Here is a 56,152-nt window from a genome sequence, read left to right as displayed (position 1 = left end):
CCCTCACCGTTGAAACCGTGCGCGGCGCTGCGGTGTTGCCGTATCTGGACGCGCTGGCGCAGTTGCGTATCGCAGTGTTCGCCGCATGGCCATACCTGTACGAGGGCGACGCCGGCTACGAACGCGAGTACCTGGCGGCCTATGCCGCCTCGCCGCAGAGCGTGTTCGTGCTGGCGCGCGACGGCGATGCAGTGGTCGGTGCATCCACCGGCCTGCCGCTGCTCGACGACAGCGATGCGTTTCATGCGCCGTTCCGCGCCGCCGGCATTGAGCCGGCCGGCGTGTTCTATTTCGGCGAATCGGTGCTGCTGCCGGCGTATCGCGGGCAGGGGCTCGGCCACGCCTTCTTCGACCAGCGCGAGGCGCATGTCCGCGCGCTGGGCCGGTTTGCGCTCACGGCCTTCTGCTCGGTAGAGCGGGCATCGGACGATCCGCGCAAACCTGCGGACTATCGCCCCAACGATGCGTTCTGGCGCAAGCGCGGTTACGCACCGCGGCCGGGGATGCAGGTGCGGCTGGAATGGGCGGAGTTGCAACGCGGCCCGGTCGACCACAGCTTGCGTGTCTGGACGCGCGCGCTGGACCCTTGAGCGCGCGCACGCGATCGCGCCGCCGCGTGCTTGTTGCTTTCCACTGTCGTGACAGGACTCTTGCCTATGAATGCGCCACTCACCATTGCCGTTGCCAAGTATCCGATCGGCCGGCCGAAGGACGTCGACGCCTTCGCTGCGCGCATGGCGGCGCTGGTCGGCGAGGCCGCCGCGGCCGGTGCACACGTGGCCGTGCTGCCGGAATATCTGTCGCTGGAGCTGGCCGCCATGTTTGGGACGCAGGTGTCCGCCGGCTTGCCCGGATCGCTGGCTGCGATCCAGGCGCTGCGGGGGCGCTGGCTGGAGCTGTTTGCCGGCCTGGCGCGGCAACATCGGCTGCACCTGATCGCGGGAAGTTTTCTGCTGGATCTGGGCCAGGGCCGCTACCGCAACCGCAGCGACTGGTTCACGCCCGCCGGTGCTCACGGTTGGCAGGACAAGCTGCAGCTCACCGGGTTCGAAAAGGCCACCGGGCTGATCGAGCCGGGCGATGCGCTCAAGGTGTTCGACCTGGACGGCGTGCGCGCGGCGATTGCGATCTGCTACGACAGCGAATTCCCGTTGCCGGTGCGGGCGCAGTACGAGGCCGGCGCGCGCCTGCTGGTCGTGCCCAGTTGCACCGACACCGCCGCCGGCGCCACCCGGGTGCGGGTCGGCTGCCTGGCGCGGGCGCTGGAAAACCGCATGTTCGTTGCGCAATCGGTGACCGCGGGCGAGGCGCCGTGGAGCCCGGCGCTGGACGTCAACACCGGCGAAGCGACAGTGTTTGCGCCGATGGATGTGGGCTTTCCGGAAGACGGCGTAGTGGCGCAGACCCGGGGCGAGGCGGTCTGGGCGTACGCGGCGCTGGATGTCGCTGCCTTGGAGGCCAGCCGCGCGCAGGCGCAGGTGGCCAACGACCGCGATTGGCCCGGCCAGTGGGCGGCCGGCCTGGCGCGTGCCCGGCTGGCACCGTGGGAGTGAGCGTGCGGTGATCGCGGCCGCGGCTTGGGCGCGGCGCCGCGTTAGCACCGCCTCGCCACGATCCGTTCTGTGACGACGGCGCCCACCGGTGCTGCGGCCGTGGTGTACTGGCGGTCTTCTTCCGCACCGTCGCCCACCTGCTCAATGGCCAAGAAAACCCTGATTCCGCATAGCGTCCGGCTGGAGTTCACGCCTGGCGCCCTGGTGCACAGCAATCTTTCCGGCGCGGCGTTCACCGACGACTGGCTGTGGGTGGCCGGCGACGAAGCCTGTGCAGTGGACCGGCTGCGCAAGCTGCCGCCCGGCCAGCGCGAGAGCCTGCGCTTCGGCGATGGGCAGAGTTTTCCGCTGGCCGAGCTGCTGGACCTGCCCGGCGACGATGCCGAGGAAGCCGACCTGGAAGGCATGGGCCTGTCGGACGGGTATCTGTGGGTAGTCGGCTCGCACGGGTTGAAGCGCAAGAACGCCAAGCCCGGTCGCGACGATGCCGACAACGCCAAGCGCCTGAGCAAACTCAAGCTCGATGCCAACCGCCGCCTGCTGGCCTGCCTGCCGATCGAGCGCGATGCCGACGGCACGCCGCAACTGGTGCGCGAAGCCGCCGACGGTCGCCGCGCGTTGCGGCTCAAGGGCGACGCCAGGCACAACCAGCTCACCGAACTGCTGGCCGACGACCCGCATTTCGGCCCGTTTTTGAAGATCCCGGGCAAGGACAACGGCTTCGATATCGAAGGCATCGTGGTGGATGGCCAGCGCCTGCTGCTGGGCCTGCGCGGGCCGGTGCTGCGCGGCTGGTCGGCGCTGCTGGAGATTGCGGTGGAGGCGCATGGCGACCACCTGCGCCTGGCACCGCTGGACGAGGACGGCACGCTACTGCGCAAGCACTTCCTGCAGTTGGGTGGGCTGGGCATCCGCGACCTGCATTACTCCGGCGACGATCTGTACCTGCTGGCCGGGCCGACGATGGTGTTGAACGGCGAAATCCGCCTGTTCAAGTGGCCGGATGCGCGCAGCGCGCTGGCCGCCAATCGCGCGCCGGTGCGCTTTCAGCACGCGCTGCTGGCGTCGGCGGTGCTGCCGCATGGCACCGACAGCGACCGCGCCGAAGCCATCTGCAACTTGCCGCCGCAACTGGCCGGCGCCACGCCCAGCTGGCTGGTGCTGTACGACGCGCCCGGCCCGGCGCGCAGCGGCGGCGATTGCGTGGTGTACGGCGACCTGCTGCGCAACCGCTGAACCGGCGGGCCGGGCAGGGGCCCGCCGCGCAAGGTAAAATCGGCGCACTCCCGTTTCGCCGAGCGCTCCATGACCTGCCGCACCCGCTTCGCTCCCAGCCCCACCGGTTACCTGCACATCGGCGGCGCCCGCACCGCCCTGTATTGCTGGCTGGAGGCACGCCACCGTGGCGGGCAGTTCGTGCTGCGCATTGAGGACACCGACCGCGAACGCAGCACCCAGGAAGCGATCGACGCCATCCTGGAAGCGATGGACTGGCTGGGCCTGCACTACGACGAAGGCCCGATCTACCAGACCCAGCGCGTGGCCCGTTATCAGGAGGTCGCCGAGCAGCTGCTAGCGCAGGGCAAGGCGTATTACGCCTATGAAACCCGCGAAGAGCTCGACGCGATGCGCGAAGCGGCGATGGCCCGGCAGGAAAAGCCACGCTACAACGGCGCCGCGCGCGAGCAGAACCTGCCGTACCGCGACGACCCCAATCGGGTCATCCGCTTCAAGAATCCCATCGGCGGCACGGTGGTGTTCGAGGACCTGATCAAGGGCCGCATCGAGATCGCCAACAGCGAGCTCGACGACATGGTGATCTTCCGCCCGGACGGCTTCCCCACCTACAACTTCGCGGTGGTGGTGGACGACTGGGACATGGGCATCACCGAGGTGATCCGCGGCGACGACCACATCAACAACACCCCGCGCCAGATCAACATCTATGAAGCGCTGGGCGCACCGGTGCCCAGGTTCGCGCACATGCCGATGATCCTGGACGAGCAGGGCGCCAAGCTGTCCAAGCGCACCGGCGCGGCCGATGTCATGCAGTACAAGGACGCCGGCTACCTGCCGCATGCGTTGATCAATTACCTGGCGCGCCTGGGCTGGTCGCATGGCGACCAGGAGCTGTTCACGCCGCAGGAACTGCTGGACCTGTTCGACGTCAAGGACGTCAATTCCAAGGCCGCGCGCCTGGACATGGCCAAGCTGGGCTGGGTCAACCAGCACTACCTGAAGACCGACGACCCGGCCAGCATCGCCCCGCAGCTGGAATACCAGCTTGCCAAGCTCGGTATGGACATCGCCGCCGGCCCGGCCGCTGCGGACGTGGTGGTAGCATTGCGCGAGCGCGTGCAGACCCTGAAGGAAATGGCCGAAAAAGCCGTGGTCTGGTACCAGCCGCTGGAAACCTACGACGAAGCGGCGGTGATGAAGCACCTGAAGCTGGGTGCCGAGGTGCCGCTGGGCAAGGCGCGCGAACTGCTGGCTGCGCTGAGCGAATGGAGCGTGGAGGGCGTATCGGCGGCGTTGCACGATGCGGCTGCTGCGTTGGAACTTGGCATGGGCAAGGTCGCCCAGCCGCTGCGCGTGGCCATCACCGGCACCCAGGTCAGCCCGGATATTTCGCAGACGGTGTATCTGGCCGGACGCGAGGGTGCCTTGAAACGCATCGATGCGGCACTCATCAAGATTGGAGCGGCCTGACGCCGGAGCCTGTATGACCAAGCACACCCACGCCCAAGACCACGCCTGTACCGAGCCGCACCACCACGTCGACGACGCCAACGGCTTCGTGCGCGCGGTGGAGCGTGCCTGCAGCGAACGCGGCCTGCGGCTGACCCCCATCCGCGCCAATGTACTGCGGCTGATTGCCGACGCCGGCAAGCCGGTCAAGGCCTACGAACTGCTGGACTGGGTGCGCGAAGGCAAGGGCGTGGGCGCCGATGCACCGCCTACGGTGTACCGCGCGCTGGATTTCCTGATGGCCAATGGCTTTGTGCACAAGCTCGAATCGGTCAACGCCTTCGTCGCCTGCCATCACCCCAACAGCGCCCAGCATTCGGTGCCGTTCCTGATTTGCGACCGCTGCCACAGCGCAGTGGAACTGGAAGACCGCGAGGTGGTCTCGCAACTGGAAGCGCGCGCCAAGGCGCTCGGATTCCAGCCGCAGGCGCAGACGCTGGAAGTGCATGGCCTGTGCGCCAAGTGCGCGGTGGCGGAGTGACGATCGCCTGGGAAACAGGCGATTTATCTAGCCGGCGGCAATAGACACACGCGGTACTCCGCTGCTCGTGAATACGTTCTGCTGCGCGTACAGCATTTCGGATGACGCGTCCGGGAAGTCCTCATCGCCCGGGGGCGCTCCTACAGGGACGGATTGCTTGCGCTGGATCGGTGCGCAGACGTGCCTCCACCGGTCGCTCGCGCTGTTCTGCGCGGCAGTCTCATGCCGCTTCGGTCGCATCCGGGGTGCTGGTGCGCAGCCGCTGTGCATCGCGCGCCGGGGGTTCGCCCAGGATGCGCGCGTAGTCGCGGCTGAACTGCGAGGCGCTTTCGTAGCCGACCCGGAAGCCGGCGTCGGCGGCGGTGAGTGCCTCGGCCACCATCAGCCGGCGCGCCTCGTGCACGCGCAGGTGCGAGCGGTATTCCAGTGGCGTCATCGAGGTCACCGTCTTGAAATGCGCATGGAAGGTGGAGCGGCTCATGGCCGACAGGTCCGCGATCTGCTCGATGCTGAAACGCTGCGCATAGTGCTCGCGCAACCAGACGATGGCCTTGGAGATCTGGTTGAGCCGGCTGTCGGCGATGGCCATCTGGCGCACCACCGCGTTGGCGGGATCGGCCATCAGGCGGTACAGCAGCTCGCGGGTCACCAGCGGTGCCAGCGCGGCGATTTCCTGGGGTCGGTCGAGCAGGCGTGCCAGCCGCACGGCGGTGTCGTGCAGCGGCGGCGTGCTGTGGTTGAGCAGCAGGCCGGTTGCGGCAGCGTCGCGTTGCGGCTCGGCCAGTTCGGGGTGATGGATGGCCAGCTCGCTGAGTACCGCGGTGTCCAGATCCAGGCAGAAGCACAGGTACGGTTGCGCGGCGCTGGCCTGGGTGACCGAGCCCACGATGGGCAGATCCACCGAGGCCACCAGATACATGTCCGGGTGATAGTCGTAGGCCTGCGCGCCCAGCATCGCGCGCTTGCGGCCCTGCGCCACCAGGCACAGCATCGGCGTGTAGACGGTCGGGATGGACAGCGTTTGCGTGGAGCTGCGCATGATCTGCAGCCCGGCAATCGCGGTGGCATGCAGGCCGTCGGCGGGCGCATGCCGTAGTAACAGGGTGCTCAACTCGATCAGCGAAGACATGCGTAACTCGTCGATGGTGCAGGGCGGCCCGGCCGCGACGGGCCGATCGTACAAGACCGCAGGTCATGCGGCCGGCAACGGGGTTGGCGAACGCAGCCGCGTGCACGAGCTCGCGCGCGTGGCTAGCGTCGCGACGGCCTGCCAGCGGCGCGGCAGGCGCTGATAGCGCGCTCACGTGCGCGCCGTATCATGGCGGCCCGCTCCCGTGCCTGCGCCATCCATGTCTGCAAAGCCCTTGTCCCTGCCGACGCCGACCACCCCTGCCGAGTGGAAACGCCTCGAAGCTGCAGCCAGCGCAGAGCTCGCCCGGCGTACCGCACAGGCGCATCAGCAGATCCTGGGGCTGTTGAGCACGCATGGGCACCTGTTGAGCGATGCGCAGCGCCGCAGTCTGCACAAGCGCCTGCGACGCGGCGGGCGTTGAGCGTGTGCCGCCGGGCGCCTGAGGTCAGGCGCCGCGCCGTGGACTGCGGCAGCGTGAGCCGGGATGCAGACGAGCGGCGCGATCAGGTCGCTGTAATAGCGCTTGCCGGTGTAGTGCGCCGACAGTTGCGCCCACGCGGCGCCATCGTCGTAGCCGAGCTGGAGATTGGCCAGCGTTCGAGCCGAGCCCACCACCTGCTTGTCGCGAATGGCCACCATGGCGCTGCCGGCCACGTCATCATCGTCGTGGGCGTCGTTAGAGGAGCTGCTGCCGCAAAGCGACCAGTGCGGCAGGAGATTCCAGCTGGCCGCCAGCTCCACTCCCTGCGAGGTGACGCCGCCGACGTTCTGCAGCACGTTCTGGTTGCCCACCACCGCAGCGCTGATCGATGAGGCCAGCAGGCGATTGCGGGACTGCACGTGGTAGGCGGTGATGGCGCTCTGCACGGAGGCACCGGTGTGGCGGAAGCCCGGTTCGGTGGTGGCGGTCTTTTCCGGTTTCAGCGGCAAGGCCGCAGGCAAGGCGGCAGGGGAGTGGCATGGGCATGGAGTGACTCGCTGAGGGGATGAGCTGTCGAGCAGCAGCCATGTCCTGCGGCAAGCGGCCTGATCGGGTTCTTGCGGTACGTCAGTGCTGCGCGCGCATACGGCTGCTCAACCCATTGCAGCGCCGTTGCATTCAACAGCGCTGGTGTCACGCGCCTGATCACGCGGCGCAAACCAGGCGCAGGCGCTCACTCCCGCGCAAGGTGCGTCACTCCCACGGCGGCCGCGTGCCCAACCGCTCCAGCAGGAAGTCCACGAACGCGCGTACCCGTGGTGGCTGCAGCCGGCGCGCCGGCATCACTGCGCTGATCTGCGAGGCGGGCGGCGGGTAGTCGGGCATGACCGCGACCAGGCGACCGCTGCGCAGTTCGTCGGCGATATGCCAGTACGAATGCACGGCGATGCCCTGGCCGGCCACCACCGCATCGCGCACCAGTTCGCCCAGGTTGCTCTCGAAGCGGCTCTGCATGCGCACGCGCACCAGCCCGCCGTCGGGCGTCTGCAGGGTCCACACATCCTGGCGGCCGTCGCGGCCCATCAGCAGCACGCCGGCGTGCTGCGCAAGTTCGTCCGGCGTGCGCGGCGTGCCGTGGCGACGGAGATAGTCGGGCGAAGCGGCGAGGGTGCGGCGGTTGTCGGCGATGCGCCGGGCCACCAGCCCGGAGTCGTCCAGCGGCCCGATGCGGATTGCCAGGTCGAAGCCCTGCCTGACCAGGTCCACCACGTCGTCGCTCAGATGCGCGCTGATGCGCAGGCGCGGGTGGCGCGCCTGGAATTCGGTGAGCAGCGGCGACACGAACTGCCGTCCGAAGGTGGCCGACAAGGTCATGCGCAGGACGCCGCCGACATCGTGTGCGCTCTCACGCAGATCGTCGGCCAGCGCCTCCAGATCGTCCACCAGCACCCGCCCGCGGTCGGCCAGCTGCTGGCCTTCGGCCGTTGGATGCAGGCGCCGCGTGGTCCGGTGCAGCAGGCGCACGCCGAGCTCGCGTTCCAGCCGCTTCAGGCGTTGGCTGGCCACTGCCACCGACAGGTCCAGGCTGTGCGCGGCGGCCGTGATCGACCCCAGGTCCAGCACGCGCAGGAACAAGGCGATGTCGCCGAGCCGGTCCATGCAATTCTCAACCATTTGTTGAAAGTGAATCAGGATAACAGGGCTGTTTGCACAGGGCGGTGCGGCGCAGGCTGTCGGCAATCCTTGCTGGCCAACGCCCATGTCCGCTGTAGCGTCTTCCCGTTTCCCGCCAGCACTGCTGGCATTGACCATTGGTGCCTTCGGCATCGGCACCACCGAATTCGTGATCATGGGCCTGCTGCAGCAGGTGGCCGGCGATCTGGGCGTGTCGCTCAGCGCCGCTGGCCTGCTGATCAGCAGCTATGCGCTGGGTGTGTTCGTTGGCGCGCCGGTGCTGACGCTGGCCAGCGCCCGCCTGCCGCGCAAGGCGGTGCTGGTCGGGCTGATGCTGATCTTCACCGTCGGCAACATCGCCTGCGCGCTGGCGCCGGACTACCCCACCCTGATGGTGGCGCGCATGCTGACCTCGCTCGCCCACGGCACCTTCTTCGGCGTGGGCGCGGTGGTGGCGACCTCGCTGGTGCCGCCGGAGCGGCGCGCGTCGGCCATCTCGCTGATGTTCGCGGGGCTTACCGTGGCCACCCTGCTCGGGGTGCCGGCGGGTGCCTGGCTGGGCCTGCAACTGGGCTGGCGGGCCACGTTCTGGGCGGTGGCGGTCATCGGCGTGCTCGCCACTGCGGCGGTGGCGCTGTGGGTGCCGGCGGCCGCAGGCGCGGCGGCGCCGGTGCCGTGGCGGCAGGAAGTGGCGGTGCTGGCACGTGGCCAGGTGCTGTTGGCGCTGGCAATGACGGTGGTGGGCTATGCCGGGGTCTTTGCGGTGTTCACCTACATCCAGCCGATGCTGGTGCAGGTCACCGGGTTCGCGCAGGCGGCGGTGTCGCCGGTCCTGCTGGTGTTCGGGGTGGGCATGATCGTGGGCAACCTGCTCGGTGGCCGGCTGGCCGACCGTCGCCCCACCGCCGCGTTGCTGGGCAGCCTGGGTGCCCTGGTGCTGGTGCTCGCGGCAATGGGATTGGTCCTGCACAGCAAGACCGCGATGGTGGTCTTTGTCGGTCTGCTGGGCGTGGCCGCGTTCGCCACGGTGGCGCCGTTGCAGCTGCGCGTGCTCGAACACGCGCGCGGCGCCGGCCAGAACCTGGCCTCCAGCCTGAACATTGCCGCGTTCAATCTCGGCAATGCGTTGGGTGCGTGGCTGGGCGGGATGGTGATCGCCACGCGGGCCGGGCTGGTGGCCACCCCGTGGGTCGCCGCGCTGCTGACGGCCATTGGCCTGGCCATCGCGCTGTGGAGCGTGCACCTGCAACGTCGGCGCGCTGGCGGGCTGGCCGGTTGTCTGCAGGCACGCTGACGCTGCGCGGCGATCACGCTCCGCGTGCCGCAGGCCTGGTGCTACGGGCAGGTGGTGGCGGGGTGCGCTGTCTTGCCAGTGACTTGGCGATGCGCCGGCGCTGACCGGCATCGCGCCTTCTTCCAACCCAAGGAGTTCTGCAATGGAGACACGTTTTCTCGGTCGCTCCGGCTTCAAGGTTCCGGTGCTCGGCCTGGGTGCGGGAACATTCGGCGGCAAGGGGCCGCTGTTTTCGGCGTGGGGCGACACCGATGTGGCGCAGGCGCGGCGCATGATCGACGTGTGCCTGGACGCGGGGCTCAACCTGTTCGATACCGCCGACGTGTATTCCGATGGCGCTTCGGAAGACATTCTCGGCCAGGCGCTGCAGGGCCGCCGCGATCAGGTGATCGTTTCCACCAAGACCGGCCTGCGTCTGGGCGAAGGCCCCAACGATGCCGGCGCTTCACGCTTCCGGTTGTTGCGTGCGGTGGAGGCGTCATTGCGGCGTTTGCGCACCGACTACATCGATCTGCTGCAGCTGCATGCCTTCGACGCGTTGACGCCGATGGAAGAAACCCTGTCCACGCTCGACGGTTTGGTGCGCGCGGGCAAGGTGCGCTATCTGGGTGCGTCCAATTACGCCGGTTGGCAGCTGATGAAATCGCAGGCCGTGGCCGACGCGCACGGCTGGAGCCGCTTCGTTGCCAATCAGGCCTATTACTCGCTGGCCGGGCGCGATTACGAGTGGGAACTGATGCCGCTGGGCATCGACCAGGGCATCGGCGCGGTGGTGTGGAGCCCGCTCGGCTGGGGACGCCTCACCGGCAAGCTGCGACGCGGCCAGCCGCTGCCGCAGCACAGCCGCCTGCACGCCACCGCCGCAGCCGGGCCCGCCATCGACGATGCGCGCTTGTTCGACATCGTCGATGTGCTGGACGCCATCGCCGCCGAGACCGGCTACAGCGTGCCGCAGATCGCCATCAACTGGCTGCTGCAGCGGCCCACCGTGAGCACGGTGCTGATCGGCGCGCGCGACGAAGCGCAACTGCGCGAAAACCTCGGCGCAGTGGGCTGGTCGCTGACCGACGCGCAACTCGCCCGTCTGGATGCGGCCAGCGCAGTAGAGCCGCCGTATCCGTATTACCCCTACTGGCGCGGACACTTCGCCGAACGCAGCCCGTTGCCGGTGTGACGCGGGCTGCACCCTTGCGCCACGCTGCATGGGGGCGGCGACAGCGTGGCGCGCTGCATCGCAGTCGTCTCACAACGGCCGGGCCGCGCGTGTCATCACCTCGGGCCTGATCGCTCCACACCCTCAGTGCCCTGCAACTGCCTGCAGTTGCCCATTGCAGTTGCCACCGAGTCGTAGCCGGCCCGCGAGCAGGCCGCGCCAGCGCTGAAGCAGCAGTGCAAGCCCCGGGGGTACCCACCTTGCAGATGGTCTCGACGCCCAGGCACGGCCCGCGTGATGGCCGGGCGCCGGCACGCGGGACGGCTGCCGCCGTGGATCACCTGCGGCCGGTCACCAGCGGTAGGCCACCGACATCTGGTATTGCCGTCCGGCGATCGGCCGGCCCATGAACACCCCGCCGGTGGCAGCGCCGGGCACGCGCACATTGCCTTCGGTGAGCCCCAGCGTGTCGGTGACGTTGCTGCCGCTGGCGGTCACTTCCCAGTGATCGCCCACATGCAGATTGGCGCCGATATCGACCATGTCGTAAGACGGCAGGCGTTGGCTGTTGGCCAGGTCCGCGAAGCGCTCGCCGATGTAGGAATAGGTGGTAAACAGCTTGAGGTCGCCGAACGGCAGCATCCAGTAATAGCTCGGCGTGAGCCGGAACTGCCGCTTGGGCTGGCGCATCACCTGGTTGCCGGTGAACTCGCGATAGTTGCGATAGTTCGCATCCAGCCACACCCCGGTACCGGCCAGCTCGAAGCCGCCGAACGGGCGGATGGCGCCTTCCACTTCCAGGCCGCGCGCGCGCGAATCGCCGACAGCGGTGAAGTTCTGGCCATTGGACAGGAATGCCTGGAACGGCGAATTCTTGAACGTGTTGTAGAACGCGGTGAGATACAGGTCGTAGCTGCTGGCGCCCGACTTCAACCCCAGTTCGTATTGATCCACTTCCTGCACGCGGTTCTGTCCATCGCGCAGATTGTCGAAGCCGGGGAACTTCACCCCCGAGTTGACCCGCGCAAACAGGCTGTTGTTCTGGTCGAGCGTAAAGTTCAGGCCGGCCGTCCACGAAAACGCTTCATCGTCCTGATCGATGCGCCGTGTGGTCGCCAGCGCCAGCGAGGTCGCGTTGTCGTAAAGTGTGGCGGGGTTGCCGTCCAGGTCGACAGTTGCGGTGTCGTGCACGTCACCGGTGACGCTCTGGCGCTCGTAGCGTGCCCCCAGATCCAGGCGCAGGCGCTCGTTGAGTTCCCACTCGTCGGCAACGAAGGCGGCGATATTTTCACCATCGTACTTCGCGCGCAAATTGAAGAAGGCCGTGCTGGTAAATCCCTGGCGGGTGGCCTGGCGCCCGTCGTCCAGCGCCACGTCGATGCGGCGCGCATTGTTCTGGGCCGTGAGCAGCATGGTGTTGCCCAGGTACCAGGTGTCGGCCGAGGAATACTTGGCGTAATACGCGCCCACGGTGAGCGTATTGCCGGCAAACAACTCGCGGCTCAGGCGCAGGTCGTTGGTAAAGGAATTCAGACGCTTGTCCACCGACCACCAGCCGGCTTCGAGCACCTGTTGATCTGCATCCACCGTACCGCCGCCATTGGTGTAGCTGGCGCTACCGCCGCTGCCGTAGCTTGCAATGAAATCGCTCAAGCGCTGCGGTGCGTCGCCGGTGAACAGCGCATAGGTCGGTGCGCTGCCACTCATCACATTGAAGCGGTCGGCAACGGTCCAGCCGCCGCTTTCCCAGTTCCATTCGCCGCCGAATACATCGATATTGACGCCGCGCCCGTCGGCCAGGTCGCGCCGCAGCGTCTGGCCATTGGGCCCGACCAGCAGTTCGACGTTGCGGAAATCGCGGCCGAGCAGGGTGCCGGTCTGCGCGTTCAGGCCGGGAAAGCTGGATAGATCGTTGCCGTTGTTGCGCGAGAGCAATGGAATGGCGGTGTAGAACGCGTTGTTGTCGTCGGTATGCCGCGCATAGAACGACAGCTCGCCGCTGTCCCAGCGTTTGCTCAGGGTAGCGCTGAACTGGCCGCCCTTGTCGGCAGCGAACTGCGGGTCGCGCACGCCGTCGGTTTCGCGGAAAAAGCCGCCTACGCTGTAGTACCAGCCGTTGCCCATCGGCCCGCTGTTGAAGACGTCGATGCGACGCAGTGCGTTGTTGCCGCCGGTCAGGCGCACGCTGCCTTCCGGCACGTCCTGGCCTTTTTTCTGGATGAAATTGACGGTGAGGCCAGGCTGGCCATTGGAGAAGATCGGGCTGGAGCCGCCACGCAACACTTCCATGCGCTCGACCGTATCGTCGACGCGGAACAGCGTGGAATTTTCCAGGAACGACAGGGTCGGCGGCGGGAACAACGGCGAGCCATCCAGCTGCATGGTCACGAACGGCGCATCGCCCTCGGACGGCATGCCGCGCACGAAGATGTTGGCGCCGGTGCCGCCGCCGCTCGGTTCGGCCCACACGCCGGGCACGATCTTGAGCAGGTCGGCGGTGCTTTGCGGCACCGCCTGCTGGATCTGCTCCGGGCTGGCGGTGGTGATCGAAAAACTGGCATCGCGTTTGGCCAGGCCCTTGAAGCGCGCGGTGCCACTGACGATCACCGCATCCAGTGTGGTGGCGTCCTGGGATCCCGCGGCGGGCGCGGCGGTCTGCGTGTGGCCATCCGGTGCCAGCAGCACGGCGGCGATGGCAAGCGAGAGGGTGTAGCGGGGTGAGGAAAAACGCATGCGCATGGTTCCTTGGTCTCGGTGCAAGAACGCTGCCGTGCCACGCAGTGGCGCGCATGCAACGGCAGGCAGTGCATGCGCGCGCCCGCGCTGTCGCGTCGCTGGGCGCCCCCTGTCAGCGCAGTGCCATGAAGTTTTAACTCCAGATGCGCCGCAGCCTGTTGTGCGACGCAGCAGCTACGGCCTCGGTGTGTCGCTGCCCGCATGGCAGGGTGTGCCTGCGCCGTGGACCATCACATCCTGCGTCCCACGCGTCGCATGCTGTGGTGGACGCAACTGTTTGCGTCGGTGCCGTGCCAATGCGCCGCGCGCCGGTACGTCGATACCGCGCATAAAAGAGGCCGCCCGAAGGCGGCCTCGCTTCCAGTCAGCGGGGGAGAGAGACCGCTGTCAGAAGAACATCCGCACGCCGAACGAGGCGCTGCGGCCGGGAAGCATCACGTCGTCCTTGAGGAAGGAGGTATGCACGCGCGCGTCCTGGTTGGTCAGGTTGTTGCCGTCCAGGAACACTTCCCACGCGTTGCTGCCGTGGTCCACGTGATACGCCAGATGCGCGTCAACGAAGGTGTAGCCGTCGGTCGGGGTCTCGTTCACCGCCACCTTGTCCTGCTTCAGCGTGCGCGTGGCGCCGAGCGAGGCGCGCCACTGGTCGGCATTCCAGCGCATCTGCGCACCGAAACGGCCAGGCGCGATACGCGGCAGGTTGCCGCCGTCCTTCAGGCGCGCACGCACGGTGTCGCCGAATACGCGCAGGTCCCACGCACCGGTGTCGTTGTTGGCCAGGTGGAACGTGGCTTCGCCTTCGAAACCGTGGAAGATCGCGTCGGCCTGGGTCCACTGGCGGATCGGCAGGAAGTCGTTGTCTTCTTCGTTGAACCACTGGCCGCCGGTGTCGACGATGTAGACGAAGTCGTTGTAGCGGTTGTAGTACGCCGCCACCTTGGCATCCACCCACTCGTTCTGGAAGTTCAGGCCCAACTCGGCCTGGTTGGCCTTTTCGGTCTTCAGATCGGCATCGCCGATCTCGAAGGCGAGCGTGGCGATGTGCGGGCCGTTGGCGAACAGTTCTTCCTCGGCCGGTGCGCGTTCGGCGTGGTCCAGGTTGGCGGTCAGGCGCCACTGCTCGTTGAAGCGGAAACCGCCGCTGGCCGAGAAGCTGGTCGGGGTGAAATCGCGGTCCACACCGATGTCGGTCTTGTACTTGACCTTGTCCACGCGCGCACCGACCTCGGCGGTGACGCGCTCCCAGCTGTTGCGTGCCACGGCAAAGGCGCCGAGCGAGCGGGTATCGGTCTTGGGCACGAAGGATTCTTCGCCGATCGCCTGGAAGGTGGTGTCGCTGCCCTGCAGGCCGAACGCAGTCTGCCAGCCGCCGCCGAAGGTGAAGGATGCTTCCACGCGGCCTTCGTTGGCGCGCTTGGTGAACACGGTGCCTACTTCGTCGCCTTCGAACTCGGTATGCGCGTAATCGGTGTGGCCGAAGCTGTAGCGCAGCGCGCTGCCTTCGCCCCACGGATCGGTCAGCCCGCCCTTGAGGTCGTAGCGGTCCTGCTGCAGCTTCAACGAGACGCCGCGCTCGCCGATGGACGGGTCGCCTGGCTCGCCGGGGTTGCCGTAGTTGTCGCGGAACCGCGATGCCGACAGGCCCACGAAGCCCCAGTCTCCGGACAGCGACGCACCGATCGAGCCCACCTTGGAGTCGATCCAGCTGTTGAGCTGGCGGCCCTGCGGGGTGTCGTAATCGTTCTGGTTGCGGTACACGCCATCGGCATGAACCGACAGACCGCTGCCATTGCCGGCGTCGACGCGGAACATGTCGGTGTTGCCGTCCTTGTCGCCGCCGTCGAAGCGCACTTCGGCGCGCCCGCTGAAGCCGTCCACCGGGGTCTCGGCAATGCGGCCGTCGACCACGTTGACCACGCCGCCGATCGCGCCGGAGCCGTACAGCAGCGTGGACGGGCCCTTGAGCACCTCGATCTGGTTGGCCAGGAACGGCTCGATCGCCGGCGAATGGTCCTGGCTGACCGTGGACACGTCCTGGGTGGACAGGCCATCACGCAGCACCGCCACGCGCGGGCCGTCCAGGCCGCGGATGATCGGCCGGCCCACGCCGGGGCCGAAGTTGGAACTCTGCACGCCCGGCAGGCTGGCCACGGTCTCGCCCAGGCTGGAGCTGCGCACTTCGTCCAGGCGTTCGCCGGCCAGCACCTCGACCGGGCGGCTCAGCTCACCGGCGGCATCGCGCAGCGGGCTGGCGGTGACGACGACCTTGTCCAGATCCTTGATATGGCGGCCGCTGGAGGGCGTGGCGTCGTGCCGGGTGTCCGAGGACGGTGGCGTCTGCGGGTCACCAGCGGCCGACGCGTCGTCTGCCATGGCCAGGGCGGGGGACAGCAGGCCGGCCAATGCCAGCGAAAGGGCGGAGCGGCGCAGCGAGGGAACGAGGGAGGGGGACATATCGACCGGATTCTCAGAATTGTTACTGTATATCAATAGGATGGCGCAGCTTGCCTGCTGCGCCGACGGGCAAGACCCGCCCTGCGCGATGCAGTGGTGCGGGGCTGGAACAAGGAAGATGTTATATTATTCCACGTCGCCGCGAGTACCTGCTGGAAGTCATGCCCCTACCCACGCTTCGCCATCTGCTCGACCGCTTCGGTGCGACCGGGTCGCTGCTGTGCGCCGTGCACTGCGCGGTGCTGCCGCTGGTCCTGGCCCTGGCGCCTTCGCTGGGCCTTTCTTTCTGGCTGGGGGACGGCGTGGAACTGGCCATCGTGGTGTTCGTGACCTTGCTGGGATTGTTCAGCCTGGTCCTGGGCTATCGCCGGCACAAGGCGCTGCATGCGCTGGCATTGCTGCTGCCGGGCCTGGCGTTGCTGTGGCTGGGCCTGCTGTACGACCCGCTGCATCATTCGGTGGTGCCGCATGCGGTGGTGATGACCTTGGGCGGCACCCTGGTGGGCATCGCCCATCTGGTCAATCTGCGTCTCAACCACGGGCACGGGCATGTCCACGATGCCAGCTGCGCGCACTGAGATCGGCTGAGTCGTTCGGCGGTCGGCAGGGTGCGCCGGCGACGCCTTGAGCTGTCGCAGGCACCTGATCGCAATGATGGGTATCCGCTACCGACCAGGCACCGGCATGCTGCACGGGCGGGCCGCTTGCCCGGCGCCGGCGTTGGGCGGCTCTACCGTCGGGCTGCGCGCCTTGCGGCCGACGTGATAGGCTTGCCGGCCTTGCGCGAGGGCGCCGCCGGTGCAAACCTCGCCAGACCCGTGCCAGCACGGGAATTTGTATTCACATTCAGGAGTCGACGAAATGGGTAAGGGTGACCGTAAGACCGCCAAGGGCAAGCGCTACAACGCCAGCTACGGCAATTCGCGTTCGCACGCGGTGAGCAAGGTTGTCGTGGGTGCGGCTGCCCCGGTTGCCAAGAAGGGTGTGGTCAAGGCGCCGGCCAAGAAGGCCGTTGCCAAGAAGACCGTTGCCAAGGCCGGTTGATTCCAGCCACTTCGCGACATCGAAACGCGGCGCTTGCGCCGCGTTTTTTTATGTCCGACATCAGCGCAACATGCTGTTCGTCTGCCTGTTGGCGTGCATGGACCGACGCTGGACCACGTGTACCATGCGGCGCATCACCGCCGTCGGTAGCCGCTGCAAATCAAGGCAAGACACTCAAGAGTGGCTTGCGCCATGGCATTCACCGGCGCTGTCCGTGATGGATCGGAGACAGCCTGCGCGCCTCGATGGTGCAACGTCTCTAGTGCGCTGTGTTCGCCGCCGGTGCGGTGTTCTTCGCCGCTGGGGTCAGCAACTGCTCGGCCAGCCCACGATAAATCGGCGTTTTGCACACCAGCCCCGACACCGCGCGTGCAATCAACACGGTGGCCAGGATCGGCAGCAGCATCTGGCTGGTGTCGGTGAGCTCCAGCGAGATCACCGCCGAGGTCAGCGGTGCCTGGGTCACGCCGGTGAGATAGGCGCACATGCCCAGCAGCACGAAGGTGCGCGGGTCCACGCCCGGCATCAGCACCGACAGGTTGTGGCCGATGCCGGCACCGACCGCCAGCGCCGGTGAAAACAGGCCACCCGGAATTCCCGCCAGATACGACACCAGATTGGCGATGAGCTTCATCAGCCCGAATTCGTGCCCCACCACCGCCTGCCCCTGCACCAGGCTGCGTGCCTGCTCGTAGCCGGTCCCGAAGGCGCCTTGCCCGAACACCAGCGCCAACCCCACCAAGGCTACGCCGCACAACGCCGCCAACAGCACCGGATGGCGCCGGCGCAGGCTGCCCAGCCAGCGCGGCTTGCCACTGACGCTGGCCAGCACCAGACGCGCAAAGATCCCGCCCAGCAGCCCGGCCACGCTGCCGCACAGCGCGATCGCCAGCCAGGCCTGGCCCAGTGGCAAGGCCACCGCCACCTTGCCGAAATACGTGTAGTTGCCCAGCACGCCCAGCGACACCACGCCGCCCACGATCACCGCGGTGAGCAGGGTGCCGGAAAAGCGGTGCTCGAAGCGCCCGCTCAATTCCTCGATCGCAAACACCACCCCCGCCAGCGGCGTGTTGAACGCCGCGGCAATGCCGGCAGCGCCGCCGGCCAGCAAAAAGTGCGAGAGCTCGCGTGGATCATGAAAGCCGAACCAGCGCCCGAACACATGCATCAGGCTGGCGCCGACATGCACGGTGGGGCCTTCGCGCCCGACCGAGGCGCCACCCAGCAACGACAACGTGGTCAAGGCAAGCTTGCCGATCGACACGCGCAGCGACAGGTTGGTCTCGCGAAACGCCGGGTCCGGATGCTCCAGCGCGGCGATGACCTGCGGAATGCCGCTGCCACGGGTGGGACGCAGGGCGCCGGCGGTGAGCCAGGCAAGCAGGGCGAAAATGCCCGGCGTCAGCAGCAGTGCCCACCAGATCGAGTGTGCGGTGGTGCGCTGGAACAGGTGGAAGGCCGCATCGCTGGCCTTGGCGAACACGATCGCCACCAGAGCCACCGCGATCGCACCACCCCACAGTGCTGCGCGGCGACGCCAGCCTGCGCTGGACAACAACGGCCGCAGACGACGCGGCGACGGATCGGGAACGGACATCGCAGTATTGTCGCACCCACCGGCCGTCGCCGGTGAACAGTGTGCTCAGTGCATCAGTGTGTGGCGTCCGGCGGCACGCGCAGTGCCGGCAGCAAGGTGGCCGGGTTGCCATCGTTCGGCGCAGCCGCAATGCCCAGCAGGCGCGTCATCAGGGCATACACATCGACGTTGTCGAAGCCGGGCAAGGTCTTGCCCCGCGCCAGGTCCGGGCCCTGCGCCACGAACACCGCACGCATCGATGGCAGCGCCGGGTCGAAGCCGTGCGAGCCGCGCACGCCCTGCTGCGGGCGCCTGGCCAGTTTGTCCGGGAACAACGCGTCCCAGCCCTCATGCATCTGGCACACGATCGGTGGAATGCGCGGGTTGCTGCCGTAATGCCAGTGCGCCGGCAGTTCTTCCTTGCGCCAGCAGTCGTACTGCGCATGCGTGCCGAGCAGGGCGGCTTCGGCGGCGGCCTGTTGCCCGGGCATTGGCGCAAACCCGATCACCTGCCCGTCGGTGAGCGCGGTGGCCACCGTGGCCGGCGCGATGTCTTCCACGCTGATCGCATGGCCCGGCGCCACCTCGGCCATGCCGTGGTCGGACACCACGATGATGTTGGTGCGTGCGCGGGTGCCGTCGCGCTGCATGCCGGCCAGCAGCCGGCCGATGGCGGCATCCACCGCGCGCACGCTGTCTGCGTATTCGCGCGACTCCGGGCCGTGGTCATGGCCGGCTTCGTCCACGTGTTCGAAGTACAGCGTGACCAGTCGCTTGCGCGCAGCGCCGGAGTCGCCCAGCCAGCCAAGCACGGTGTCCACGCGTGCGTCCAGGCCGATGCCTTCTTCGTAATGGCGCCACTGGGTGGGCCGCACGCCCTGGATCGCCGCTTCGCTGCCCGGCCACGACCATGTCGCCGCATGCAGGCCGGCGTTTTCTGCGCCTACCCACAACGGCTGGCCACCCCACCAGCGCGCATCGCCCACCGCCTCGGGCTTGCTCAGCCAGAAACTGCCCAGCGCCGGGTCGCGCATGCTGTTGTGCACGATGCCGTGGTGGTCCGGGCGCAGCCCGGTGACCAGCGTGTAATGGTTGGGAAAGGTCAGCGACGGATACGACGGCGTCATCCAGCGCGCACGCACGCCCGCGCGCGCCAGCTGCGACAGGTGGGGGGTAATGCCGCGATCGAGCATGTCCGCACGCAGCCCGTCGATGGAGATCAGCAGCAAGGTGTGCGCGCTGGCGTCGGCTGCCGCGTCCTGTGCGGGCGACGCGGCAGCGGGCGAGGGTGGCGCAGCGCCACGGACGGAAGACTGCGAGGTACAGGCCGCGAGCAGCACGCTGGCCATTGCGGCGAACACAAGACGTCGGTCGATCATGCCCGCGAGTGTAAGGCGCGGCGATGACGCCGCGAAGTCAGGGCGTGTGGGACGGGTGTGCGTGGGCGAACAGATCGTCGGCGCGTGCACGCTGGCGTGGCGACCAGCCCTCCAGCTGCAACAACGCCTGCTTGGTCGGCAGGCCGCCGCCGAAGCCGGTCAACGCCCCGTTGGCGCCGATCACGCGGTGGCACGGCAGCACGATCGGCAGCGGGTTGCGGCCGTTGGCGGCGCCCACCGCACGGCTGGCGGCAGGCCGCCCCACCGCCTGCGCCAGTTGCACGTAACTCCAGGTCTGGCCGAACGGAATCTGCGCCAGCGTGTGCCAGACCTCCAATTGAAACGGCGTGCCGGCCGGTGCCAACGGCAGGTCGAAACGGTGTCGCCCGCCGTGCAGATAGTCCAGCAGTTGCTCGCGCGCCTCGCGCACCAGTGCGGCCTCCGGATCGTGCACCCAGCGCGCCCGCCCGACGGCGTCGTAACGGTTCTGCGCGAACAGGATGTGGCGCACGCCAGCGTGGTTGGCGGCCACGGTCAGCGCGCCGATCGGCGACGGGAAAGTGTCGTAACGCACTGCGCTCATGGGCGGGGTTCCTTGTGATCGACGGCCAGATGCCACAGGTGCAGCACCGCATACGCGCGCCATGGCCGCCATGCCTGCGAGCGCGCCTCGGTGGCGCGCTCGCTCAGCCGCTCCGGCGCGCCAAGCACCTGCTGCAGGATCAGATCGCCGGCCGGAAACGCATCCGGATGCGACAGCGCGCGCATGGCGATGTAGTGCGCGGTCCACGGTCCGATGCCGGGCAGGGCAGTACAGGCCGCGACGAAATCGACCAGCCGCTGGCCGGCACCGAACTGCAGCCGGCCCTGCGCACAGGCGCCGGCCAGCGCCCGCAAGGTGGCGGCGCGGGCGCGTGGCAGGCCCAGCTGTTCCAGCGGTGCGTCGGCCAGTTGCTCGGGGGTTGGAAAACTGCGGTCCAGGCCTGGCGGCATGTCGGCATGCTGGCCGCCGTGGCGGTCGACCAGGCGCGCCGCCAGCGTCGTGGCACCGGCCACGCTGATCTGCTGGCCCAACACCGCACGCACGGCCACTTCGAACCCGTCCCATCCCCCCGGCACGCGCAGGCCGGGCCGGCGCGCAATCGCCTCGGCCAGCAGCGGCTCCCGGGCAAGCGTGGCGTGCACGGCCTGCAGGTCCGCGTCCAGGTCGAACAGCCGGCGCACGCGGCGCACGATCTGCGGGATCCGGCGTGGGTCGGTGGCGCCGATGCGCAGCAGCAGCTCGGCGCGCTGCTGCGCCGGTGCGACCTCGATCACGCTGGCGTTGCCGGGCGTGCCGATCACGCGCCGGTAGCTGCCGGCGTCGATCTGCTCGATCCCCGGGATCGCGCGCCGCCGCAAAAATGCCAGCATCGCCGGCCAGTCCAGCGGCGGCCGATAGCCCAGGCGCAGCGTGAGTTCGCCGCCGGGGACTTCGGCGCGCTGCTTGCGCAAGGCCGACGGCGGCATCCCGCAGCCCTGCACGAAGGCCGCATTGAAACGGCGCAGGCTGTTGAAACCCGCGGCCAGCGCGACCTCGGTCACCGGCAGTGCGGTTTCGGTGAGCAGTTGCTTGGCCAGCAGCAGCCGACGCGTGCCATGCACCTGGATCGGCGTGGCGCCGAGCTGCTGCACGAACTGCCGCTGCAACTGCCGCGCACTCACGCCGACCGCATTGGCCAGGGTCTGCACCGGCTGCTCCTGCAACACCCCGTCGGCGATCATCGCCAGGGCACGCTGCACGCTCTCCTCGCCCAGATGCTGCTGCGCCTGCGGCGACAGCTCCGGCCGGCAGCGCAGGCATGGCCGGTAGCCGGCTGCACTGGCCGCCGCCGCGCTCGGGTAGTAGCTGACGTTGCCTGGCTTGGGCGCCGGCGCCGGGCACACCGGGCGGCAATAAATGCCGGTGCTGCGCACGGCGGTAAAGAACAGCCCGTCGAAGCGCGCATCGCGCGCCAGGCGGGCGCGGTCGCATTGGGTCCGGTCGGGCGTAAGCGATTGCATGGCGCCAGTCTATGCGCTGCCCATCGCCCCGGCTGGCCGTTTTCGGACAGCACTGTGCTCAGCGTGACGCCGCCTTGTCCGACGCGAACGATGTGCAACCGCCGCGACGTCAGCGTCGCTGTGCCGGGGTGCGATGCCGCCGGATGCTACGCACGCGTGCCGGCAGCTGGCCTGACAGGTGCCAGGTTAAGGTCGGGTTCGGGGCATGCTGCGCGTCCGCCCTAGACTGGGAGCCCGCTCACGCTCTCGATGGCCCGCACCCGATGTTGAAACCGCTTTGCCTCTCCCTTGCGTGTCTGCTTCTGCTGGCGGCGTGCGATCGCACCAGCACCTCCGCCGATGCCGCGATGGCGCAGCAGAACGGCGGCGCGCAGGCCGGCGACGGCGACCATATGGTGTCGGTGGATACGCCCGAGCCGGTGCCGCCGCCGCGCCCGCGTACCCAGGCCGGCGAGGCGGGTTGGCCGCAGGCCGAGCTTGACGCCGGCCAGGCCTGGATCAGCTGCGCCACCGATTACGGAAAGGAGGCCGGCGACGGCACGCTGCTGCCGGCGCTGGATCGGGCCAGCGTGGAAGCAGCGCTGGCGCCGTGCCGCGACACCGGGCTGCTGCGGGTGCGCTACGCCGGCAAGATCAACGCCGGCTTTGCCGCGCTGGTCTGGAGGCTGGCGGCAGTGGCCGAGCAGTGGCGTCTGCCGCATCGCATCCTGGATCTGGACTCCAGCGGCGGGCAGGTGGAGGCCGCGATCCGCGCCGGCGACACCATCGGCGAATCCAACTGGACCATCTGGGTGCGCGAAGGCTCGATCTGCCACAGTGCCTGCGTGTTCGTGCTTGCCGCCGGCGACAACCGTCTGGTCGCCGGCAAGGTCGGCATCCACCGCATGATGCGGATCAGCTCCAAGGCCACTTCGCGGGCCGAGCTCAATCGCGAGCTGCGCGAGGTCTACGGCAACGTCAAGGACTACCTGGAGCGCAACGGCGTGGCAGTGGCGGTGGCCGACCTGATGATGACGGTGCCCAACCGCAGCCTGCGCCTGCTCACCATGGAAGAGTTGCGCGAATACGGGCTGGACGGCACCAATGCCGTGCAGGACGACCTGGAGCGGATCCGCCAGATGCGCAAGTGCGGCGATGCGTTCGTGCGCCGCAAGGATGCGTTTCTGGTCGCCTTCGACCAGAAGTGCAAGGGCGAGGGCGCGGACCTGGATGCGGTCAACGCCTGCGGCCTGGCCTTGAAGCAACGCTTCGGCTTTCCGGATGCGGCCTGCCCGGAAGAAAGCCCGCTGGCGGAAACCGACGCGGCGGCCCTGCCGACTACCCCGGCGGCCGACGCGCAGCGCGATGCCGCCCCCGCAGAGCAGGCACCGGCCGCACCGGACGCCCAGCCGGCCGCCGAGTCCGCGCTGCCGTCAGCCGCCCAGGCCGACGGTTGAGGCCGGCCGCAGGTTTCACGCGTATCGCACTGGGCGCTGCCTATCGTCGCCGGAACACAACCGAGCCGGGGGGCAGTATGCGAGGAAAGACCAAAGGCGTTTTGCTGGCATATCTGCCGTCCGCCCTGCTGGTGCTGGTGGGCTTTGGCGTGGCCGAGCTGCTGCGTGTGGCCGCTGCCGCACTGCGCGAGCAGTGGCCAGCCACCCTGGCGATGTGGCTGAGCCTGGCGGCCTTGATTGCAGCCATCGCGCGCGCGTTCTGGGTCAGCTGGCGCCTGTGGCGACCACGTAGCGTGGCGACGGTGCCGCCTGCACCGGGCGGTGAGGTGTAGGTACTGCGCTTGGCCTGCACTGTTCTCGCCTTCGGATGCGGCGCGCTCGATGGGCTGCCCACCTCATCCCCATCAGGCAGACCTGCGCAGTGCGCGCGCGCGGCACCGACCAGACATTTTCCGGCGATTCCATTGCGACATCCGCAGCTGCACTTGTGTTGCGCAGGTCGCGCCATAGACTGCGCAGCGCACCGCACGCTGCGGCCCCTTTCTTCCATCCGATCCGTACAAGGTCCCTGTCCCATGCTCCGTCCTCGTTTGCTTGTCGCGTTTGTGCTGGCTCCCGCGCTGGCGTTTGCCCAACAGCCGCAGCCGTCCAGCCGCCCGGCCACCGCCACGCAGGCAGCGCCGTCCACGCAGCGGCCGTCTGCGGCGCAGCCGGCTCCCGCCCCGAGCGCCGCCCAGCAGGCCCAGGTGGTCAAGCAGGACATCGAAATGACCCAGGCCGCCCTGCGCGTGGCGCAGATGGTCGATGCCAATAAAGCCGCTTCGTTGTGGGACGGCGCGTCCGCTGTCGCCAAGACCGCGGTCAAGCGCGACGCCTTCGTCGCCCAGCTGGCTGGCGAGCGCGCGCGCCTGGGTGCGGTGGTCGGGCGCGGCCAGAGCTCGGTGACGCGGGTGAAGTACGGCCCCGGTGCGCAGGTGCCCGAGGGGCTGTACGTCAACGTCAGTTTCCCGACCCGGTTTGCCAATGCGCCGCAGCCGGTGCGTGAACTGGTTTCGTTCCGTCTGGACGAAGACAAGACCTGGCGCGTTGCCGGCTACAGCCTGCGCACGGCGGCCAAGTGATGGTGCCGCTTCCCGGGAGCCTTGCATGCAACTGACCATCGAACTGCAGATGCTCGGCTGGGCCATGGTGCTTGGCCTGGTACAGCTGTTGGCCGCCTCCGGCAGCATGACGGCCCAGCGTGGCACCAAGTGGAACGCCAGCGCCCGCGACGGCGAGGCCAAGCCGCTAACCGGCGTTGCGGCGCGTCTGGATCGCGCGTTCCGCAACTATCTGGAGACCTTTCCGATCTTCGCCGCCGCCGTGCTGGCGGTGAGCGTGGCCGGGCGCACCAGTGCAGACACCGCGCTGGGTGTGCAGCTGTATCTGTGGGCGCGCGTGGCCTATGTGCCGGCCTATGCGGCCGGCATTCCCTACGTGCGCAGCGCGATCTGGGTGGTGTCGTTCTGGGGCATCGTCAAGTTGCTGCGCGCGCTGCTGGGCTGGTGACGCGTGGATGCGCGCCTGATCCTGATCAAGGGGCAGGCCAGGGATAGCGTCTAGACTGGGCGCATCGGCAGTGGCGGGTGCGCAGCATGCAATCGGTGGATATCGCGATCATTGGCGCCGGGCCGGTCGGGCTCGGTTTTGCACGTGCCCTGGCCGGCAGCGGCCTGTCGGTCGCGCTGATCGACCAACAGCCGCGTGAGTCGCTTGCCGAACCGGCCTTCGATGGACGCGAGATTGCGCTCACGCACGCCTCGCGTAGCGTGCTGGAGCAATTGGGCATCTGGCAGCAGTTCCCCGCAACGGCAATCTCGCCACTGCGCGATGCGCGCGTCATGGATGGGCATTCGTCCTTTGCGCTGACCTTTGCCGCGGCTGCGCCAGCTGCCGGGGCGCTGGGCTGGCTGGTACCCAATCATCTGATCCGTCGCGCGGCCTGGCAGGCCGTGCAGACGCAGGATGGACTGCAGATCCACTGCGGTTGCAGCGTGCACGCGCTGTACCACGGTGCCGGGCGGGTGGAGCTGCAACTCTCCGACGGGCAGCGGCTGTCGTCGCGCCTGCTGGTTGCGGCCGACAGCCGGTTTTCCACGACCCGGCGGCTGCTCGGCATCGGGGCGCAGTTGCGCGATTTCGGCAAGACCATGCTGGTGTGCCGGATGCGTCACACGCTGCCGCATCAGCATGCGGCGTGGGAGTGGTTTGGCTACGGCAAGACGCTGGCGCTGTTGCCGTTGCACGGTCACCGCGCCGGCGCCGTGCTCACCCTGCCGCCGCGACAGGTCAGCGCACTGCTTGCGCTGGATGAAGACCACTTCAGCGCCGCCGTCAGTGACGCGTTCGAGCATCGCCTCGGCCGCATGCACCAGGACGGCAGCCGGCATGCCTATCCGCTGGTTGCCGCCTACGCGCACCGGTTCGTGGCCGAGCGCGCGGCCTTGATCGGCGATGCGGCGGTGGGCATGCATCCGGTCACCGCGCACGGGTTCAACTTTGGATTGCAGAGCCAGGCGCGCCTGGCCGAGCGCGTGCGTGCCGCCGCCGCTGCCGGGCGCGACATCGGCAGCGCCGGGCTGTTGCATGACTACCAACGCGTGCACCGCCTTGCCACGCGGCCCTTGTTCGAGGCGACCAATGCCCTGGCTGCGCTCTACACCGATGACCGCCTGCCGGCGCGCCTGTTACGAGGCGGCGCGCTGCGTGCGGCGCATGCGATCGCTCCTTTCCGGCGGACGATTGCGGCACATTTGACCCAGCGCAGCTAACGCGTCGAGAAGACCGTCCCAGGTTGATCGTCACCACATCGCGGTCGGGTGGCGTGGTCACAAGGGCCAGGCTGTGCTGCGCGATGGCCGCCCGATGCAGGCGGTTCGCCCGTGTTGCAGCCGTGCGCCTGATCATCCGGGAACGGCGCGATGTTGCGCTGGCCGCTCAACGACCGTCATGCAGGGTGGTCGGCATCCGGGTCCATCGCCAGCACACGAATCTCCACCTCTTCCAGCTGCACCAGCTGGCCCGGGCGAATCTTCGCGGTCTTGCGCAGTTCCTGCACGCCATCGACGCTGACGGCACCGCTGGCGACGATCGCCTTGCCCTGGCCGCCGCTGTCGGCAATGCCGGCCAGCTTGAGCAGTTGATTGAGTTCGATGTACTCGCCGTCCAGGTCGAATTCCAGGAATTGCATGCTGCGCTCGGTCACCCAAAGAAGCCGATTATCCGCCCGATGTTGCCGGCAGCACCACTGCAGTAGCGCGCCGCACGGCGCTGCGCTGCAGTGGCGCATGCATGGGCGGTGCGCCGTCGCCGATGGTGTTTCCCGGCAAGCGCCCCGCGTTCACTGGCAACGGCAGCGCGCGATGTCCTGCAGCAGTGTCTCGGCACGGCTCAGGCTACGTCCGGCGTGTGCGGTGTCGATGCGGTCCAGCCACAGGTGCTGCACGCGCTCCAGCCGCCGATAGCCGCACTGGGTGCCGACGCCGCCGAGCACGCCGACTAGCGCATTGAGCAGTAGCCAGGCCCGCGCGGGCTGGCGCTGGTGAGGCTGCGCCACGCGGCGTCGGCCACCGCCACCCATAGCGCCCATGAGGACAGGCCCAGCCACGGCGCCACGCGTGTCCGCCAGCGGCGCAGATGCGGCCACCTTCACCACGATGCCGCGGTGCTGCAGCAGTAAGGCGCTGAAGCGGGTTTGCAGGTCTGTGCCCAGGGGAATGACTCTGGGGGCGTTGGGTGGGGGAAGGGGCTCGCAGAGATGATTCGCCGACGCGGGCAATACGTTACAACCTGAACGGAACGTCACGGCCCTTCGACAGGAGGGGGTCTAAGGGCGCACACTATGCTGCTTTGCGCCTGCCGGCTCCGTGCGGCGCCTCCGGAGTTACCCATGACCCAAGAATCTTCCGCGCCGCTGCTGTTTGCAGACCTCGGCCTCTCGGACGCTGTGATGAAAGCCGTCGCCAACGTCGGCTACGAGTCGCCGTCGCCGATCCAGGCCGCCACCATTCCCGCGCTGCTGGCAGGCCGCGACGTGCTCGGCCAGGCGCAGACCGGTACCGGCAAGACCGCCGCGTTCGCGCTGCCGGTGCTGTCCAACGCCGACCTCCACCAGGTCAAGCCGCAAGCCCTGGTGCTGGCGCCCACCCGCGAGCTGGCTATCCAGGTCGCCGAGGCGTTTCAGAAATATGCCGAGGCCATTCCCGGCTTCCGCGTGCTGCCGGTGTACGGCGGCCAGCCCTATGCCCAGCAGCTGAGCGCGCTCAAGCGCGGCGTGCATGTGGTGGTGGGCACCCCGGGCCGGGTGATCGACCATCTGGACCGCGGCACGCTGGACCTGTCGCAGCTCAAGACCCTGGTGCTGGACGAAGCCGACGAAATGCTGCGCATGGGTTTTATCGACGACGTCGAAGCCGTGCTCAAGAAGCTGCCGGAGCAGCGCCAGGTGGCCTTGTTCTCGGCCACCATGCCGCCGGCCATCCGCCGCATCGCGCAGACCTATCTGAAGGACCCGGCCGAAGTCACCATTGCGGCCAAGACCACCACCTCGGCCAACATCCGCCAGCGCTACTGGTGGGTGAGCGGGCTGCACAAGCTGGATGCGCTGACCCGCATCCTCGAGGTCGAGCCGTTCGACGGCATGATCATCTTCGCGCGCACCAAGGCCGCCACCGAAGAACTGGCGCAGAAGCTGCAGGCACGCGGCATGGCTGCGGCCGCCATCAACGGCGACATGCAGCAGGCCGCGCGTGAGAAGACCATCGCCCAGCTCAAGGACGGCAAGCTGGACATCCTGGTCGCCACCGACGTGGCCGCCCGCGGTCTGGACGTGGAACGCATCAGCCACGTGCTCAATTACGACATTCCCTACGACACCGAAAGCTACGTGCACCGCATCGGCCGTACCGGCCGTGCCGGGCGCACCGGCGACGCGATCCTGTTCGTGACCCCGCGCGAGAAGGGCATGCTGCGCTCGATCGAACGCGCTACCCGTCAGCCGATCGAAGAAATGCAGCTGCCGAGCGTGGATGCGGTCAACGACACCCGCGTGGCGCGTTTCATGACCCGCATCACCGAGACCCTGGCCGGTGGTCAGATCGACATGTACCGCGATCTGCTGCAGCGCTACGAGGCCGAAAACAACGTGCCGGCGATCGATATCGCTGCTGCGCTGGCCAAGTTGCTGCAGGGCGATGCGCCGTTCCTGCTGACCCCGCCGGTGCGTGGTGCGCGCGAAGAGTTCGCACCGCGCGAGCGCAACGAACGCGCCGACCGTGGCGAGCGTCCGCGCTTCGAGCCGAAGTTCGAGCGTGGTCCGCGTGCCCACGACGGCGAGCGCGCACCGCGTCCGCCGCGCGGCGACGATGCCGGCGGCGAGCGCCCGCGTCGCGAGCCGGCCCCACGCGGCGAGCCGGAGTTCGGCATGGAAAGCTATCGCATCGAAGTGGGCCACACCCACGGCGTGAAGCCGGCCAATATCGTCGGTGCCATCGCCAACGAGGCCGGCCTGGAAAGCCGCTACATCGGCCGTATCGACATCCAGGACGATTACTCGATCCTGGACCTGCCGGCCGACATGCCGCGCGAGTTGCTCACGCACCTGAAGAAGGTCTGGGTGTCCGGTCAGCAGCTCAACATGCGCAAGCTGGAAGACGGCGAAGCCGCAGCATCGGCGGCCAAGCCACGCTTCCCGCGAGGCGGCAAGCCGTCCGGTCGTCCGAACGGCCCGGGTCGCCCGATGGATCGCTCCGGCGCGCCGCATCGCAAGGGCCCGCCCAAGCCGCGCGGCGAGTAAGCGCGGCCGGGGCCGGCGGCCACCGGCAAGCGCTGCAAGTGGTTGATTTTGATATGCCTATAAGCGCATAGCCAGCCCGGTCTCGTTGCCGGGCCCGTTCCAGCGCCGCCCTGGACGCCGTCCCGCCGCCTGCAGCCGGCCCGACCGGCCGTCCGGCACGCGAACCCTGCCATACAGACTGGGCCATTGCGGCCGTTACTGCCTTCAGGCGCCCACTGGGCGCCTGAATCGCATCGAGGCGGCGAAGGACGGATGGCAATGGGGCAGGCGGCACGCGGCAAGAGTGGTGGGCAGACCCTGCATCTGGTGCGCGGCTGGATGACGCTTCCTTTGGCGCTCCTGATCGGCATGGCCGTGGCAATGGCGGTGATCTCGGCGCTGGTGATCGAGATCCAGTCCGGAGCCACCGCCTGGATTGTCGGCGAGAGCCACTGGTCCAAGGCCCAGCAGGAGTCGGTCTACTGGCTGGAGCGCTATCTGGGAAGCGGCGACCCGGCCGATCTGCAGGCGGCCTGCCGGGCGCTGGAGGTACCGCTGGGCGATCGCTCGGCGCGCATCGCGGTCGAGCAGCCGGTGATCGACTGGGACACGGTCTACGCCGGGCTGGCTGCCGGCCGCAATGCCCGTGAGGACATGTCGCAGATGGTGCGGCTGTATCGCTATGGCCAGCGGGTACCGCATCTGGGCGAGGCGATCGCGCTGTGGAAACAGACCGACAGCGACATCCTGCAATTGAATGCGCTGGCCGACCGGGCCGCGTCCGCGCAGGCCACCGCCACGCCCGACCCGCGCACCGTGCAGGCGCTGCGCGATGAGCTGCACCTGCTGGACGCACGCATGCGCCGCATCGCGGCGGAATTTCTGGTGTTGCTGACCCGCTGTGCGCGGCTGTTGCACGATGTAATGGTGGTCTGCAGCCTGGCCACCTTGCTGCTGGTGCTGACCACCTGCGTGCTGGCCATGCGCCGTATCCGCGATTACCTGCTGTCGCACGAAGGCCGCTTCCGCACCGCGTTTCAGCAGGCGGCGCTGGGCATGGTCAAGTTCGATCTGCGCGGCCACGTGCTGGACGCCAACGCCTCGATGGCCAACATCCTGCGCTATCGCCCGGAGGAACTGCAGGCCTGCACACTGGCGCAGGTGATGCACCCGGACGACATCGTGCTGGACAGCCGCGGCATGATCGACTGGCCACGCCTGCTGCAATCGGGCGAGCTGCGCTTCCTGCGCGCCGATGGCGGGGTGATGTGGGGGCGCTGGAGCGCGTCGCTGGTGGAGCCTGGCCCGGAAGAACCCACGCTGGTGCTGGCGGTGATCGAAGATGTCTCGCACGCGCACGAGCTGGCCGACGAAGTCGCCTACCACGCGCGCCACGATGCCTTGACCGGCTTGATCAACCGCCGCGAGATCGAACGCCGCTTGCTGAAGCTGATCGAGCTGCCGCAATCGCCGCAGGTGTGCCACGCGCTGTGCTTCGTGGACCTGGATCATTTCAAGCTGGTCAACGACACCTTCGGGCATGCGGTCGGCGACAAGTTCCTGTGCCACTTCGCCGATGTCATCACCATGCAGCTGCGTCCGGGCGACTGGCTGGGGCGGCTGGGCGGCGACGAGTTCGCGATCCTGCTGGCCAATACCGATCTGGCGCAGGCGCAGGCCCTGCTGGAGCGCATGCACGGGGTGCTCGGGCAGCCGTGGAGCCATCAGGATGGCAAGCCGCTGACGCCGAGCTGCAGCTTCGGCGTGGTGGAAGTCTGCCACGGCGCCAGCGATGTCAACGCACTGATGACCGCGGCCGATCTGGCCTGCTATGCGGCCAAGGAAGAAGGCCGCAACCGGATTCGCTGCTTCAGCGAAAACGATCTGGCATTGGCGCGCCGCCGCCATGACGGTGGCTGGATCAGCGCGGTGCAGCAGGCTATCGCCGAAAGCCGGTTGCTGCTGTATGCGCAGAAGATCCAGGTGCTCAGCGACCCGGGGCGGGTGCAGTACGAAGTGCTGGTGCGCATGCGCGCGCGCGACGGGCGCGTGCTGAGCCCCGGTGAGTTTCTGCCGGCGGTGGAGCGCTACGGGCTCGGGCGCATGGTCGATGCCTATGTGCTGGAAACCCTGTGCGCGCACCTGGCCGACAACCCGATACATGTGGCCACGCTGGACCTGTGCCACGTCAATTTGTCCGCGCAGTCGATCGCGCAGCCGGATTTCCTGGATTTTGTCTGCGCCCTGTTCGAGCGCTACCCCACCTTGGTGCCCAAGCTGTGCATGGAAATCACCGAGACCGCGGTGATCGGCGATCTGGAGCACGCGCAGCGTTTCGTGCAGAGCGTGCGCGCACGCGGCTGCCACGTGGCGCTGGACGACTTCGGCAGCGGGCTGGCCTCATTCGGCTACCTCAAGCAGTTCACCGTGGATGTGCTGAAGATCGATTGCGGGTTCGTGCGTAATTACGCGCACGATGCGGTGGACCGCGCGGCGGTGCATTCGATCGCCCAGGTCGGCCTGGCCCTGGGGATCGAGGTGGTGGCCGAAGGGGTCGAGTCCGAAGCCGATATTCCCGGCCTGCGCGAGGCTGGCGTCGGCCAGGTTCAGGGCTTCAGCCTGCACCGCCCGTGCCCGCTGGAAGACCTGGTCGCGCCGCAGCCGCTGCTGGCAAGCACCGGATGAGGCCTGCGGGCAGATGTCGCGGTAGCGGCGCACGGCGATGCGAGAGTGCGTTGCCGGCGCCAAATCGCCGATAATCCAACGATGACGATCCGACTCAACAAACACATCGCCGATACCGGCTTCTGCTCACGCCGCGAGGCCGATCGGCTGATCGGCGAGCGCCGTGTCACCGTCAATGGCGTGGTGGCCGGCACCGGGGCGGTGGTGGGCGAGCAGGACACCGTGCTGGTGGATGGCCAACCGCTGCGCGCGCGCGAAGCCAAGAAGCCGGGCGGGCGCAAACATGTCTATATCGCGCTCAACAAGCCGGTGGGCATCACCTGCACCACCGAGAGTTCGGTCAAGGGCAACATCGTCGACTTCGTCGGCCACGAGCAGCGCATCTTTCCGATCGGGCGGCTGGACAAGGAGTCCGAGGGGCTGATCCTGCTGACCAGCAACGGCAACATCGTCAATGAAATCCTGCGTGCGGAAAACCGCCACCAGAAAGAGTACCTGGTGGCGGTCAACAAGGCGGTCACCGACGAATTTCTGCGCGGCATGGCACGTGGCGTGCGCATCCATAACGAGACCACGTTGCCGTGCCGTACCGCGCGCATCGCCAAGTTCGGCTTTCGCATCGTGCTGGAGCAGGGCCTGAACCGGCAGATCCGGCTGATGGCCGCCGAGTTCGGCTATCGGGTGACGCAGTTGCGGCGGGTGCGCATCGACAACATCAAGCTGGCGGCGCTCAAGCCGGGGCAATGGCGCAACCTCAGCGATGCGGAACTGCGCGGATTGCTGCCGCAGCGCACCGACTGGTGAGCCGGCGCGCCGGATGAACCGCAGACTGCGCGGACGGCCAGCCGTCGCCTGCGCAGAGCGCTCGCCCGACGGGGCTCCGGCATACTTCCGACGCTAACGACTCAGCAGGGGGCTGACCGCGTGATCAAACCGCAATTGCCAGGGAACGAAGCCGAACGGCTGATCGCCCTGCGTCAGTACGAGCTGCTGGATTCGCCCCCCGAGCGCGCCTTCGACGACCTCACGCTGGTGGCGTCCACCGTGTGCGAGACGCAGATGGCGGCCGTGGTGCTGGTGGATGCGCATCGGCAGTGGTTCAAGGCGGCCCATGGCGTGCCGCGTAGCGAAGCGCCGCGCGATATCTCGTTCTGCGCACATGCCATCCTGCGCCCGGACGAGGTGATGACGGTCGAAGACACCTTGCTGGACCCGCGCTTTTTCGACAATCCGATGGTGACCGGGGAAGGCGCGGTGCGCTTCTATGCCGGTGCGCCGCTGGTCACCAGCGACGGCATGCCGCTGGGTTCGTTGTGCGTGTTCGATCAGGCACCGGCGCATCTGCGCGACGCCCAACGCGCCGCGCTGCAGGCATTGTCGCGGCAGGCCTCGCATCTGCTGGAACTGCGCCTGGCAGGCAAGCAACTGCGGCAGCAACTGCGCGAGCGCGACTGGTACGAGCAGCAGATGGCGCAGTATTACGCGGCGATGGAGGCGGTCAATGCCGATCTGGTCGAGCAGACCCGCACCGACCCGCTGACCGGCCTGCCCAATCGTCGCGCGTTCACCGCTGCGCTCGCCGCCGCCACGCAGCAGACGCGCGTGGCCAATCAACCGCTATCGGTGGCCTTGCTGGACGTGGACCACTTCAAGGTGGTGAACGATGTCCATGGGCATGACCAGGGCGATCTGGTGCTGCGCGAGCTGTCGGCGCTGTTGCGTGCGCATGCGGCCGGCGCGGGCACGATTGCGCGCTACGGTGGCGAAGAGTTCGTATTGCTGCTGCCCAACGTGGACCTGCAGCAGGCGCGTGTGCAGTGCGAATACCTGCGCCAGAGCGTGGCGACGATGACGCTCGCGCTGCCGGTGACGGTGAGCATCGGCGTGGCCATGCTGTACCCGCACGAGCGCGTGGAGGCGGTGATCAAGCGTGCCGACCAGGCCTTGTACGCGGCCAAGCGCGGCGGCCGCGATCAGGTGGTGGCGCTGGAGTAGCGCGTGGCTTGCCGGGTGGAGCTTCGTGGCCGGGACAGCGCAGGACGCGTGTGTGCAGCGCCGCGACGGTACTGCAGCTGTACGGCTGGCCAGTGCGGATGTCGCTGGCGCACCCTCGTGACGATCGGATCAATCGACGATGTTCTTCGCCTCGGCGGTGCCGAGCAGTTCCGGATGCACCACCTTGCGCCGGCGTTCCAGCACCGGATGCAGAAACACCGCGCCGAGAATGATCGCCACGCCCAGATAGAACTGCAGGGTCAGCTCGCGCTGCTCGCCGAGCAGGGCGATGGCCAGCACGATGGCGTAGACCGGTTCCAGGTTGGTCACCAGTTGTACCGAATACGCGCTCAGATGACGCAGCGCCATCAGCGCCAGCGCAAACGGCAGCAACGTGCAGGCCAGTGACAGGGCGAGCAGCAGCACACCGTCGTGCAGGCTGGGCAGGACCAGCAGGCTGCCATGCAGCGATGGCAGCAACAGCGGCATGGCCGGCGCCAGCACGGTCAGGGTCAAGGTGCCGGCACCCAACTCCAGTGCGGTAACGGTCAGCGGGTCTGCATGCGCGACCATGCGCTTGTTGAGCGAGCCGAACAGGCCGACGAAGACCGCCGAGATCGCGCCGACCACCACGCCGGCACGCATGCCATCGGGCACGCCGCCAACCACCAGCGCCACCCCGGGCAGCACCGCCAGACCGAACAGCAACTCGCGCGGACGGAACGGCCGCTGCGTGACCCACGGCTCGATCACCGCAGTGAACACCGGCGCCAGGGCGATGCAGGTCGCCGCCACCGAGGCATTGGCCAGCTTGATCGCGCCGTAGAAGGTAAGCCAGTGCAACGCCACCAGCGCGCCGATGCCGCAATAGCCCAGCACCACGCGCCCGGACAGCCCGCGCAGCCCGCGCCACACGCGTGGCCACAAGGCCAGCGCCACCACCACGATCAACATCCGCCACCACACCAGCGGCAAGGCCTGCAGGGTGATCAATTTGCCCAGGATCGCGGTGATGCCCCAGAGCAGCACGCAGAAATGAATTTGCAGTTGCGCCTTGCGCAGGTCGGTCGTGGGCATGCGCCATTGTCGCCGAAAACTGGCATGCCGACGTCGGGCGGCGACGGCAGCATGGCTGGCGATGGCAGTCCCGTTTCCGGCCGCAGCGGGTGCCGGGTACCAAGCCCCTCTCCCACAGCAAAGGGGCGAGGGCACGGCCTATCCATGCCCCTGACTGCTACACCATTCACGGCGTCGCTAAGGCCCAACGCCACGGTGAGCGCATAGGACCGTTCGCATGATCGGTGCGAAACGAGCATGGCGATCATGGCCAGGCAGCAGATGTGAGGTCGTCGCACATCGCCACTTGTCTGCCACGCGCCACCGTTAAAAACTGCCGCACGCACAACGGCGTGCAACGTCGGCGAGGCAGCTAACCTGCCGACAACGCCTTCAACAACGCCATCGCCGCCGCCGGATTGCGTTCCTTTGCCGCACTGATGAAGAACACGAACACCTCGCGCGGCGCAGCAGGCGTTTTCGACGGATCTTCGATGTGCGGCAGGTCGTCCGGGTCTTCGCCGCGGCGCCATGCCTGGATGCGTTCGGCCCAGCGTGCCAGCGCAGGCGCGGGGTAGCCCGCATGCAGGCGCGCCTGGCTTCGCATCAGCCGCGCGTAGATAACGTCGGTGGAGAGGTCGGCGAAGGAGGGGTGTTCGTCCGAATCGGTGAATACCGTCGAGACGCCATGGCGGCGCACCAGCGCCAGCAACGACGCATCCACCGCATCCGGATCGCGGATTTCCAGCACGTGGCGCAGCGTGCGGCCGCCCGTGTGCCTGGGCAGCAGTGCCAGGAAGTCGTCCAGGTCGTCGGCCTGCAGGCGATGCCCATGTTCGAACTGCCACACCAGCGGGCCAAGCGTGTCGCCGAGCTCGACAATGCCGCCGACGAAGTCCTCCACCTGGGCCCTGGTGCCCGCCAGTCTGCGCGACTGGGTAATACGTCGCGGCGCCTTGGCCGAGAACACGAACCCGGGCGGCACCTCGTCGCGCCACTTTGCATAAGTTGCCGGCTTCTGCGCGCCGTAATAGGTGCCGTTGATTTCGATGGCGGTGACGTGGCGGCTGGCGTATTCCAGCTCGCGGCGCTGCACCAGTCCTTCCGGATAGAACATGCCCGCACGCCAAGGGGCGTACACCCAACCGCCGATGCCGACGTGGATGCCATCCAGGGAGGGCGGGGCGGAAGCGAACAGATCAGTCATCGCAGGAGTACTCGCTGGCAGGAGGGCACGGTTGCGGCGCGTGCTGCGCGAATCCGGCAGCGACCGCGGCGCATAGCCTGGCGCATCCGGACTGGATGGGGCGTGAGAACGGCGGCGTTGCAGCGGCGACGGCCGTGCGCGTTGCGACAGACTGCAGCGGACGCAAGCATATCGATGGCGCAACCGTCAGCCACGCCATCGCACGCCTGCCAGCCTGGCCCCACCGCGACGTACGGCAACCAGCGCCCGCACGCCAGCGCAGCCGGCTACCATGCCTGCATCGCCGCATGAGACCGTCTCGATGACCTGGACCACTCCCGATCTGTGTGACCGCTTTCCCGAGGTGAGCGTTGCCGAGCCATTGTTCCGCCACTTCGGCGGGCGCACCGCGTTCTGCGGACCGATCGCAACGGTGCGCTGTGTTGAAGACAACTCGCGCGTGCGCGAACTGGCCTCCATGCCGGGCGACGGGCGGGTGCTGGTGGTGGACGGGCAGGGCTCGTTGAAGCATGCGCTGCTGGGCGACCAGATCGCAGCGCAGGCGGTGGCCAATGGCTGGGCCGGGGTGGTGATCCATGGCTGCGTGCGCGATGTCGAGATCCTGGGCACGCTGCCGCTGGGTGTGCTGGCCTTGGCCGCCTGCCCACGCCGTACCGAACGGCGCGACCTGGGCGATGCGGAGGTGCCGGTGAATTTTGCCGGCGTCCCGTTCGTGCCCGGACACTGGCTCTACGCCGACGCCAACGGCGTGCTGGTGACGCCGCTGCCGCTGTCGCTGGACAGTGCCGGTGGCACACCCTGATCGAGGAGGATGTAGTGGTGATCGTGAACCGATGGCTGACGGGAGGCGTGCTGATGCTGGCAACCCTGGTGACAACGACGCATGCGGCCGACCTGCCGGCCGGCATGCAGCAGTTCGACGCGCAGATGGAACGCGTGCGTACCCAGTTCGACGTGCCCGGCATCGCCGTGGCCATCGTCAAGGATGGCCAGGTGGTGCTGGAGCGTGGCTACGGCGTCCGCGAGATCGGCAAGCCCGATCCGGTGCAGGCCGATACGCTGTTTGCGATCGCCTCCAACACCAAGGCGTTCACCGCTGCCTCGCTGTCGATTCTGGCCGACGACGGCAGGCTCTCGCTCGACGACAAGGTCATCGACCACCTGCCGTGGTTCCGCATGTCCGACCCGTATGTCAGCGACCAAATGCGCATCCGCGACTTGCTGGCGCATCGCAGCGGCCTGAGCCTGGGCGCAGGCGACCTGTTGTTCTGGCCAACCACCAGCTACAGCACCGAAGAGGTCGTGCAGCGGCTGGCCAAGGTGCCATTGAAAGGCGGTTTCCGCGATCGCTATGCATACGACAATATCCTGTACGCCGTGGCACAGAAGGTGATCGAGCAGGTCTCCGGGCAACCCTACGCTGCGTTTCTGCAGCAGCGCATCTTTGCGCCGGTGGGCATGCGCGGTACGCGCTTCAACGCCGATCATCTGCAACCCGGCGACGCCGCGGCGGTGGGCCATGCCAAGTACGACTTCACCGAGTTGCGCACGGTGGCGCCATTGACCTGGTCCAACAATTCCGGTGCCGGCGGCATCTACTCCAGTGCGCACGACATGGCGTTGTGGATGAAGGTGCAACTGGCCGGCGGCGTATTGCCGGACGGCACACCGCTGTTCAGTGCAAAGCGGCAGCAGGAGATGTGGTCGATGATCACGCCGATCGCCGTCGCCGCTCCGGCAGTGCCCGAACTGGCCGGCGCGCAGCCCAATTTTGCCGGCTATGGCGAAGGCTGGAGCCTGAGCGACTATCGCGGCCATCGTCTGGTGTGGCATACCGGCGGCTGGCCCGGCATGGTGTCGCGGCTGACGCTGGTGCCCGACCAGAAGCTGGGCGTGGTGGTGCTGACCAATCAGGAAGTCGGCGCGGCGTTCAATGCGGTGACGCTGCAGGTGCTGGACGCGTTCCTGCAGGTGCCACCCACCGATTGGACCGGGGCGTACGCCAAGGCCGTGGCCAAGGCCGGCAGCGAGGCCGATACCAGTTGGAAGGCGCATCAGGACGCACGCGCGGCACGCTCCACGCCGTCGTTGCCGCTGCGCGGCTATGCGGCGACCTATCGCGACCCCTGGTATGGCGATGTGGTGATCCGCCAGGACGGCAAGCGGCTGCGCCTGCAGTTCACCAAGACCGCCCAATTGGTGGGCACGCTGGAGCATTGGCAGCACGACAGCTTCATCGTGCGCTGGGACGACCGCTCCTTGAACGCGGATGCCTTCGTCGACTTCGCGTTGACCCCGGACGGTGCGGTGCGCGAGATGCGCATGCAGGCGATCTCGCCGCTGACCGATTTCAGCTTCGATTTTCAGGATCTGCTGCTGACGCCCGTGCAGACGCAGGCCGCTGCGCCGAAGTGAAGCGGCGCTCGGTTGCCGGGCGCTCGCTGTCTTGCAGTGCGCTGGTGGCCGGAGTCGGTTGCGGCCGGCGGCCACCGCAGCGCAGCTCTGCACGCTGAAGTGGTGATGGCGCCTGGCGCGTGCGGCGTTGCAGCGACCGCCGCCGCGTCGCTACCGCCGGGCGGCGCGTGTGGTTATGATCCGCGCACTTCTCAAGGATGTCGCCGCACGCATGACCACTCCACAGATGTCGGTGTATTTCTTTCTGCAGGCTGCAGCCATCCTGTTGGTGTGCCGGTTGGTCGGGCTGCTGGCCAAGCGCCTGGGGCAGCCGCAGGTGGTCGGCGAGATGATTGCCGGGGTGATGCTGGGGCCATCGTTGTTCGGCCTGCTGGCGCCGGGCGCGCAGGCGGCGTTGTTCCCCAAACAGACGATGGATGTGTTGTACGTGTTCGCGCAGTTCGGCGTGGGCCTGTACATGTTTCTGGTCGGGACCGACTTCCGCGGCGATCACTTCCGCGCGCGCTACCGCAGCGCGATGAGCGTGTCGCTGGCCGGCATCGCGGTGCCGTTCGCGCTGGCATTTGCGATGTGCCCATGGCTGCTCACCGTCGATGGCCTGTTCTCCGAGAAGGCCAAGCTGACGGAAGCGTCGCTGTTTCTGGGCGCAGCCATCGCCATCACTGCCTTCCCGATGCTGGCGCGCATCATCCACGAACGTGGCCTGACCAAGAGCCCGCTGGGAACGCTGGCGTTGACGGCTGGCGCGTTCGACGACGCCGCGGCGTGGTGCATCCTGGCGGTGGTGCTGGCCAGCTTCGGCGGCAGCTGGGGCAGCGCCTATCTGGCCATCGGTGGCGGCGTGGGCTACGCGGTGTTCATGATTTTCGTCGGACGGCATCTGTTGCGTCGCCTGGCCGATCACGTGGTGCCGGATCAGCCGCTCAGCAACAGCGTGCTGGCGATCGTGTTGATGCTGTTCTGCGTGAGCGCGTGGGCGATGGACGCGATCGGCATCCACGCGGTGTTCGGTGGCTTCCTGCTGGGTGTCTGCCTGCCCAAGGGGCCGTTGACGGAAAAACTGCGCGAGATGATGCAGCCGTTCGTGGTGGTCTTGCTGCTGCCGTTGTTCTTTACCTATTCGGGGCTGAAGACCCAGCTCAGCGTGCTGTTGCAGCCGCAGATCATGCTGGCCGGTGTCGCGATCCTAGCCGCATCGTTCGTTGGCAAGGGTGTGGCCTGCTGGGCCGCGGCGCGCGTTACCGGTGAAAACAACCGCGACGCGATGGCGATCGGCTCGCTGATGAATGCACGCGGCCTGATGGAGCTGATCATCATCAACATCGGCCTGCAGGCCGGTGTGATCGAGCAGGGCCTGTTCTCGGTACTGGTGCTGATGGCGATCCTGTCCACGCTGATGGCGACGCCGCTGTTCAACTGGATCATGCGTCGCCACGCCAACGTGAGCGATGCGGTGCCGAGTCTGCAGCAGCGCTGAGCATTGGCAGCGGCGTCGATGGCGACGCCGCTGCGTGGGCGAGTGGACCTCATCCGGTTCTGGGCTGCTTACGCCATACTGGCATCGGATATCCGCAATCGAGTCGTCATGACCAAGGCAAGAAAGAAGGCCGCGCAGCAGGCGGTGCAGGCACCGGCGCCGATCTATCAATTGCAGATCGCGCTGGCGGGCAGTGCGCCGCTGGTGTGGCGGCGGATGGTGATTGCGGGGTCGCTCCGTCTGGCGACCGTGCACCGCGTGCTGCAGGCTGTGATGGGCTGGAGCGGCGCACACCCGTACGAATTCGACTTCGGCGGTGGCCGCTATGGCGAGGCCGGGCTGGATGTGCCGGAACGCTCGCGGCTCAAGCATGCCGCCCGGGTCACGCTGGAAAGCGCGGTGGGCGAGCTTGGCGAATTCGCCTATTTCTATGGTGCCGGCGCTGGCTGGACGCACACGCTGCAGGTCGAGGCCGTGCTGCCGCCGGATGCTGGCCTGCGCATCGCGCGCTGCATCGAGGGCGCCAATGCCTGCCCGCCGGAACGCAGTGGCGGGATCGACGCCTACCAGGCGCTCTTGCAGATCATCGCCGACACGGACCACCCGCAGCATGTGCAGGAGCTGGCCACGCTCGGTGGGCGTCTGGATCCAGCCCATTTCGATCTGGCCGAGGTCAACCGGCTGCTGGCGCGGATTCGCGAGTAGATCCAGATGCCGACAGTGCCGTGGCGTGCAGGTGCAGCAACATGGGCACCCACCCCCGGACGCTGCCACCGCGCTACGCCAGGCCGACGGAGCAACGCACTGCGGCTTGACGCCCGATCGGCTAGCCTGACGGCCCGGTGTTAGCGAAGTATGTGCAATGTTCCGCTGGTTCGAATCCCTGATCGACATCTTTCCGCCCATCGAGCGTGAGATGCCGCCACGCAGCGTGTGGCGGTTCTATCTGCACTACCTGCGGCCGCTGTGGCCGATCCTGCTGGCCACGCTGATCGCGGGCTTGTTGCTGGCCTTGGTGGAAGTGGCGATGTTCGACTTCCTCGGCCGCATCGTGGACATGTTGAATGAGCGGCCAGGGCCCGACTTCTTCCGCCGCCACGCCAGCGAACTGGCGTGGATGGCGGGGATCACCCTGATCGCGCGGCCGTTCTTCACCGGCCTGCACAACCTGCTGGTCAACCAGGCGATCGTGCCGGGGTTGAGCAACCGCTCGCGCTGGTTGATGCACAACTATGTGGTGCGGCAGAGCCTGGGGTTTTTCACTAACGATTTCGCCGGCCGCATTGCCAACCGCGTCATGCAGACCGGTACGTCGCTGCGCGAATCGGCGGTACAGATGGTCGATGCGCTGTGGTACATCGTGGTCTATACCGGCAGCGCGTTGTGGCTGTTCGCTCAGGCCGATCCGTGGCTGATGGCGCCGCTGTTGATCTGGCTGGTGGTGTATGTCGCGCTGATGGCGTTCTTCGTGCCGCGCATGAAGGCGCGCGCCTGGATCGCGTCGGACGCGCGCTCCAAGGCCACCGGGCGCATCGTCGATGGCTACACCAATATTTCCACGCTCAAGCTGTTCGCCCATGCCGGCCGCGAGGAAGCCTATGTGCGCGAGGCGATCGACGAGCTGGCGGTCAAGCATCGCGGGCAGACGCGCGTGACGACCTCGATGGACACGGCCATCGCAGTGGCCAACGGGTTCCTCATCGTCGGGACGTGCGGGCTGGCGCTCTGGCTGTGGAGCCGCGGGCAGATCAGCGTTGGCGCCATCACCCTGGCGACCGGGCTGGTGATTCGCATCCACAACATGTCCGGCTGGATCATGTGGACGGTCAACGGCATTTTTGAAGACATCGGCACCGTGCAGGACGGCATGCAGACCATCTCGCAGCCGGTACAGGTGCAGGATGTGCCGACTGCGGTGCCGTTGCAGGTGACGCAAGGCCAGGTGCGGTTCGAGCACATCCATTTCCATTACGGCAAGCGCGGTGGCGTGATCGCCGGGCTGGATCTGCAGGTGCGCGCCGGCGAAAAGATCGGCCTGGTGGGGCCCTCGGGCGCCGGCAAATCGACGTTGGTCAACGTGCTGTTGCGGCTGTACGACTTGGAGCAGGGGCGCATCCTCATCGATGGGCAGGACATTGCGCAGGTCACGCAGGACAGCCTGCGCGGGCAGATCGGGTTGGTGACCCAGGACACCTCGCTGCTGCATCGCTCGATCCGCGACAACCTGCTGTACGGCCGGCCGCAGGCCAGCGACGCGCAGATCCTGGATGCGGTGCGCAAGGCGCGCGCGGAAGGTTTCATCGACACGCTGATCGACGGCGAAGGCCGTCGCGGCTTCGATGCGCATGTGGGCGAGCGCGGCGTCAAGCTCTCCGGCGGTCAGCGCCAGCGCATCGCGATCGCGCGGGTGCTGTTGAAGGACGCGCCGATCCTGGTTCTGGACGAAGCGACCTCGGCGCTGGATTCGGAAGTGGAAGCGGCGATCCAGGACAGCCTGGATGCACTCATGGGCAACAAGACCGTCATCGCGATTGCGCACCGGCTGTCGACCATCGCGCGCATGGATCGGCTGGTGGTCATGGATGCCGGCCGCATCGTCGAAACCGGCACGCATGCCGAGCTGATCGCGCATGGTGGGCTATATGCACGGCTGTGGGCGCGCCAGACCGGCGGATTTGTTGCGGCAGATGCGTGACGCAAGGCGGTGCGCGGTCGTTGCGCGACAGCTGGGCGCCGGCTCGCCGCTCGCCAAGAAATAGCACCAGAGCAAGCCCCTCTCCTACGGGAGAGGGGTTGGGGTGAGGGTACGGGGCGAAGCCACTTGGCACCTCATCTCCGAAGCGCCTGGCGACGCGTTCCACAGCGCCGGCCGCAACAACGTCACCAGGCGCCCCTCATCCGCCCCTACGGGGCACCTTCTCCCGCGCGCGGGAGAAGGAAGACTTGCAGTCTTTGATCGACCAACAGCAAGCCCCTCTCCCGCCGGGAGAGGTTGGGGTGAGGGTACGGGCGAAGCCACTTGGTGCCTCATCTATGAAGCGCGTGGCGACGCGTTCGACAGCGCCGGCCGCAACAACGTCACTAGGCGCCTCTCATCCGCCCCTACGGGGCACCTTCTCCCGCGCGCGGGAGAAGGAAGACTTGCAGTCTTTGATCGACCAGCAGCAAGCCCCTCTCCCGCCGGGAGAGGGGTTGGGGTGAGGGTACGGGGCGAAGCCACTTGGTGCCTCATCTATGAAGCGCGTGGCGATGCATTCGACATCGCGGGCCGCAACGACGTCACGAGGTGCCCCTCATCCGCCCCTACGGGGCACCTTCTCCCGCGCGCGGGAGAAGGAAGACTTGCAGTCTTTGATCGACCGGCAGCAAGCCCCTCCCCCGACGGGAGAAGGATCGATCACTCGATCGGCTGATCCAGCATCAGCTCGCGTGCGAAGCGTACCGGTGGGGCGCCGTAGGACAGCATCTTGTCGTGATAGGCCTTCAGGTTGAAGCTGTCGCCCAGCTTGTCCTGCACCGCCTTGCGCGTATCCAGATGCTCCTGTACACCGACAAAGTAGGTCGGCAGCTGCGCGGACGACAACTGCGCGCGCACCCACTTGCCCGACGCTTCGCTTTCCTGCTGGAAGGTGTCGTGGGTCATCAGGTGCATCGCCTTGTCGCGATCCCAGCCGTCCACATGCACGCCCTGGTCGAGGATGGCATTGGCAATGGTGCGCAGGTAGAACTTGAGCTGCACCAGGTGGAACAGCGGGTCGTTATCCAGATAGCCCTGCTCCTGCATCATGCGTTCGGTGTACACCGCCCAGCCTTCGGCGAACATGCCCGAGCGCAGCACCGCGCGCAGCGTGGAGGGGAACTTGGCCGAATGCCAGCCTTCCAGGTAATGGCCCGGCGTGCCCTCGTGGATGCTGAGCAGGTGGATCATGCGGGTGTTGTACTCGCGCAGGAACGAATCGACCTGCTTGTCGTTCCAGTCGTCGGGAATCGGCGACACCGCATAGAACGTCTTCAGATTCTTGTCCAGCGGGCCGGGCGAATCGCAATACGCCACTGCCACGCCACGCTGGAATTCCGGCATCAGGATGATGTCCACCGGCGAATCGGGCAGCGTCATCAAATCCTTCTGGCGCACGAACTCGGTGGATTGCGCCAGTGCGGCCTTGGCGGCGTCCACCACCTTGTCGCGCGCGGGCTTGTCGGCATAGGCCAGTTCCAGCGCGGCCTCGATCGCGGCCTGCTGCTGGTCGTCGTTGGGCGATTCGGGCAGCTTCGGAGCGCCGGGCTTGTCCTTGAGCACGGTGCGCGCAATGCCGTACATCTCGCCGCGCACGCGCTTGAGTTCGGACTCGGCGCGTTGCTTGATCTCGGCACGCGACAGCGACGACAACAGCGCGAATTTCAGCTTCTGGTCGTATTTTTCCGCACCGACGCGGAAGTCGCCCTTGGCGTTGGGCACCAGCACGGTGTCCAGCCAGGTCTGCTGCTCGGCCACCGCCTTGCGCAGGTTGTCGATGGCCGCCTGCGCGCGCGCCGCCTCGATCGGGCCAAGCTGGCTGATGTTGGGCGCGATGAAGGTATCGACGATGCTGAGGATGCCCTTGTTCTGCTTGGCCACTGTCTCGGCATGGATCTTCGGCACGCGCGCCGGGTCCAGGTTCTCGCGCGCCTGCGCAAAGATGCTGGGAATCTTTTCCATGCGCTGGGTGGCCGCGGCAAGGCGTTCGGGCAGCGGCGCGAACTCGCGCGCCATCAGGCCGTACAGCGCGCTGCCGGCCAGGCCGTTATAGACCTGCGGGTCCCAGGCCCAGCTTTGCAGCACCTCGGTATTCCAGATTTCCGACTGCAGCTGGTTGCGCAGGATCGCCGCATCCACCTGGTTCTCGCGCGAAAGCTTGGCCACGTCGATGGCATCCAGCTCGCCCAGCAGCTTCTTGCCGGCGTCCAGGCTGCGCTGGCGTCCTGCTGTGCTGAGGTCGTCGATCTGGGTGTCGAAGCGGTGGTCGCCGGTCTGGGTGGCGGTCACCGGCGACAGCTGCATCCAGGTGTCCAGCGCCTGTTTGGACAACGCCGCAAAGCGCGCATCCGGGGTCTGTGCGTCCTGGGCGGGAGCTGCGGTGGTGCCGGCTTGCGGCGATTCGGGCTGCTGCTGGCAGGCGCTCAGGCCGGCGATCAGGGCGAGGACAAGCAGGCGTTGACGCATCGTGGGTCCTGGTGGAAGCAAACCGCCAGCATAGGCAACTGTGCGGTTGTCCGCATCCGCCATTGGTTTAGAGTGGCGATCGCATCTACACCGCCCACCCGCCAGGCGGGCGCGGCCGCGGTGCATCCAGCCGAGCTGGCGCTCGCCAGGCGGCAGCGCCTTCGCCAGGCACTACGCCCGATCGTCGCCACGTTGCGGTGGCGCTTCCAAGGAGGAATACCCATGCACTACGCCGGTAGCTGTCATTGCGGACGCATCGCGTTCGATCTGGAGACCGAGACGCCGATCACCGAGGTCTACGACTGCAATTGCTCGTTCTGCCGCCGCCGCGGTGGGCTGCTCTGGTTTGGCGCGCGTACCCAACTGCACTTGCAGGCGGCCCCGGATGCGCTGGGCAGCTATCGCTTCAATCGGCAGCATATCGAGCATCATCATTGCCCGCAGTGCGGCATCGCTCCCTTCAGCGAGGGTACGGACCCGAAGACCGGCGAAGCTGGCGTCGCGGTCAACGTGCGCTGCCTGCCAGGGCTGGATCTTGCCGGCCTGCGCGTCCACATGGTCGACGGGGCCAGCCGATGAGCCGCCGCCTGCGCAGGTATGCCATCGCGTTGCTGGTTGGCTGGGGGCTGAGCGGTTGTGCGCGTCCACCTGCAGAGATGGGCGCAGATGGCGGCGCCCCGGCCCGGCGCCGCCCGCCGCGCAGGGCAACGCGCTGGCGTACGAACACGATGTCCGCATCGAGCTGCCGGCCGATCAGATCGATCAACGCATCGCGGCGGTGCGCACCGCCTGCCAGAACGCGCAGTTCGGCAGCTGCGCGCTGCTGGCGGTGGAGCAGGAGGGCGGGCGCGATGCCAGCGGCAGCGTGCGCGTGCGGGTGGTGCCCGACGGGATCGAGCCGCTGGTGCAACTGGCCGGCCAGCACGGCGAGGTGGCAGCCCGCAGCACGCGTGCCGAAGACCTGGCGCAGCAGATCGCCGATACAGGCCTGGCCCAGGCGCGGCTGCAGAAGGAACACGCCCGCCTGCTGGAGTTGCAGCAACGCCGCGATCTGTCGGTGACCGATCTGCTCGCGTTGTCCAAACGACTGGCAGAAATCGAGGCCGAAGCGCAGCAGACCCAGCAGGACGCCGCGCAGCAGCAACGCCGCGTCCGCACGCAATTGCTGACGCTCACCTTCCGCAGCACCGGTGGCGAGCAGGGCAGGGGCGAGATTGCCGAGGCCGCGGCAGGGTTTGGCCAGGTGTTTTCGTCGAGTGTCGCGTTCGTGATCCGTGCAGCGGCGGCGCTGCTGCCGGTCGTGCTGCTGGCGGCCATCGCCGGCTGGCTGCTGTTGCAGGGGTGGCGCTGGCGCGCGCGGCGGCGCCGGATGTCCTGACCTATAGGGGGCCGGGCGGCGGTGCCGCCCCGGCTGGCGTCGTGCAGCGTTGGTGCTGCGCAGATGAAGTGGCCGCCTGTGGTGTGGTGGCGGCCGGTAGCACGCCGATCGACATGCAGACCTCAAGACCTCACGACAGGTCGATTACACGCACCGTTGGGTGCCGCAGCGCAGGCCTTGCCGGTGCGGCTCAGCCTTCGTCGAGCTCGTATTCGACAAACACATCCAGCTGCAGTGCCAGTTCCTGCACGGCATCGCGCACCTTTTGCGCGGTGGCCTCGTTGCCGGCTTCCACCTCGAACTCGTGGCTGCCCGGACCTTCATCGTCGGACAAGCCGGCCGAGCTGGAATCGTCGTCGTCCAGATGCGGCATCAGGTCGTCGACTTCTTCCACGTGCTCGATGCCTTCGATGCTCTGCAGCAGGTTGGCAATGGCACGCGCGTCGTCGTCGGTGCCGGTGATACGCATGCGAAGCGTGGGCATGGGACAGCTTCCTTGGGTTGGGGACCCAAAGCCTAGGCAGCGAAGAGACAAAATCAGGTGATGGCGCCGATGCCACGCTCGACTCCTTGCCACCCACGTCGCCGATCGGCTTATCTCCGCATCGGGAGCGCTGTGCACGTCGGAGGGGAGCGGCCAATGCGATGCAGTGTGTGCGGTGGAACGCGCACGCTCACGTGGGCGGGAGCGGGCCGGGTGCACGCATGGCAGGCGTGGCCAGACGTGTAACGCCTGCCATCGACCTGCGCAGCGAGTCGGCGGTGTCGCCGTGTGCTCATGAAGATGGGGGACGTCACCCAGCGCAATGCGTAGAGATGTGACAGCGCTGGCGTGCCGGTGCGTCAGATCCGCTGCAACGTAGCTGCGTCACCGTGCCCGAGGCGATCATCGCCGTGCACCTGGCCTTTCGGGCGTCCGCGCGCCGGCAACGCGACCAGCTCTGCCGGCAGCGCCGGCATCGGGGTGCGTTCGTCCAGTGCTTCGCGCTTGAGCCAGTCGATGAACAGTGCCGCCGCCGGGCTGGGTTCGCGGTGGCTGGGGTGCACGATGTAGTACGCGTAGCGCGCCTTGAGCGTGGGGCCCGGCAGGCGCACCAGTTCGTAGCGCTGCAGGTAGGGCTGGGCGATATGCTTGCGTGCCAGCACCGCGCCCAGGCCGTACACCGCCGCGCGCATGGCGTCGGTGCTGTCGTTGAAGGTGTGCATGGGCGGCAGCGTGGTGCCGCGCACCTGTGCGGCGCGGAACCAGTCGCGCCAGCCCTGCGGCGACATGTCGCTCAGCAGCGGCAACTGAGCGATCTGCGCCGGCGTGCGCAGCGCGGCGACTTCCGGCAACGACGGCGAAGCCACCGGAAACAGTTCGTCGTCCATCAGGTGATGCGAGGTCAGCCCGGGCCAGGCGCCTTGTCCGTAGCGTATGCCCAGCTCGGGGCCGCCTTCTTCGAAACGCGAGAACGCCGGGTCCGATTGCAGGTCCAGCCGGACATGCGGATGCGCGCGACAGAAGCGCGGCAGCCGCGGCAATAACCAGCAGTACGACAGCGAGCGCAGCGTGGTCACGCGCAGCGGGATGGCGTCGTCGCGCGGATGCAGGTTGCCGGCCACCGCGGCGATCTCGGCGAGTGCGGCGGTGGCGGCATCGGCCAGCTGGCGGCCTTCGGCAGTGAGCTTGACGCCGCGCGGCAGGCGCTGGAACAGGGTCGCGCCGAGCAACGCTTCCAGCTTGCGCACATGGTGGCTGACCGCACTGGCGGTGAGGTGCAGTTCTTCGGCCGCATGCGCGAAATTCTGGTGGCGGGCGGCGGCGGCAAAGACGCCCAGCGCAGGCAACAGGGTCGGACGCAGGTTCATCGAGGCATGAGTCAGATTTGTGGCTGACCCCGATACTACGCGCTTGTCGCGCCTGCGGCCGCAGCCGATGCTGCGTCATCCCACCGCGATGATCGTGCCATGTCCACCTGCCTGCCGGATGTCGTTGCCTGCCGTTTCAGCACAATGCGGCGCGTCGCAGGAGCCGGTCCGTGAGCGCACACCCCTCGACGCAGCCGCAGCTGGCGGCACGCGAATGGCGTACGCCGCTGGAGCTGGGGTTCCTCGGCATCGTCTGGGGCTGCTCGTTCCTGTTCATGCGCGTGGCCGCACCCAGGTTCGGCACCGTGGCGCTGGTGGAGATCCGCCTGGCATTGGGCGCATTGGTGTTGCTGCCGTTCCTGTGGCTGGCACGCGAGCGCTTCCCGCTGCGGCGCTGGCCGATGCTGGCGGCCATCGGCGTATTGAATTCCGCGTTGCCGTTTCTGCTGTTCGCCTGGGGCGCACAACACGCCCCCGCGGCCGTCGGGGCGATCTGCAATGCGATGACGGTGTTGTTCACCGCATTGATCGCGTTTTTGTTCTTTGGCGAAAAGATCGGCACGCGGCGCGCATTGGCCTTGCTGGTCGGCTTCATCGGCGTGCTGGTGCTGGCCACCGGCAAATCGGCGGGGCTGAGCGTGGGGCCGGCAGCACTGGCGGGCGCCACCGCCTCGCTGCTGTACGGCATCGGCTACAACCTGGTGAAGCGGCACATGGGCGACCTGCCGCCGGCGGCATCGGCGGCGTCCACGCTGGGTTGCAGTGCGCTGTTGCTGGCGCCGCTGGCCTGGTGGCAGTGGCCGACCACGCCGGCGCCGGCAGTGGCCTGGGCCTGCGCCACCGCGCTGGGCGTGGTCTGCACCGGGCTGGCGTTCCTGATGTACTACCGCCTGATCCAGCGCATCGGCCCGGCACGCGCGTCCACCGTGACCTATCTGGTGCCGGTGTTCGGTGCATTGCTGGCATGGTCGCTGCTGGGCGAACCGCTGACCTGGACCATGCTGGTCGCCGCAGTGCTGATCCTCGGCAGCGTCGCCTTCAGCCAACGCGCCCGCTAAAACGAGCGCGCCCGCAGTTGCGAAGATGTCCGAGACCGGCTCTGCTTTCCCGATTCCCGATTCCCGATTCCCGATTCCCGATTCCCGATTCCCGATTCCGGAACTAGCCGGCAGGCGGCGCCCGCACCGGCAACGGCACATTGCACAGATCGATATGCCCGGCCGGGCGCTTGTAGAAAGCGTCCTTGCGATTGCGGCGGGCTTCGGCCACCTCACGGAAGGTCTGGCTGTCGGTGCGCAGCACCTGCAAGGGCGTACGTTCGGGCACCGGCACTTCGCTGGCCAGACGCATCGCGCGGATCGGCGAGCGCTGGGCGGGGTCTTCGTAAAAGCCCATTGGGTCCGGGCCACGCGGGATCACGCTCAGCAATTCCATGCCCTTGATCACGCGGCCAACCACGGTGATATTGCGGTCGAGCTGGCGCGGCGACTGCCCGGTGACCACGTAGAGTTCGGCGCCGATGCTGCTGTCGTCGTCGTTGTTGCGGCCTGCACCCAGGGCGCCATAGCAGTGCGCCAGCCAGGTCTTGCCGTTGGCGCCATCGCGGCCGACCGGAAAGCCATCGACGAAGCCGACCTGCGGCGCCCAGCCGTCGCTATCGGGCAGACGCTGGAAGTCCAGGCCCTGCGAGGTGCGCTCGAATTCGGCCGGCAGATGCGTTTTGGCCGATCCCAGCGACTTGGCCTTGCCCGGCGTCTCGCCGTCAGGGTCGCCGAACTGCACCACGAAATTATCCTGCGAGCGGTAGATGGTGAGCCCGTCCCAGAAACGTTCGTGGGCCAGCGTGCGGATGTTGCCGACATGCTCGGGCGCAAATTGTGGCGCCAGTTCGATGATGACCCTGCCGGTATCCAACTCCAGATAAAGCGTGCGCTCCGGGTCGAGGATGCGCCATGCGTTGGCCGGTGAGCTGTCCAGGATCTGCTGCGGGCTGCGATAGGCCGCCTCGGCAGCAGCGGGCAGTGCGAGTGCGACGAGGCAGGCAGACGCCAGGCAGGCAGAAGCAACGATGCGCAGCAGCATGAAGGCAACCAGCAGGGGAGATGGCTGATTCTTGACCAATGCGCGCAAGGACGCAAAGCGCCGGTGCGCAGACGGCAACGCCGGCGCGATGCGCCGGCGTCGTGTCACGCGTGCAGCGGGCAGGTTACGGGTTGCGCACGTGCGGGCTGGTGTGTTGCGCAGCTGCGCCATGGTTGTTGCGGAACAACGGCACCAGCTGCCAGAGCGCGGAGATGCCGACCAGCGTGTAGACCACACGTGACAGCAGCGCATCCTGTCCACCGAACAGCGCCGCCACCAGATCGAACTGGAACAGGCCGACCAGGCCCCAGTTCAATCCACCGACGATAAGAAGCACCAGGGTGATGATGTTGATCGCTTTCATGCAGGCATTCCATGTGGGTTGGGAGGCCCCAGGGTCCGCATGCGGCAGCGAGTATGTCGTGAGCATGGTCGCCGCGTGGCGCCGCGCGCAGACATCACGCTCACATCCGGGCACCCGGCGCGCGGCCTTGGCGCGGCTGAAACATCGATCACCGGCGCTGGCATGCAACGGCAGCGCGCCGTCACCGCGCCGGTTTGCGCCTGACGTAGAGCTGCTTGCGAACGCGTGCCACCACCTCTCCATCGCGGTTGTGCACTTCGTTCTCGAACCAGCGCAGATGCTTGCCGCCACCGGCAGTGGCTTCGCGCAGCTCGGCCAGCACCTGGTTGTCGATCACGAAGTCCGCGCTAACCGTTCCGCGCCCGGGTTTGATGAAATCGATGCTGCCGGCCTTGTCCCAGACGTAATAGTCGCGGCCCAGGTTCTGCATTACCAGCAGCATCCAGAACGGGTCGGTCATGGCGAACAGGCTGCCGCCGAAATGGGTGCCGACGTAGTTGCGATTCCACGGACGCTGCCGCAGTTCCACCCGCGCAAAACGGTAGTCGGCCGACAACACGGTGACGTGGATGCCTGAGAACAGATACGGCGGCCACAGGTTGACGCCGAGTTTGAACAGGGAGGCGCGCATGCGGGCCGGAATCCATGGCGGGGCGGGTGCCCAGCATAACATTCGCATGCGTATGGATGGGGCTTGGCCCGCACCTCGGCCTGGCCGCCGGTGTTCGTAGGAGCGGACCTGGCCGCGACGAGGTATGACCGCCGGTCGCCAATCGAGAGCTCCCCGGTGAAGCTGCGTCGCGGCCAGGTCCGCTCCTACATGTCCATCTGGCGCCGCAGTGCCATCGGCTGTCAGAACACCAGCGCCGACATCTTGCGGCGATACCGGCCGACCAGGTCTTCGTCCTCGATCACGCGGAATGCATCGATCAGGCTGCGGCGCGGCAGGTTGTCGTCGAAGTTGCGGTCCTGGCGCAGCATTTCCAGGAACTGCTCCAGCGCTGCCTCGTCGTTGCCGTCGAGCAGGTAGCGCACGCCGAGCAGGTGGCGGGCGCGCAGGTCGGCGCCATTGGCGGCCACGCTGGCCTGCAAGGTGTCGGCACCGGGGGCGTCCTTGAGCACATTGGCAAAGCCCAGCCGGGCCTTGGCGCGCACCGCGCGGTCGTCGGTGGCCAGGTTGGCGGGCAGGGCGTCGATCAACTGCTCGGCCTCGGCGGTGTCGCCGGTCTTCAGCAGCGCCAGCGCCAGGTCCAGCTTGAGCTCGTCCTTGTCCGGTTCGGCGGCGATGGCCTCGCGCAGGGCCGCTGCCTGCGCCTGCGGGTCGAGCGGGGTGGGAGGCACTTCTTCGACCACCTGCGCCTCGGCCGGCAACACGCCATGCTGGGTCAGGAATTCGCGCACCTGGCCTTCCGGCATCGCGCCGGGGAAGCCGTCCACGATCTCGCCGCCCTTGACCAGGAACACCGTCGGCACCGAGCGGATCTGGAACGCCGCCGCGACCTGCTGTTCCTTGTCCACATCGACCTTGGCCAGCTCGAAGGCGCCGTGGTAGTCGGCGGCCAGCTTTTCCAGGATCGGCGTCAGCGTCTTGCAGGGCCCGCACCAGGTGGCCCAGAAGTCCACCAGCACCGGTGTCGTCAACGATTTCTGCAGGACCTCGGTCTCGAAGGTGTCGGTGGTGACATCGAATACATGCGGTTTGTCGGACATGGGTTTCCTGAAAGTAGTGACGGCAACAGTGGAGGGTAATGGTGGCAAACCCGGCCGACACAAGTCCGGCGCGGCTGCCAGGCCCAAGGGGTTCACGCCGCGTCCGCCCGGCACGACAATGCCGCGTCCTGGTGGCGCGCACGCGCCCCGCATCGGAGCACCACAATGGGAAGTACCGACGGCGCGCAGCGCTACCTGGGCCTGATCGCGGCCACCGTCTTCGTGCTGGCGGTGGCCGGGTTCGGCGCCACGTTGCCCGGCTATCTGCAGGCCAGCCACCCGGTCGCGCTGCTGGGCGCGGCCGGCGTGCCGCACGCGCTGGGCTTCAACCTGCTGGCCTTCGTGCTGGTCGGCGTGCTGGGCATGGTGACGGGGGTCAGCCTGCTGGCGCGCATGCCGCCCAAGGCCGGCTGGAGCCTGCGCGTGGGTGGGCAACTGGTCGTGCTGGCGGGGCTGGCCTTCGTCGGCATGGGCATGCTGCCGCTGGACCCCACCGACCTGGACGGCCGCGCCAGCCAGGCGCATGCCACGGCGTGGCTGTTGTGGGCGGTGGCCTTCGTGCCCGCCATGCTGTTGATCGCCGCGGCGCTGCTCAACGGGGCCGACACCCGTGGCCTGGCCTGGCTCAGCCTGGTGGCCGGGCTGCTGGTGGCGGTGCTGGCGTTCGGCCCGCCCGGCCTGCTGCGGCAGGCGATCGCCCAGCGGCTGGCGTTCCTGGCCTGGGTCGGCTGGCTGGCATTGGCCGCCTGGAGTTGGCCAGCCAAGTCGCCCGTGCTGCGGTAACGGTTTGGAGCACCTGCTGCACTGCGGTACCCTGTACCGCTTTGCACCGCCCGAGCATCCGCTCCCAATGTCCACCGTCGAACCGAACGCCTACGACCCCCAGCAGGTCGAATCTTCCGCCCAGCAGTTCTGGGATGCCACCCGCGCCTTCCAGGTCGACGAGAACTCGGACAAACCGAAGTTCTATTGCCTGTCGATGCTGCCGTACCCGTCCGGTGCGCTGCACATGGGCCATGTGCGCAACTACACCATCTCCGATGTGGTGAGCCGCTACAAGCGCATGACCGGCCATAACGTGCTGCAGCCGATGGGCTGGGATGCGTTCGGGTTGCCGGCCGAAAACGCCGCGATCAAGAACAAGACCGCGCCGGCCAAGTGGACCTACGCCAACATCGAGCACATGCGCGGCCAGCTCAAATCGCTGGGCTACGCCATCGACTGGTCGCGCGAGTTCGCCACCTGCACGCCGGACTATTACGTGCACGAGCAGCGCATGTTCACCCGGCTGATGCGCAAGGGCCTGGCCTATCGCCGCAACGCGGTGGTGAACTGGGATCCGATCGACCAGACCGTGCTGGCCAACGAGCAGGTCATCGACGGTCGCGGCTGGCGCTCCGGCGCGCTGGTGGAAAAGCGCGAGATTCCGCAGTGGTTCCTGCGCATCACCGACTACGCGCAGGAGCTGCTGGACGGCCTGGACCAGCTGGACGGCTGGCCGGATTCGGTCAAGACCATGCAGCGCAACTGGATCGGCCGTTCGGAAGGCCTGGAAATCCAGTTCGACGTGCGCGACACCAACGGCGCCGCACTCGACCCGCTGCGCGTGTTCACCACCCGCCCGGACACGCTGATGGGCGTGACGTTCGTGTCGATCGCCGCCGAGCACCCGCTGGCGCTGCACGCCGCCAAATCCAACCCGGAACTGGCGCGCCTGCTGGAAGAGCTCAAGCATGGCGGCGTCTCCGAAGCCGAGCTGGAAACCCAGGAAAAACGCGGCATGGCCACCGGCCTGACCGCAGTGCACCCAATCAGCGGCGAGCAGGTGCCGGTGTGGGTGGCCAACTTCGTGCTGATGGGCTACGGCACCGGCGCGGTGATGGCGGTGCCGGGCCATGACCAGCGCGATTTCGAATTCGCCAACAAGTACGGCCTGCCGATCGTGCAGGTGGTCAAGCTGCGCGAGCCGCGCAACGAAGAAGAGCAGACCTGGGACGCCACCCAGTGGCGCGACTGGTATACCGACAAGAGCCGCGAGCTGGAGCTGATCAATTCGGCCGAGTTCGACGGGCTGGATTTCGGCGGCGCCTTCGAGGCACTGGCCGAGCGCTTCGAGCGCAAGGGCCAGGGCCAGCGCCGGGTCAACTACCGCCTGCGCGACTGGGGCGTGAGCCGCCAGCGTTACTGGGGCTGCCCGATTCCGGTGATCTACTGCGCCAAGTGCGGTGCGGTGCCGGTGCCGGAAGACCAGCTGCCGGTGGTGCTGCCGGAAAACGTGGAATTTGCCGGCACCGGCTCGCCGATCAAGACCGACCCGACCTGGCGCCAGACCACCTGCCCGGACTGCGGCGGCCCGGCCGAGCGCGAGACCGACACCTTCGACACCTTCATGGAGTCCAGCTGGTACGTGGCGCGCTACACCAGCCCCAATGCGCGCGACATGGTTGACCGCCGCGCCAACTACTGGATGCCGGCCGACCTGTATGTGGGCGGCATCGAGCACGCGATCCTGCACCTGATGTATTTCCGCTTCTATCACAAGCTCATGCGCGACGCGCGGCTGGTGGACAGCGACGAGCCGGTGACCAACCTGCTCACCCAGGGCATGGTCATCGCCGACACCTTCTATCGCGATGCCGACAACGGCGGCAAGGACTGGATCAATCCGGCCGACGTCGAGATCCAGCGCGATGAGCGCGGCCGCGTCACCGGTGCGGTGCTGATCGCCGATGGCCAGCCGGTGCACATCGGCGGCACCGAGAAGATGTCCAAGTCCAAGAACAACGGCGTGGACCCGCAGTCGATGGTGGCCAAGTACGGCGCCGACACCGTGCGCCTGTTCTCGATGTTTGCCGCACCGCCCGAGCAGTCGCTGGAGTGGAACGAGGCCGGTGTCGACGGCATGGCGCGCTTCATGCGCCGGCTGTGGGTGCAGGTGCACAAGCATGTGGGCGAGGGCGCTGCGGTTGCGCTGGATGCTGCCAGCCTGAGCGCCGAGCAGAAGGCGATCCGCCGCAAGACCCACGAGACCATCGGCAAGGTCAGCGACGACTATGGCCGCCGCCACAGCTTCAACACCGCCATTGCCGCGGTGATGGAACTGTCCAATGCGCTGGCCAAGTTCGACGATGCCAGCGACCAGGGCAGGGCAGTGCGCCAGGAAGCGCTGGAAGCGATGGTGTTGCTGCTCAACCCGATCACCCCGCATGCCAGCCACGCGTTGTGGCAGGTGCTGGGCCGTGGCGAGACGTTGCTGGAAGACGTGGCGTTCCCGCAGGCCGATGCCGGCGCGCTGGTGCGCGATGCGCTGACCCTGGCGGTGCAGATCAATGGCAAGCTGCGCGGCACCATCGACGTCGCTGCGGACGCCACGCGCGAACAGATCGAAGCGCTGGCGCAGGCCGAACCCAATGCCGCGAAGTTCCTCGACGGACTGACGATCCGCAAGATCATCATCGTGCCGGGCAAGATCGTGAACATCGTGGCGGGGTGAAGGCGGCGCAGTGGCCGGGTTGCCATGCCCGGTCCGTGCGGTGTGCCGGATCGGCGCTTGGCGGACCCGGCTAGTTTTTCATTTGGTGCTGGCGAAGCATTGCATTGGTAGTCGCGATGTGCCGTTGCGCGTAATGCCGCGTTTCCCGTGCATCACTCCCTGGCGCTCGGCAACCGCACGCCAGGGTTGCCTCGGTGGTTCGTGGCACGCATTGCAGTGCCGCGTGGCGACGCGGTTTTCATTTCTTGGCGCCGCAATCCGTTGCGGCGCTTATCAAGCCCCGTTCACGCGTGCTGCGTC

At 67.6% G+C, this 56,152-nt stretch carries 47 protein-coding genes and 3 pseudogenes (1 of these 50 only partly in view); 29 read left to right on the top strand and 21 right to left on the bottom strand.

The features are described from left to right. From ABQZ09_RS10345 to ABQZ09_RS10325, 5 genes are all read left to right on the top strand, one after another. Positions 1-590, top strand: partial view of a GNAT family N-acetyltransferase gene (locus ABQZ09_RS10345; RefSeq protein WP_349776821.1) — the 3' portion only. Its footprint begins 13 nt before the window's first position; 590 of the gene's 603 nt are visible here — the last part of the coding sequence; the start codon falls outside the window, past its left edge; its stop codon occupies positions 588-590. A gap of 66 nt (positions 591-656) precedes the next feature. After that, entirely contained in the window at positions 657-1,553 is an 897-nt protein-coding gene (locus tag ABQZ09_RS10340) for a carbon-nitrogen hydrolase family protein (RefSeq protein WP_349776820.1), read from the top strand. A 144-nt stretch (positions 1,554-1,697) separates the two neighbouring features. After that, a complete protein-coding gene (locus ABQZ09_RS10335) occupies positions 1,698-2,789 on the top strand; it encodes a DUF3616 domain-containing protein (protein WP_349776819.1) in 1,092 nt (363 codons plus the stop codon). Positions 2,790-2,858: 69 nt separating this feature from the next. Beyond that, positions 2,859-4,262, top strand: coding sequence for a glutamate--tRNA ligase (gene gltX, locus ABQZ09_RS10330; protein WP_039413530.1), 1,404 nt, complete (start codon positions 2,859-2,861; stop codon positions 4,260-4,262). Positions 4,263-4,275: 13 nt separating this feature from the next. Further along, the gene (locus ABQZ09_RS10325) at positions 4,276-4,782 is read left to right on the top strand and encodes a transcriptional repressor (protein ID WP_039413527.1); all 507 of its coding nucleotides are present in this window, start codon (positions 4,276-4,278) and stop codon (positions 4,780-4,782) included. Positions 4,783-5,002: 220 nt separating this feature from the next. Here the strand turns inward: ABQZ09_RS10325 and ABQZ09_RS10320 are convergent, their stop codons facing one another. Then, positions 5,003-5,911 (bottom strand): AraC family transcriptional regulator, encoded by a 909-nt coding sequence (locus ABQZ09_RS10320; protein WP_349776818.1) that lies wholly within the window; start codon positions 5,909-5,911, stop codon positions 5,003-5,005. Between the two features lie 220 nt (positions 5,912-6,131). Between ABQZ09_RS10320 and ABQZ09_RS10315 the strand changes: the two genes are divergently transcribed. Further along, positions 6,132-6,335, top strand: coding sequence for a hypothetical protein (locus ABQZ09_RS10315; protein ID WP_349776817.1), 204 nt, complete (start codon positions 6,132-6,134; stop codon positions 6,333-6,335). Here ABQZ09_RS10315 and ABQZ09_RS10310 read toward each other — a convergent pair. Then, a complete protein-coding gene (locus tag ABQZ09_RS10310; RefSeq protein ID WP_228314104.1) occupies positions 6,239-6,844 on the bottom strand; it encodes a TonB-dependent receptor domain-containing protein in 606 nt (201 codons plus the stop codon). The genes ABQZ09_RS10315 and ABQZ09_RS10310 overlap by 97 nt on opposite strands. Before the next feature lie 244 nt (positions 6,845-7,088). Continuing rightward, positions 7,089-7,994 (bottom strand): LysR family transcriptional regulator, encoded by a 906-nt coding sequence (locus ABQZ09_RS10305; protein WP_228314103.1) that lies wholly within the window; start codon positions 7,992-7,994, stop codon positions 7,089-7,091. Positions 7,995-8,094: 100 nt separating this feature from the next. Between ABQZ09_RS10305 and ABQZ09_RS10300 the strand changes: the two genes are divergently transcribed. After that, a complete protein-coding gene (locus ABQZ09_RS10300; RefSeq protein WP_228314102.1) occupies positions 8,095-9,303 on the top strand; it encodes an MFS transporter in 1,209 nt (402 codons plus the stop codon). Positions 9,304-9,445: 142 nt separating this feature from the next. Then, positions 9,446-10,477 (top strand): aldo/keto reductase, encoded by a 1,032-nt coding sequence (locus ABQZ09_RS10295; RefSeq protein ID WP_349776816.1) that lies wholly within the window; start codon positions 9,446-9,448, stop codon positions 10,475-10,477. Between the two features lie 330 nt (positions 10,478-10,807). Here the strand turns inward: ABQZ09_RS10295 and ABQZ09_RS10290 are convergent, their stop codons facing one another. After that, a complete protein-coding gene (locus ABQZ09_RS10290; RefSeq protein ID WP_349776815.1) occupies positions 10,808-13,189 on the bottom strand; it encodes a TonB-dependent receptor in 2,382 nt (793 codons plus the stop codon). Positions 13,190-13,579: 390 nt separating this feature from the next. Then, the gene (locus tag ABQZ09_RS10285; protein ID WP_039411296.1) at positions 13,580-15,646 is read right to left on the bottom strand and encodes a TonB-dependent receptor; all 2,067 of its coding nucleotides are present in this window, start codon (positions 15,644-15,646) and stop codon (positions 13,580-13,582) included. Between the two features lie 161 nt (positions 15,647-15,807). On the opposite strand from ABQZ09_RS10285, the gene ABQZ09_RS10280 reads away from it, so the two are divergent. Both ABQZ09_RS10280 and ABQZ09_RS10275 read left to right on the top strand, forming a co-directional pair. Further along, positions 15,808-16,224: a MerC domain-containing protein gene (locus ABQZ09_RS10280; RefSeq protein WP_039411298.1), complete on the top strand. Its 417-nt coding sequence runs from the start codon at positions 15,808-15,810 to the stop codon at positions 16,222-16,224. Between the two features lie 283 nt (positions 16,225-16,507). Further along, positions 16,508-16,690, top strand: coding sequence for a 30S ribosomal protein THX (locus ABQZ09_RS10275; protein WP_008571876.1), 183 nt, complete (start codon positions 16,508-16,510; stop codon positions 16,688-16,690). Positions 16,691-16,949: 259 nt separating this feature from the next. On the opposite strand, the gene ABQZ09_RS10270 is transcribed toward ABQZ09_RS10275, so the two are convergent. The 4 genes from ABQZ09_RS10270 to ABQZ09_RS10255 are packed head-to-tail and all read right to left on the bottom strand — an operon-like array spanning position 16,950 to position 21,688. Continuing rightward, the gene (locus ABQZ09_RS10270; RefSeq protein WP_349776814.1) at positions 16,950-18,287 is read right to left on the bottom strand and encodes a chloride channel protein; all 1,338 of its coding nucleotides are present in this window, start codon (positions 18,285-18,287) and stop codon (positions 16,950-16,952) included. A gap of 53 nt (positions 18,288-18,340) precedes the next feature. Next, positions 18,341-19,645, bottom strand: a complete 1,305-nt coding sequence (locus ABQZ09_RS10265; RefSeq protein ID WP_349776813.1) for an alkaline phosphatase family protein — start codon at positions 19,643-19,645, stop codon at positions 18,341-18,343. A 37-nt stretch (positions 19,646-19,682) separates the two neighbouring features. Continuing rightward, the gene (locus tag ABQZ09_RS10260; RefSeq protein ID WP_349776812.1) at positions 19,683-20,228 is read right to left on the bottom strand and encodes a methylated-DNA--[protein]-cysteine S-methyltransferase; all 546 of its coding nucleotides are present in this window, start codon (positions 20,226-20,228) and stop codon (positions 19,683-19,685) included. Then, on the bottom strand, positions 20,225-21,688 hold the full coding sequence (locus ABQZ09_RS10255; protein ID WP_349776811.1) for an AlkA N-terminal domain-containing protein: 1,464 nt from the start codon (positions 21,686-21,688) through the stop codon (positions 20,225-20,227). Before ABQZ09_RS10255 ends, ABQZ09_RS10260 begins: the two co-directional genes overlap by 4 nt. 263 nt (positions 21,689-21,951) lie before the next feature. Here ABQZ09_RS10255 and ABQZ09_RS10250 point away from each other — a divergent pair, with 263 nt between their 5' ends. The 5 genes from ABQZ09_RS10250 to ubiM all read left to right on the top strand — a co-directional run bounded on the left by ABQZ09_RS10250 (position 21,952) and on the right by ubiM (position 25,934). After that, a complete protein-coding gene (locus tag ABQZ09_RS10250; protein ID WP_349776810.1) occupies positions 21,952-23,124 on the top strand; it encodes a COG3904 family protein in 1,173 nt (390 codons plus the stop codon). A 77-nt stretch (positions 23,125-23,201) separates the two neighbouring features. Continuing rightward, positions 23,202-23,456, top strand: a complete 255-nt coding sequence (locus ABQZ09_RS10245; RefSeq protein ID WP_039411313.1) for a hypothetical protein — start codon at positions 23,202-23,204, stop codon at positions 23,454-23,456. A gap of 243 nt (positions 23,457-23,699) precedes the next feature. Next, the gene (locus tag ABQZ09_RS10240; RefSeq protein WP_184555283.1) at positions 23,700-24,245 is read left to right on the top strand and encodes a DUF4019 domain-containing protein; all 546 of its coding nucleotides are present in this window, start codon (positions 23,700-23,702) and stop codon (positions 24,243-24,245) included. A 25-nt stretch (positions 24,246-24,270) separates the two neighbouring features. Continuing rightward, positions 24,271-24,672 carry an MAPEG family protein gene (locus ABQZ09_RS10235; protein WP_039411317.1) on the top strand — a complete coding sequence of 134 codons (402 nt, stop codon included), beginning with the start codon at positions 24,271-24,273 and terminating at the stop codon, positions 24,670-24,672. An 86-nt stretch (positions 24,673-24,758) separates the two neighbouring features. Continuing rightward, the gene (gene ubiM / locus ABQZ09_RS10230; protein ID WP_349776843.1) at positions 24,759-25,934 is read left to right on the top strand and encodes a 5-demethoxyubiquinol-8 5-hydroxylase UbiM; all 1,176 of its coding nucleotides are present in this window, start codon (positions 24,759-24,761) and stop codon (positions 25,932-25,934) included. A 176-nt stretch (positions 25,935-26,110) separates the two neighbouring features. Here ubiM and ABQZ09_RS10225 read toward each other — a convergent pair whose 3' ends face one another. The 3 genes and pseudogenes from ABQZ09_RS10225 to ABQZ09_RS10215 form a co-directional block, all read right to left on the bottom strand. Further along, complete coding sequence (locus ABQZ09_RS10225) at positions 26,111-26,353, bottom strand: RNA-binding S4 domain-containing protein (protein WP_039411322.1); 243 nt, start codon at positions 26,351-26,353, stop codon at positions 26,111-26,113. A gap of 150 nt (positions 26,354-26,503) precedes the next feature. Then, positions 26,504-26,799, bottom strand: a pseudogene (locus ABQZ09_RS10220) (hypothetical protein); the annotation flags it as partial. Continuing rightward, positions 26,798-26,881: pseudogene (locus tag ABQZ09_RS10215) on the bottom strand (RNA polymerase subunit sigma-70); the annotation flags it as partial. The pseudogenes ABQZ09_RS10215 and ABQZ09_RS10220, both read right to left, overlap by 2 nt. Before the next feature lie 171 nt (positions 26,882-27,052). Between ABQZ09_RS10215 and ABQZ09_RS10210 the strand changes: the two are divergent. The 4 genes from ABQZ09_RS10210 (at position 27,053) to ABQZ09_RS10195 (ending at position 33,616) form a co-directional block, all read left to right on the top strand. Beyond that, the gene (locus ABQZ09_RS10210; RefSeq protein ID WP_184555274.1) at positions 27,053-28,957 is read left to right on the top strand and encodes a DEAD/DEAH box helicase; all 1,905 of its coding nucleotides are present in this window, start codon (positions 27,053-27,055) and stop codon (positions 28,955-28,957) included. A gap of 258 nt (positions 28,958-29,215) precedes the next feature. Further along, positions 29,216-31,621, top strand: a complete 2,406-nt coding sequence (locus tag ABQZ09_RS10205; RefSeq protein WP_349776809.1) for a putative bifunctional diguanylate cyclase/phosphodiesterase — start codon at positions 29,216-29,218, stop codon at positions 31,619-31,621. Positions 31,622-31,702: 81 nt separating this feature from the next. Then, entirely contained in the window at positions 31,703-32,425 is a 723-nt protein-coding gene (locus ABQZ09_RS10200; protein WP_039412988.1) for a pseudouridine synthase, read from the top strand. Positions 32,426-32,506: 81 nt separating this feature from the next. Continuing rightward, the gene (locus ABQZ09_RS10195) at positions 32,507-33,616 is read left to right on the top strand and encodes a GGDEF domain-containing protein (RefSeq protein WP_503018889.1); all 1,110 of its coding nucleotides are present in this window, start codon (positions 32,507-32,509) and stop codon (positions 33,614-33,616) included. Positions 33,617-33,745: 129 nt separating this feature from the next. Here the strand turns inward: ABQZ09_RS10195 and ABQZ09_RS10190 are convergent, their stop codons facing one another. Together ABQZ09_RS10190 and ABQZ09_RS10185 are read right to left on the bottom strand one after the other, a co-directional pair. Beyond that, positions 33,746-34,693, bottom strand: coding sequence for a DMT family transporter (locus ABQZ09_RS10190; RefSeq protein ID WP_047695678.1), 948 nt, complete (start codon positions 34,691-34,693; stop codon positions 33,746-33,748). A 352-nt stretch (positions 34,694-35,045) separates the two neighbouring features. Then, positions 35,046-35,879 carry a DUF72 domain-containing protein gene (locus tag ABQZ09_RS10185; RefSeq protein ID WP_039412995.1) on the bottom strand — a complete coding sequence of 278 codons (834 nt, stop codon included), beginning with the start codon at positions 35,877-35,879 and terminating at the stop codon, positions 35,046-35,048. Positions 35,880-36,180: 301 nt separating this feature from the next. Between ABQZ09_RS10185 and rraA the strand changes: the two genes are divergently transcribed. From rraA to ABQZ09_RS10160, 5 genes are all read left to right on the top strand, one after another. Next, positions 36,181-36,681 (top strand): ribonuclease E activity regulator RraA, encoded by a 501-nt coding sequence (gene rraA, locus ABQZ09_RS10180; protein ID WP_228314087.1) that lies wholly within the window; start codon positions 36,181-36,183, stop codon positions 36,679-36,681. Between the two features lie 17 nt (positions 36,682-36,698). Next, the gene (locus ABQZ09_RS10175) at positions 36,699-38,294 is read left to right on the top strand and encodes a serine hydrolase (RefSeq protein WP_349776807.1); all 1,596 of its coding nucleotides are present in this window, start codon (positions 36,699-36,701) and stop codon (positions 38,292-38,294) included. A gap of 211 nt (positions 38,295-38,505) precedes the next feature. Beyond that, entirely contained in the window at positions 38,506-39,771 is a 1,266-nt protein-coding gene (locus ABQZ09_RS10170) for a cation:proton antiporter (RefSeq protein ID WP_039413010.1), read from the top strand. Positions 39,772-39,879: 108 nt separating this feature from the next. Next, complete coding sequence (locus ABQZ09_RS10165) at positions 39,880-40,476, top strand: plasmid pRiA4b ORF-3 family protein (protein ID WP_228314085.1); 597 nt, start codon at positions 39,880-39,882, stop codon at positions 40,474-40,476. A 157-nt stretch (positions 40,477-40,633) separates the two neighbouring features. Beyond that, positions 40,634-42,466 (top strand): ABC transporter ATP-binding protein, encoded by a 1,833-nt coding sequence (locus ABQZ09_RS10160; RefSeq protein WP_349776806.1) that lies wholly within the window; start codon positions 40,634-40,636, stop codon positions 42,464-42,466. Positions 42,467-43,168: 702 nt separating this feature from the next. On the opposite strand, the gene ABQZ09_RS10155 is transcribed toward ABQZ09_RS10160, so the two are convergent. Continuing rightward, positions 43,169-44,974, bottom strand: a complete 1,806-nt coding sequence (locus ABQZ09_RS10155) for a DUF885 domain-containing protein (protein WP_166751480.1) — start codon at positions 44,972-44,974, stop codon at positions 43,169-43,171. 222 nt (positions 44,975-45,196) lie between these two features. Between ABQZ09_RS10155 and ABQZ09_RS10150 the strand changes: the two genes are divergently transcribed. Then, on the top strand, positions 45,197-45,553 hold the full coding sequence (locus ABQZ09_RS10150; protein ID WP_039412556.1) for a GFA family protein: 357 nt from the start codon (positions 45,197-45,199) through the stop codon (positions 45,551-45,553). After that, positions 45,550-46,352 (top strand): annotated as a pseudogene (locus ABQZ09_RS10145) (DUF4349 domain-containing protein). Before ABQZ09_RS10150 ends, ABQZ09_RS10145 begins: the two are co-directional and overlap by 4 nt. A gap of 190 nt (positions 46,353-46,542) precedes the next feature. On the opposite strand, the gene ABQZ09_RS10140 reads toward ABQZ09_RS10145, so the two are convergent. Further along, positions 46,543-46,836, bottom strand: coding sequence for a hypothetical protein (locus ABQZ09_RS10140; protein ID WP_039412560.1), 294 nt, complete (start codon positions 46,834-46,836; stop codon positions 46,543-46,545). Between the two features lie 359 nt (positions 46,837-47,195). After that, a complete protein-coding gene (locus ABQZ09_RS10135) occupies positions 47,196-48,203 on the bottom strand; it encodes a LysR substrate-binding domain-containing protein (RefSeq protein WP_349776805.1) in 1,008 nt (335 codons plus the stop codon). Positions 48,204-48,373: 170 nt separating this feature from the next. On the opposite strand from ABQZ09_RS10135, the gene ABQZ09_RS10130 reads away from it, so the two are divergent. Further along, positions 48,374-49,261, top strand: a complete 888-nt coding sequence (locus ABQZ09_RS10130; RefSeq protein ID WP_349776804.1) for a DMT family transporter — start codon at positions 48,374-48,376, stop codon at positions 49,259-49,261. A 103-nt stretch (positions 49,262-49,364) separates the two neighbouring features. On the opposite strand, the gene ABQZ09_RS10125 is transcribed toward ABQZ09_RS10130, so the two are convergent. The 4 genes from ABQZ09_RS10125 to trxA form a co-directional block, all read right to left on the bottom strand. Continuing rightward, a complete protein-coding gene (locus tag ABQZ09_RS10125) occupies positions 49,365-50,285 on the bottom strand; it encodes a peptidylprolyl isomerase (protein WP_349776842.1) in 921 nt (306 codons plus the stop codon). A gap of 124 nt (positions 50,286-50,409) precedes the next feature. Further along, a complete protein-coding gene (locus ABQZ09_RS10120; protein ID WP_349776803.1) occupies positions 50,410-50,649 on the bottom strand; it encodes a DUF378 domain-containing protein in 240 nt (79 codons plus the stop codon). Positions 50,650-50,830: 181 nt separating this feature from the next. Further along, positions 50,831-51,280 (bottom strand): DUF4442 domain-containing protein, encoded by a 450-nt coding sequence (locus ABQZ09_RS10115; protein ID WP_184555245.1) that lies wholly within the window; start codon positions 51,278-51,280, stop codon positions 50,831-50,833. Between the two features lie 221 nt (positions 51,281-51,501). Next, positions 51,502-52,359 carry a thioredoxin gene (trxA, locus tag ABQZ09_RS10110; RefSeq protein ID WP_349776802.1) on the bottom strand — a complete coding sequence of 286 codons (858 nt, stop codon included), beginning with the start codon at positions 52,357-52,359 and terminating at the stop codon, positions 51,502-51,504. Between the two features lie 165 nt (positions 52,360-52,524). On the opposite strand from trxA, the gene ABQZ09_RS10105 reads away from it, so the two are divergent. Together ABQZ09_RS10105 and leuS are read left to right on the top strand one after the other, a co-directional pair. Continuing rightward, complete coding sequence (locus ABQZ09_RS10105; protein WP_349776801.1) at positions 52,525-53,142, top strand: DUF998 domain-containing protein; 618 nt, start codon at positions 52,525-52,527, stop codon at positions 53,140-53,142. 67 nt (positions 53,143-53,209) lie between these two features. Beyond that, positions 53,210-55,852: a leucine--tRNA ligase gene (gene leuS / locus ABQZ09_RS10100; RefSeq protein ID WP_228314079.1), complete on the top strand. Its 2,643-nt coding sequence runs from the start codon at positions 53,210-53,212 to the stop codon at positions 55,850-55,852. The last annotated feature ends 300 nt before the right edge of the window (positions 55,853-56,152 follow it).

Source organism: Xanthomonas sp. WHRI 6106 (genome assembly GCF_040202405.1).
GTDB lineage: Bacteria > Pseudomonadota > Gammaproteobacteria > Xanthomonadales > Xanthomonadaceae > Xanthomonas > Xanthomonas cannabis.
Note: the sequence above shows the minus strand (reverse complement) of the source record. Positions and strands in the feature narration are given on the sequence as shown.

Bases quoted from the DNA above. Each gene is read 5' to 3' on its own strand.
- ABQZ09_RS10250 (WP_349776810.1), top strand. From the start codon at position 21,952: ATGTTGAAACCGCTTTGCCTCTCCCTTGCGTGTCTGCTTCTGCTGGCG.
- ABQZ09_RS10140 (WP_039412560.1), bottom strand. From the start codon at position 46,836: ATGCCCACGCTTCGCATGCGTATCACCGGCACCGACGACGACGCGCGT.
- ABQZ09_RS10170 (WP_039413010.1), top strand. From the start codon at position 38,506: ATGACCACTCCACAGATGTCGGTGTATTTCTTTCTGCAGGCTGCAGCC.
- ABQZ09_RS10275 (WP_008571876.1), top strand. From the start codon at position 16,508: ATGGGTAAGGGTGACCGTAAGACCGCCAAGGGCAAGCGCTACAACGCC.
- ABQZ09_RS10155 (WP_166751480.1), bottom strand. From the start codon at position 44,974: ATGCGTCAACGCCTGCTTGTCCTCGCCCTGATCGCCGGCCTGAGCGCC.
- rraA (WP_228314087.1), top strand. From the start codon at position 36,181: ATGACCTGGACCACTCCCGATCTGTGTGACCGCTTTCCCGAGGTGAGC.
- ABQZ09_RS10200 (WP_039412988.1), top strand. From the start codon at position 31,703: ATGACGATCCGACTCAACAAACACATCGCCGATACCGGCTTCTGCTCA.
- ABQZ09_RS10265 (WP_349776813.1), bottom strand. From the start codon at position 19,645: ATGATCGACCGACGTCTTGTGTTCGCCGCAATGGCCAGCGTGCTGCTC.
- ABQZ09_RS10120 (WP_349776803.1), bottom strand. From the start codon at position 50,649: ATGAAAGCGATCAACATCATCACCCTGGTGCTTCTTATCGTCGGTGGA.
- ABQZ09_RS10125 (WP_349776842.1), bottom strand. From the start codon at position 50,285: ATGCTGCTGCGCATCGTTGCTTCTGCCTGCCTGGCGTCTGCCTGCCTC.
- ABQZ09_RS10260 (WP_349776812.1), bottom strand. From the start codon at position 20,228: ATGAGCGCAGTGCGTTACGACACTTTCCCGTCGCCGATCGGCGCGCTG.
- ABQZ09_RS10105 (WP_349776801.1), top strand. From the start codon at position 52,525: ATGGGAAGTACCGACGGCGCGCAGCGCTACCTGGGCCTGATCGCGGCC.
- ABQZ09_RS10165 (WP_228314085.1), top strand. From the start codon at position 39,880: ATGACCAAGGCAAGAAAGAAGGCCGCGCAGCAGGCGGTGCAGGCACCG.
- ABQZ09_RS10295 (WP_349776816.1), top strand. From the start codon at position 9,446: ATGGAGACACGTTTTCTCGGTCGCTCCGGCTTCAAGGTTCCGGTGCTC.
- ABQZ09_RS10305 (WP_228314103.1), bottom strand. From the start codon at position 7,994: ATGGACCGGCTCGGCGACATCGCCTTGTTCCTGCGCGTGCTGGACCTG.
- ABQZ09_RS10285 (WP_039411296.1), bottom strand. From the start codon at position 15,646: ATGTCCCCCTCCCTCGTTCCCTCGCTGCGCCGCTCCGCCCTTTCGCTG.
- ABQZ09_RS10240 (WP_184555283.1), top strand. From the start codon at position 23,700: ATGCTCCGTCCTCGTTTGCTTGTCGCGTTTGTGCTGGCTCCCGCGCTG.
- ABQZ09_RS10325 (WP_039413527.1), top strand. From the start codon at position 4,276: ATGACCAAGCACACCCACGCCCAAGACCACGCCTGTACCGAGCCGCAC.
- ABQZ09_RS10280 (WP_039411298.1), top strand. From the start codon at position 15,808: ATGCCCCTACCCACGCTTCGCCATCTGCTCGACCGCTTCGGTGCGACC.
- ABQZ09_RS10135 (WP_349776805.1), bottom strand. From the start codon at position 48,203: ATGAACCTGCGTCCGACCCTGTTGCCTGCGCTGGGCGTCTTTGCCGCC.
- ABQZ09_RS10320 (WP_349776818.1), bottom strand. From the start codon at position 5,911: ATGTCTTCGCTGATCGAGTTGAGCACCCTGTTACTACGGCATGCGCCC.
- ABQZ09_RS10315 (WP_349776817.1), top strand. From the start codon at position 6,132: ATGTCTGCAAAGCCCTTGTCCCTGCCGACGCCGACCACCCCTGCCGAG.
- ubiM (WP_349776843.1), top strand. From the start codon at position 24,759: ATGCAATCGGTGGATATCGCGATCATTGGCGCCGGGCCGGTCGGGCTC.
- ABQZ09_RS10225 (WP_039411322.1), bottom strand. From the start codon at position 26,353: ATGCAATTCCTGGAATTCGACCTGGACGGCGAGTACATCGAACTCAAT.
- ABQZ09_RS10185 (WP_039412995.1), bottom strand. From the start codon at position 35,879: ATGACTGATCTGTTCGCTTCCGCCCCGCCCTCCCTGGATGGCATCCAC.
- trxA (WP_349776802.1), bottom strand. From the start codon at position 52,359: ATGTCCGACAAACCGCATGTATTCGATGTCACCACCGACACCTTCGAG.
- ABQZ09_RS10115 (WP_184555245.1), bottom strand. From the start codon at position 51,280: ATGCGCGCCTCCCTGTTCAAACTCGGCGTCAACCTGTGGCCGCCGTAT.
- ABQZ09_RS10300 (WP_228314102.1), top strand. From the start codon at position 8,095: ATGTCCGCTGTAGCGTCTTCCCGTTTCCCGCCAGCACTGCTGGCATTG.
- ABQZ09_RS10160 (WP_349776806.1), top strand. From the start codon at position 40,634: ATGTTCCGCTGGTTCGAATCCCTGATCGACATCTTTCCGCCCATCGAG.
- ABQZ09_RS10205 (WP_349776809.1), top strand. From the start codon at position 29,216: ATGGGGCAGGCGGCACGCGGCAAGAGTGGTGGGCAGACCCTGCATCTG.
- ABQZ09_RS10235 (WP_039411317.1), top strand. From the start codon at position 24,271: ATGCAACTGACCATCGAACTGCAGATGCTCGGCTGGGCCATGGTGCTT.
- ABQZ09_RS10340 (WP_349776820.1), top strand. From the start codon at position 657: ATGAATGCGCCACTCACCATTGCCGTTGCCAAGTATCCGATCGGCCGG.
- ABQZ09_RS10255 (WP_349776811.1), bottom strand. From the start codon at position 21,688: ATGCAATCGCTTACGCCCGACCGGACCCAATGCGACCGCGCCCGCCTG.
- ABQZ09_RS10270 (WP_349776814.1), bottom strand. From the start codon at position 18,287: ATGTCCGTTCCCGATCCGTCGCCGCGTCGTCTGCGGCCGTTGTTGTCC.
- ABQZ09_RS10245 (WP_039411313.1), top strand. From the start codon at position 23,202: ATGCGAGGAAAGACCAAAGGCGTTTTGCTGGCATATCTGCCGTCCGCC.
- ABQZ09_RS10210 (WP_184555274.1), top strand. From the start codon at position 27,053: ATGACCCAAGAATCTTCCGCGCCGCTGCTGTTTGCAGACCTCGGCCTC.
- ABQZ09_RS10190 (WP_047695678.1), bottom strand. From the start codon at position 34,693: ATGCCCACGACCGACCTGCGCAAGGCGCAACTGCAAATTCATTTCTGC.
- ABQZ09_RS10150 (WP_039412556.1), top strand. From the start codon at position 45,197: ATGCACTACGCCGGTAGCTGTCATTGCGGACGCATCGCGTTCGATCTG.
- ABQZ09_RS10290 (WP_349776815.1), bottom strand. From the start codon at position 13,189: ATGCGTTTTTCCTCACCCCGCTACACCCTCTCGCTTGCCATCGCCGCC.
- leuS (WP_228314079.1), top strand. From the start codon at position 53,210: ATGTCCACCGTCGAACCGAACGCCTACGACCCCCAGCAGGTCGAATCT.
- ABQZ09_RS10335 (WP_349776819.1), top strand. From the start codon at position 1,698: ATGGCCAAGAAAACCCTGATTCCGCATAGCGTCCGGCTGGAGTTCACG.
- gltX (WP_039413530.1), top strand. From the start codon at position 2,859: ATGACCTGCCGCACCCGCTTCGCTCCCAGCCCCACCGGTTACCTGCAC.